This is a genomic window from Collinsella sp. TM04-29 (assembly GCF_003466565.1).
Lineage (GTDB): Bacteria > Actinomycetota > Coriobacteriia > Coriobacteriales > Coriobacteriaceae > Collinsella.
The window spans coordinates 1-53,357 of record NZ_QSPW01000008.1 but is presented as its reverse complement, the minus strand read 5'-3'; the positions used below and the strand labels follow the sequence as shown (position 1 = coordinate 53,357).

Genomic DNA, 53,357 nt, shown 5'->3' with positions numbered 1-53,357 from the left:
GGGCCACATTAAGTGGCCCCCTTTGCGTGCGGAACTCGCGACAGACCTTTCCCGCGCCTCCGCCTGCCGCCGCCCCTCACCCGTTGCGAGTTGAGTGGGCTGATGAGAAGCTGCGCTCGCCTCGTAGCAGAAGCGTAGCCTGGCATGCGCATCGCGGAAAGCTTGTCCCGGAATTCACGTCCGGAGTGGGATGCGGTTTCCGCTTGTGGCTCCGTTGGGAAACTGCATCCCACTCTGATCGCAAATTCCGGGTCGCATTTTCCGCCAGAGCCCTCAACCGGAAACTGCATCCCACTCCAAAGGCAAATTCTGGGACGCACTTTCCGAATCCCCATCCATCCGGAAAGTCCGTCCCACTCTGAATACATCCAGCGAACGCATGCGAGCGTGTCGTCCAGGACGGTCTCGTCATCGGGGTGATGGAAAATGTCACCCCCAAACGCTTGCCACGGTTGCGCCCACAAGTGTCAAGAAAAAGCCTCGAGAATCTCGAGGCTTTCACGTTTGTACGATTGAACGCGCGGCACCGCGAACGGCGAAGTTACTCGCCCAGCACGGCCTTCTTGGCCGCCGCCGCCATGTTGTCCAGATCTTCCTTGGTGGGATGGTCCTTCGCGGCAACCCAGTTGTCGAGCAGCATCTTAAAGCGGGCGTTGTCGGGATCTTGCTCGAGCATGGCCTCGTAGCGCTGCTTGACCGCAGGGCCCATCTTACCCTGGCACATCGCCCAGCCCGCAAGCTCGGCATCCCCAGCCAAATTGGAAGTTACGCGGTCGATAATCTGCTGGTAATAGCTCTGGTCGGCGCCAAAGCCGCAGGTGCCAAACAGGAACACGCGCTTGCCGTGCAAGGCGGAGAGCAACGCCGCGACCGAAGGCGTGCACGCGCCCTTGTCGCACCAAAAACCGACGAGCACTGTGTCGGCCGCGCAGGCGCCCTGCGCCTCGAGCGCAACCTGGTCTGCATCTGCATCGTCACTCAACGCCGCGGCATGGACAAACTCAACGCCCGCAGCCTGCAGAGTGCGCTTGATCGCGCCCGAAACCATCCTGGTATTACCGCTCTTGCTGTTAACCACCATTGAGCACGTCATAGTCACGTTGCCTCGTTTCCCCCAAAACTAAAGCCACTAATGCAATTTATTAGATGAATATCTTAGTACTAACGTGACAGATGTAAACCACCGTCTGTCGATTGGCGACGCAGACGACATCTTTGGACAGATTTCGAACATGTATGTACTTCGGACTGAAACCGCCGCAGAACGTTTCACGAATGGCCGAAAAACTGTTTCACAAAACGCCGTCAAATTGTTTCACGAAATACCGTCAAATTGTTTCACGCGCTGGTAGAACGCTATATAACACGATCGCTCTATGGGACAAACAAACCTGATTAATTTGCCCCACGGGCTTGCTCACTGAGCAAACTGGCTGCGGTAGAGTTCGGCGTAGAAGCCGCCTGCCGCTAGCAGCTCGTCGTGCGTGCCGCGCTCGATAATCTCGCCGTCGCGCATCACCAGAATGCAGTCGGCGTTGCGGATGGTGCTCAGGCGGTGCGCCACCACAAAGCTTGTGCGGCCAGCCATAAGCTCGTCGAATGCTGCCTGCACCTGCAGCTCGGTGCGGGTATCGATGCTCGACGTTGCCTCGTCCAGCAGCAAGATCGCCGGGTCGGTAAGCATGACGCGCGCGATGCACAGCAGCTGTTTTTGACCCTGGCTAAACGTGCCGCCGTCCTCGCCAATCACCGTGTCGTAGCCGCCTGGCAGCTGCACGATAAACTTGTGCGCATGCGCGCGCTTGGCCGCCTCGATAACCTGTTCGCGTGTGGCATCGGGACAACCGTAGGCAATGTTGTCCGCCACTGTGCCCTCGAACAGCCACGTATCCTGCAGCACCATGCCAAAGGCACGGCGCAGGCTCGAGCGCGTGTAGTCGCGCGACGAACGCCCGTCTACCGAGATGCGGCCGGCGTCGATATCGTAGAACCGCAGCAGCAAATTGATGAGCGTTGTCTTGCCACAGCCCGTAGGACCGACCAGGGCAAAGCGCATGCCGGGCTTAGCCTCGATGCAGATATCCTGCAGCAGCTTGCGGTCGGGCACATAGCTAAAGTCCACGTGTTCAAAGGTCACCTCGCCCTGCGGGGCGACAAGCTCCACGGCATCCGCCGCGTCGGGCTCCTGCTCGCGCGCATCAAGCAACGCAAACATGCGGCGCGCCGAGGCGTACGCGGTCTGGATCTGCGTGATGACGTTCGTGACCTCGTTGAACGGCTTAGTGTACTGGTTGGCGTAGGACAGGAAAATCTGCACGCCGCCCACCGTAAGCGCCGCTGGCACGGCCGTGATCACGCCCACGCAGCCGATCACAGCGACCACGGCATAGATGATGTTATTGATAAAGCGCGTGCCGGGGTTGGAGAGCGAACCCATAAACTGCGCGCGTTCACCTGCTGTATAGAGCTCGGCGTTAAGGGCATCGAAGCGCTGCTGAGCGTGCGGGCCGTAGGCGAAGGCGTCCACCAGCTTTTGCTCACCCACATACTCCTCGATATGACCGCCGAGCTGCCCTTGAATACGCTGCTGAGCCGTAAAGCTTTTGTTGGAGAGCTTGGCGATGGCGCCAGCTGCAAAGATGGAAAGCGGCGTGACGAGCACCACCACGAGCGTCATGGCCAGGTTAATGGAGAGCATAAACGCGAGCGTGCCCACGATGGTGATGACGCCGGTAAAGAGCTGGGTAAAGCCCTGCAGCAGACCGTCGCCCACCTGATCGACGTCGTTGACCACGCGGCTCATAAGGTCGCCGTGGGCATGGCTGTCGACAAAGCCGAGCGGCATGCGGCTGAGCTTGTCGCTCGCCTCCACGCGCATGTCGCGCACCGTCTCGTAGGACAGACGGTTGACGCAGTAGCCCTGCAGCCACTGAAAGGCCGCAGCACCCATCACGACAATCGCGAGTTTGGTAACGAGCGGCAGCAGCGCATCGAAGTCCACCTGCCCGGTGGCGACGATCAGGTCGATGCCCTCACCAATGAGGATGGGCGTGTAGAGCTGCAGAATCACCGAGATGGCGGCGCTCACAAACGACGCCGTAAACGAAATACGGTGCGGGCGAACATAGCCCAGCAGGCGGCGCGTCACCGCGCCCACGGGATAGCGCTCAGGGTCGCCGGGCTGGCGTGGGCCGTCACCCAGGTCGTTGAGGTTATCGTTGCCGGACACATTAGCGGTCATCGTGGCGACCGAACCGGAAGAAGTATACGGGTTCATCTAGCAACCCTCCTTTGAGCAAGTAGGCGCAGGGGCAGTCGGGGCGGACGCGGGCACCGTGCTCCCCTGCTGGCCCTCGAGCTCCTCGCGGCGCAGCTGCGACTGGCAAATCTCGCGATAGAGCTGGCAGCTTGCATACAGCTCGTCATGCGTGCCCAGGCCCGCAACCGATCCGTGGTCGAGCACGCAGATCATGTCGGCATCGCGCACGGTCGAGACGCGCTGGCTCACGATGACCGTCGTGAGCGGCAGCCCGCCCTCGGCGGCACCGCGCACGATGCGCTCGCGGATGGCATGGCGAAGCGCCGCGTCGGTCTTAAAATCGAGCGCCGAGGCGGAGTCGTCCATGATCAATATCTGAGGCGAGCCCACCAGGGCGCGCGCGATGGTCAGGCGCTGGCGTTGGCCACCGCTGAAGTTCTTACCGCCCGCCTCGACCGGGGCATCGAGCCCCTGCGGCTTGTTGCGCACGAATTCGCTGGCCTGCGCCATATCGAGCGCCGCCCAGAGCTCATCGTCGGTCGCTGACTCGTCACGCCAGGTCAGGTTGCTGCGGATGGTGCCGCTCACCAGCGACGCGCGCTGCGGGACGGTCGCGACCACATGGCGCAGCTGGTCGAGCGGCCAGGCGCGCACGTCGGAGCCCATCACGCTCACACTGCCGGTGCCTGCATCGTACAGGCGCGGGATGAGCGAGACGAGCGTGGACTTACCACTGCCCGTACCGCCGATAATGCCGAGCGTCTTGCCCAGCGGGAGTTCCAGCGTCACATCGTTGACAGCATTGGCCGCGCCGGCGCCAAACGAGAAGCTCGCATGGCTCAAGCTCAGCGCAGGAACGGGAGCGACATTGCCCGGCTTGGGCAGCGCGACCGGCTGGTTGCCCTCGTCGGTGATGCTCGGCACGCAATTGAGCACCTCGTTGATACGTGACGCACTGGCGCTCGCCTTGGTAAAGACCACGACCAGGTTGGCGACGTACACGATGGAGGTCAGGGTCTGCGTCATGTAGTTCACAAACGCCATGACCTGGCCCTGCGTGAGCTCGCCCACGTCGACCTGGATGCCGCCCACCCACAGGATGGCGCACACGCCCAGGTTCATCACCAAAAACGTGACGGGATTAAGGATTGACGAGAGCTTGCCCACCGCGATGGCGGTATTGGCCTGGTCATCGGCGGCTTGGGCAAAACGCTCGCGCTCGTGGTCCTCACGCACAAAGGCGCGAACAACGCGGGCGCCCGAAAGCCCCTCGCGGCAGATAAGCGCGATGCGGTCGAGCTTTGCCTGCAGCTGCTTGTAGTAGGGAATGCAGCGCGCCATGACAAACCAAAACACCAGGCCGATGGCGGGCGTGCAAATCAAAAAGATCATGCCGAGCTTAAGGTCGATGGCAAGGGCCGCGCACATAGAGCCCACCGCCAAGAAGGGCCAGCGGATGAGCATGCGCACGCCCAGCGCCACGGCAAGCTGCACCTGGTTGACGTCGTTGGTGATGCGGGTGATAAGCGACGGCGTGCCAAAACGGTCGAGCTCGGCATAGCTCAGCTTATTAATGCGCTCGTAGAGCGCACCACGGATATCGGTGCCCATGCCCTGCGAGGTGAGCGCCGCCATCTTTTGGCAGACGAGCGTAAACGAGATGCCGATCACAGCCATGGCGGCAAGCACCATGCCGTAGTGGACGACGGCGTTGACATCGTGTGCGCCGATGCCCTTATCGATCATCTGGGCAATCACCAGCGGCGTAAGCAAGTCAAAGATCACTTCGATCAACTTGCACGCAGGGCCGATCACCATATACCTGCGAAACTTACCACCAAAACGCCTGAGCAACTCAATCATAAAAAGGCGCTCCCTATCATCATCTCTCTTCAATCTGATTCATGATAGTACGGCGAACCCTGAAGATGCGTAAGCAACTCGTTACAGAAGAGTCTTGAGCGGTGGTAAAAAACGTCACAGTTTTGGCGCAGTCAGCGAGCGACATAACGCCAGGGATTCAATTATCAGATAAATGTGACCCTTCAGGCAGTTTTGGTCGGCTACCCGCGAGTGCCGGCAGGGCGCTTGGTAGTCGAGCGATCCCGCAGGCAAAGCCGAGGACCAGCGAGACACCAAACAGCCCGCCGGCACCGGGACCGCATCGCGGCACCAAAAAAAGCGCCCGTGCGCTCGATGGATTCGGATGCCCGACAGAGGCTCCTTATGGCTGCTTCCTTCCGGACCTGACCAGATTCGGAACATGTCGTCATCCGAACCCATCGAACGCGCTAGGCGCTCGGTATATCTTACCTGCTCCCGCCCGATGGGGCAAGACAGCTAATTTGGGACGGGGCTTTTTTGACTACTTTTTGACTGGTGGGGCATCAGGGTGGCGAAAGTAGTCAAGGAGGCCCCGTCCTAAATAGACTGATCTGGTGCTGTGCCACGAAAAGGGCCCATCTACTACGTTTAGGTCGCAGGGGTCGACCATAGCCGACTTTTTCGGAAATCGGCAAGCTCTCTACCTGCGGTTTTAATTTCACAAAATCCGGGATGGTCGAGGTAGCTCGGTCAAACGTAGTAGATGGCCGCATTTCGTGGCAAACGGTCCGACCCAAAGCACAAGGCGACCAGCCTCGGATGGCCATTCACGAAGTTGCGGTGGAATACGGACTGAATTGGCGCCTTAAAGGCAAAAACACTCCGTATTTCACCGCAAGTTATTGGGGAGGGATTGGTTTTAGAGGCGGCCAAGGTCGTAGGCTCGCGCGGCAGACTCGCCGGCGCAGATGAGGTTGGTTGCGGCTTCTTGCGGATCGAGCGCCCGCTCCAGGTCCATGGGCTTGCGACAGATCGGCAGGACAAGGTCGATGCCCTGCTCGTACACCGCATCCAGGTTGTCGGCGCGACCGCCCACGACAGCGGCCACCGGCTTGCCATATCGCTTGGCACGGCGGGCCACACCCACCGGCGCTTTGCCGGCGGCAGATTGCTCGTCCATATTGCCCTCGCCCGTTATGACCAGGTCGACATCGCGCACATGTTCGTCAAACCCAATCAGATCGAGCACCGTCTCCACGCCCGAGCGTAGCTCCGCACCGAGCGCCAGTAACGCCGCGCCCAAGCCACCGGCAGCGCCCGCTCCGGGCACGCCGAGCACCGAGCCAAATGTCCGTGCGCCCTCGGGTGTGCGCAACAACCCCAGGGCCCGAGCCTCGACAATTGCCGTATCGAGCAGACGACCGTAGCCGACCATCCAGCTGTCGCACCTGCTCAGCGCCTCGGCGTCACCCGTCGGCAAGCCTTTCTGCCCGCCAAACACCGCCAATGCGCCCCGACGCCCTACGAGCGGATTCTCGACATCCGAAAGCACAACGATACGAGCACCATCCAAAGCCTGCAGCGCTGGCGCCAAATCAACGCTCGCCACCTGCTCAAGGCCGGCAAGACCGGGGGCGACATCGCAGCCCCGATCATCGACCACACGCGCGCCCAGCGTCTGCAGCATGCCGGCGCCGCCGTCGTTGGTGGCGCTGCCGCCCAAGCCAATATAGATAGTCTTTGCACCCGCGCGAACCGCATGAAGCATCAGTTCGCCCACGCCATAGGTCGAAGCCGCAAGCGCCGACGACTCCGTGCAAGGCGAATACCCAATGCCGGCCGCCTCGGCCATCTCGATGACCGCGGACTCGCGCTCGACATCAACCAGCATCCGGGCAGGCACACGCTCGCCCAAGGGACCTGCAACCTCGCAGGTCACAACCTCACCGCCGCACGCGGCAATGGCGTCGAGCGTTCCCTCGCCGCCGTCTGCCAGCAGCAATGTGCACACCTCGGCATCGGGCCAAACGCGGCGCACGCCTTCGGCAACGACCCCCTCTGCCTGCGCACTCGAAACGCTGCCCTTAAAGGAATCAATCGCCAGCAGCACACGGCGAGGCCGGCGCTGCACGGGACCAAAGTCGAGCGTCTCGCCGGCAAGATCCTCGCCGTCAGCAAGGGCCTCGGCATGAGCGGCATGTGCCTCAAGATCGGCCCCACAACCGCAGCCAGTACCATCGGTGCCACGCAGCCCACTAAAATAGCCGCTCAACACCTCACGACACTCATCCGCCAGGACCCCAGTCGCCACATTAAACCGATGATTCAGGCGCGAGTCGGCATTCAAATCGTATAGGGATCCCAACGCGCCCGCCTTGGCGTCGCTCGCGCCATACACGCAGCGCCCCACGCGCGCGTTAACCATAAGGCCTGCGCACATGCAGCAGGGCTCGAGCGTTACGTAGACCGTACAGTCGGAAAGGCGCCAGCGGCCAAGCGCCTGGGCGGCGGCGCACAGGGCCGCGAACTCTGCATGCGCCGAAGGGTCCTGGTCGAGCTCGCGCCGATTGTGCGCCCTCGCGACGATCTCGCCGTCGCGCACCACTACGGCTCCGATGGGCACCTCGCCCACCGCCGCGGCGGCTCGCGCCTCCGCCAACGCCTCGCGCATGAACTTCTCGTCGATTTCGGTGATCGTCATCGTTCGCCTTCCCTGTTGCAAATTCAAAACGATGCTATCATTACGACTCACGGAGAGATGGCAGAGCGGTTGAATGCGGCGGTCTTGAAAACCGTTGAGCGCGAGAGCGTTCCGGGGGTTCGAATCCCCCTCTCTCCGCCACTTTTAGTGATGCACCGGTGTCATGGTCCGCTCAAACAGCGCATCGACCACGTCGGCCATCTCGGGTCGACGCTCAAGATCGTGGCCCGATTCCCACCATATCGTGAAAAGTCGAATAATACCGCCGGCGACAAACTCAGACGTCGTCTCGAGTGACACGGGGGCCAGGGCATCCTCGGCAAGCACGTTCATCACACGCTCGCGGATGGAGCGGGCAATGCGGTCGCAAATAACGTTGGTCAGCATTCCCGACATGCTGCTCGCCAAAATGTTGTCCATGAGCTGCTCATGGGCCAGAATCAGGTCCATGGCATCGTCCAAAATCGCGTGCCGAAGCGCGCGCACGTCCTCGGCAGACACTGTGCCGGCCTCATCGGGCTGTTTTTGCGGCAAGCCGGACATGAGCTCATCGATATAAAAGGCAAAGTAATCGTTCTTGTCGCGAAAGTGCTTGTAGAACGTCGTGCGGCGAATCATGGCGCGGTCGCACAGCATGGCAACCGTCAGGTCCTCAAAACGATGCTCCTCGAGAAGCTCGGTGAAGGCATCGAACAGGGCACGGTAGGTTTTCTTAATGCGAAGGTCCACTGGTATCGCCATCCTCAGGGCAAAGACAACACTCGTCAATCTGTCGCATATCTTACACCTGTACCTCGCGCGTTTTACCCCGGTGCCGACCCCGCCGAAAACATAACGCTTACCGGAAAGTTCGGCACGACAAAACGTTGCGGGTATACTAGTAGCGTTATACCAACGGCAGCTGGCGCATGCCGCCGCGGCCATTCGAAACGGAGACATCATGATTACCGTCATCATCGGCATCGTTGTTGTCATTGTGATTGTCTGCGCCATCGCCGGCATCTACAACAACATGGTCACCAAGCGTAACCGCATCGATAACGCCTGGCAGAACATCGACACGCAGCTGCAGCGCCGCAACGACCTGATCCCCAACCTGGTCGAGACCGTCAAGGGCTACGCCAAGCACGAGCAGGAGACGCTCTCCGCCGTGATCAGTGCGCGTAACACCGCCGTCAAGGCCACCACGCCCGAGGCCAAGATGGAAGCCGACAACGTGCTGACCGGTGCGCTGCGCCAGCTCTTCGCCGTAGCCGAGGCCTACCCCGACCTTAAGGCAAACACTAACTTTACGCAGCTGCAGGCATCGCTCGAGGATACCGAGAACAAGATTAGCTATGCACGCCAGAGCTACAACGACTGCGTGCTCAGCTACAACAACGCCATTCAGACGTTCCCGGCTGTCATCTTTGCCGGCATCTTCCAGTTTAAGGAGCGCCAGGGCTTCGAGGCCGCCGAAGCAGCCCGCCAGGCCCCGACCGTCAAGTTCTAGTAGTTTGGCAGCGCATCCTTAATCGGCCAAATGTATAAACCGCCCCGTCGAACGCATACTTCGACGGGGCGGTTTCCTTTTTCGCGAAGGTCCCCCTCTAAGCGCCGTGCATTTTTAGGAGTATTCAACATAACCAAGAGCTTCGGGCGCTACGATAAATGCCAAAGACCGCGAATGTCCCTGCAAATCAAAACGCTGTCAGCCCATAACCCCGCCCATCATTCGTAGAAAACATCGAGAAATCCCGATTTTTGCCCGAGGTCGGTATGCAGGGGCCTTCGATTGCAGAATACTCGCAAAAATGCACGTCGCCACCACCCCCACATGGCGCGAACCAAAACAAAAGCACGGCCTTCCTTTCCGGCGCACTCCGCAGGACGAAAGAACCTCCGCCGCACGAAGTGCGCAGCGGAGGTTCTTTCATGTCCGAGGACGCGCCGGAAAGGTAGGTTGCCCTCGGGCCGAACAGCTATGGCAGCTTACGCCACGGTATAGACCCAGTCGTGCTTGTCCTCAACAGCACCAGACTGGATACCAGTCAGGGTCTCGCGGAGCTTCTTCATCACAGGGCCGATCTCGGTGTAACCAGCCGGGAAGGTCACGGTCTCGTCGGCGCCGTAAACCTTGTTGTCGATCTCGCCCACCGGGGAGATGACGGCAGCGGTGCCGCACAGACCGCACTCGACGAAGGTGCCGGCCTTAACCTCGGCCCACTCGACGGGGCGCTGGTCGACGGTTATGCCCAGGTCCTGAGCAACCTGAACGAGCGAACGGCGGGTGATGGAGGGCAGGATGGAGTCGGTGTGCGACTGAGGAACGACGAGCGTGCCGTCCTCCTTCACGAACAGGACGTTGGCGCCACCGGTCTCCTCGACATAGGTGCGGGACTCGGAGTCGAGATACAGGTTCTCGGCATAGCCCTCGCGATGGGCCTCCATCGTGGGCTTGAGGGACATGGCGTAGTTGAGGCCGGCCTTGATGTTGCCGGTGCCGTGCGGCGCCGCACGGTCATACTCGGAAACGCGCAGCTTGACGGGCTTAAGGCCACCCTTAAAGTACGGACCGACCGGGGTCACGAGAATGCGGAACGTGTACTCAGGAGCGGGAGCCACGCCGATCACGTCACCGGAGCCGATCATAAACGGACGCACGTACAGGGTCGCACCGGAACCGAAGGGCGGAACCCAGGCGGCGTTGGCAGAAACGACCTGCTTGACGGCCTCAACGAACTTGTCCTTGGGGAACGGGGGCATCTCGAGGCGCTGGGCAGAGTTATACATACGCTCAGCGTTCATGTCGGGACGGAAGCAGACGATGCTGCCGTCCTCGGCGGTGTAGGCCTTCAGGCCCTCAAAGACCTCCTGGCAGTAATGGAAGATGCCCCCGCACTCGGAAACATGCAGGGTGTGGTCGGTGGTCAGGCCGCCCTCGTCCCACTCGCCATCCTTCCAATGAGCCTCGTAGCTGTAATCGGTTTTCATGTAGCCAAAGCCGAGGCTACCCCAATCGATATCCTTCTTCTCGACAGTCATATGTCGCTCCTTACATACACAGTTGCATACTCGCGAACCCGCACGCAAAGACCGAAGCCGACCGCGTCGCAACGTCGCACGCCCGGAGCGTAGAGCCGGACGGGACACGCGAACGGCATCAAAGCCGATGGCACGTCGATTCGCATGCACGAGATTGTACTCCCCGTACGCGTCTGATAAAACGCTTTTCTTTAACTAAGTAAAGTATTTTCATTTGACCGAAGTAGAAAGGCCCGCCACCGTAAAGGGTGACGGGCCTCAACGGCACGGTTTGCGCGCCGGCTCGAGCTACGCGTTCTTTTTGCCCAGCTTAGCCTTAACCAGACCGACCACGGTCGGGATGATCGACACGGCGACGATGCCGATAATCAGCAGCTCAAAGTGCTCCTGCACAAAGGGAATGCCGCCAAAGAAGTAGCCCAACAGCGTAAAGACCGTCGACCAGGTAATGCCGCCCAGCACGTTAAAGATGACAAAGTTGCGCCAGTGCATGCCGCCCATGCCGGCGATGAAAGGCACAAAGGTGCGGATAAACGGGAAGAAGCGACCCAGGAAGATGGCCAGGTGGCCCCACTTGTCCAGGAAGTCCTCGGACTTTTTGATACGCTCGGGCGTCATGGCCTTCACCTTGCCCGAGGCGATGATCTTTTGGCCAAAGAAATGACCGATCATAAAGTTGCACTGATCGCCCAAGATAGCAGCCGTCCATGCGACGGCCAGCAGAGCCACGATGTTAAAGCCGCCGTTGTGGGCAAAGAAACCTGAGGCAAACAGCAGCGAATCGCCGGGAAGGAACGGGAAGAACACCACGCCCGTCTCGATAAAGATGATCAGGAACACGCAGCCATAGGCCATAAGCGGGCCGGCAGCAATCCAGCTGGCGATCGCGGTGCGCGGATCCTTAAGCAGCTCGGCGATAAAATTGATGAAACCCATGAAGTAAAACCTCTCAGTTGTGGGCGCGGACACGTCCAAGTTGACCAGTATACGGTTGTGACGCGGCAACGCACACGACCTTACAAAAGCGTGACTTCATTACCAGCAAGTTTGCATAATTGACACCTGTCGCGCAAAGCCGAGCAAGATTGCTCTTCCTAATCCCTAGCGAATCGCTATACTTTATTGAATTGCATTGTCGCGGCGCTAAGGGAGGGCGGCCGGTGAGCTTTATCAATACCATTCGCGAGGACATCAAGACCGTCCAGGCACAGGACCCCGCCGCGCAAAACGGCCTAGTCATCTTCCTTTCTTACCCCGGCCTGCACGCCAAGTGGAACCACGTGCCCGAGCACTGGCTGTGGGAACATGGACATCGCTCGCTCGCCCGCGTGCTCTCGCAAATCACCCGCCATATCACTGGCGTCGAGATTCATCCTGCCGCACAGATCGGCAAGCATTTCTTTATCGACCACGCCATGGGCGTTGTCATCGGCGAAACCGCCATTGTGGGCGACAACTGCGTGCTCTATCAGGGCGTCACACTTGGCGGCACCGGCAACGAGACCGGCAAGCGCCACCCCACCCTGGGCAACAACGTCACCGTGGGCACAGGCGCCAAGGTGCTCGGCAACATTCGCATTGGCAACAACGTCAAAATCGGCGGCAACTCGGTTGTCGTCAAAGACGTGCCCGACAACTGCACCGTCGTGGGCGTGCCCGGCCGCATTATCAAACGCAACGGCTGCCGCGTGTTCGAGGAGACCTTCGACGCCAAGCAGCATCGCGAGTACATGCCCGACGACGCAGCCGAGCAAAGCGCCCTCAACCGCCAAGGCATCACCGAGAACGCACGCCGGGTCAAAGAGCTCGAGCAAGAGGTGGCCGAGCTTAAGGCCCTCGTCGCCAAACTCGTGGACGAACGCTAAAAGCGGACGGCCGCCGACAACATCGACGCCAACGCAAAGGCGCGCCAGGGAATCCATCCCCGGCGCGCCTTATTCCTGATGTGACAAAGGGACTATTCCTTTGTCACATTATGCGAACTGGCTCAGGTAGAGGTCGGCATAGGCGCCCTCGGCAGCCAGCAGCTCCTCGTGCGTTCCCTGCTCGATAATGTTGCCGTGATCCATGACCAAAATCAGGTCGGCATCCACGATCGTCGACAGGCGATGCGCAATCACAAAGCTGGTGCGCCCGCGCATGAGCGCGTCCATGGCGCGGCCGATGGCAAGCTCGGTGCGCGTGTCCACGCTTGAGGTCGCCTCGTCCAGGATGAGAATCGCCGGGTTGTTGAGCAGCACGCGCGCGATGGTCAGCAGCTGGCGCTGACCCTGGCTAATGCTCTCGGCATCGTTGGCCACCCGCGTGTCGTAGCCCTGCGGCATGGTACGCACAAAGAAGTCGACCTGCGCGGCGCGCGCAGCCGCCACGATCTCGTCGCGCGTCGCCTCGGGACAGCCGTAGGCGATGTTCTGCGCAATCGTGCCATCAAATAGCCAGGCGTCCTGCAGCACCATGCCAAACTGCTGCCGTAGCTCGCCGCGGTCCATGCGGCTCGTATCCACGCCGTCGAGCGTAATGCGCCCGCCGTCAATCTCGTAGAAGCGCATGAGCAGGTTGATGAGCGTCGTCTTGCCTGCGCCCGTGGTTCCCACCACGGCAATCTTCTGGCCCGGCTCGGCGGTAAACGACACGTCGCGCATAAGCGGCTTGTCAGGCGAATAACCAAAGCGCACGTGCTCAAAGGAGACGCGGCCCTCTACGCGACCCGGCAGCTTGGCGGCCTCGTCCGGCAGCGGATCGGCTTCCATCTCGGGCTCATCGAGCAGGTCGAACACGCGCTCCGCACTCGCCAGCGCGCTCTGCAGCGAGTTAAAGGTAAACGACAGCTGCGTCATGGGTTCGGACGCCTCGTAGATAAACTGGAAGAACGCCTGGAACACGCCGACGGTCATGTGACCGGCAACCAGCATGCTGCAGCCCACCAGTGCGATCACGATCTGCGCCAAACGGCCGATAAAGCGTACCGCAGGGCCGACGGCATTGATCATAAAGTCGGCCTTGGCACTCACGCGCGCCAGCTCGCCCGAGGCCTCGTGCACCTCAGCAGAGCTCTGGTGCTCGCGGTTGAATGCGCGAATCACCAGACGGCCCGAGTAACCCTCCTCAACCGCGCTCGTAATCTTGGAGACCCATTCCTGGCGCTCACCGGTTACGTCATGCGTGCGGCGCGAGACCACCTTGGTCACCAGCAGCGATACCACCGTAAAACCCAAAAAGATCAACGTGAGCCTAACGCTATAGACGAACATCATGATGATGGCGCCCGTCACGGTGCCGATCGACACCAGCAGCTGCAGCAATCCGCGCTGCATGCTCTCAGACATCTTGTCCAGGTCGTTGGTCGCGCGGCTGACTACCTCACCGGGGCGATGCGCATCAAAGTAAGCGAGCGGCAGACGGCTGAGCTTTTGCGCGATGCGGTTGCGCAGGCGCAGGTTGAGGCGCTCAGCAACACTCGACATCAAAAAACTCTGGAGCGCATAGAACGAGGCAGCGGCCGTCCAGATCATAAAGTAGACGAAGATGGTCTTGCCGCAGTTCTCCCAAGTGATGTTGAAGGTGGTTCCGTTGGCAAACGCCACCTGAATGTGGCCCCACAGCTCATCGATCACGCGGGCGCTGTATGCCGGCGCGGCGGTGTTAAAGATGACGTAGAACACGATGCTCGCGAACACGATGTAGAAGCGCCAATGGTCGCCGACGGCCTCGCTCCACAGGCGGCGCACCGTCGTCCAGGTATCCCGGGGCGTCTCGCCCTCTTCTTCGTCGTCCACGTCGCGCATACGCTCTGCCTCGGCGCGGGCACGCTCGTCCTCGGCACGCTCGTTTTCCTCGTAGAGCGCTTGGCGGCGAGCCTCGCGCTCGACTGCAGCCTTGGCGGCGTCATCCAGCTCGGTCGACGTGACAGCCGTTTCCTCGACCAGCCCCGCGGCAACGGCGTCATCAACGCCGCCCTGCTTCTCGAGCTCCTCGGTCATGCTACTCACCTCCCTTCATCTGCGATTCCGCGATGGCGCGGTACACCTCGCAGGTTTCCATAAGCTCGCCATGCGTGCCCAGGCCCACGACCTCGCCATCCTTGAGCACGACAATCTGGTCGGCGTGCAGAATCGTCGAGATGCGCTGCGCGATGATGAGCACCGCGGCGTCGCGCGTCTCGTCCTGCAGCGCATGGCGCAGGGCCGCATCGGTCTTAAAGTCCAGGGCCGAAAAACTATCGTCGAAGATATACAGATCGGCATGCTTCATGAGCGCACGGGCGATGGCCAGACGTTGGCGCTGGCCGCCCGAAAAGTTCGTACCGCCCTGCACCACCGGGGTATCGAGCCCCTGCGGCTGATCGAGCACAAAGGTGCTCTGGGCAACCTGCAGCGCATGAAGCATGTCCGCCTCGGTCGCGTCTTCGTTGCCAAAGCGCAGGTTGCTTGCCACGGTGCCCGAGAACAGCCACGCCTTCTGTGGCACGTAGGCGATGCGCCCGCGAATCTCACCTTGCGAAAGCTCGCGCAAATCGACGCCGCTCAAGCGAATGGCACCCTTCGTGGCATCGTGGAAGCGCAACAGAAGCTTTGCCACCGTCGACTTGCCCGAGCCCGTCGAGCCCACAATCGCTGTCGTCTGACCGCGACGACAGGTAAAGTTCAGATCGCACAGCGTGTCCTCGTCGGCGTCGTCAAAGCGAAACGACATATGATCGAACACGGCAACCGCATCAGCCCCGTCCTTTGAGTCGGACGCGGCCGCATCAAGCGTACGCTGGCCATCGACGATGCTCGGCTCAATCTCCAGCACTTGCTGTGCACGGCTTAGACATGCCGCGGCGCGTGGCAGCGTTAGCACCACCATCTGCGCCATCATCACAAAGAACAGGATCAGAAGCGCGTACTCCAGCACCGCCGAGATGCTCGCGATCTGCATGGCGTGGGCGCCCACGCGGTTGCCGCCAACCCACAGCACCGCCACCTCGGCGATGTTCATCAAAAAGAAGCTTGAGCTGTCGAGGCCCACAAACAGGTGGTTGACTTTGATGGCGTTGGCGGCGTAGTCGCTGAACACCTCGTCCAGGCGCCGCTCCTCGTGACGCTCCTTGTTAAACGCACGGATGACGCGCACGCCCACGATGTTCTCGCGCAGCACCACGTTCATGCGGTCGATAAAGCTCTGAAGGCGCATAAAAATCGGCGCGGCGTTAGCCACCGTAAAGACCGCCGCCACCAGCACGATCGCAACGACCACGCCCAGCAGCGTGCCCATGGCGGGATCGACAAACCAGGCGAAGATGATGCCCGCCACAGCCAAAAACGGCACGGGCAGCACCAGCTGAATCGTCTGCAGAATCGCCTGCTGAATCACGTTGATGTCGTTGAGCGAGCGCGTGATCATCGATCCGGTGCCAAAGCGCTCAAAGTCGCTGGCCGCGAGCTCGAGCGACTTGTCGTACACGGCATTGCGGATATCGCAGGCCACGTTGGCGGCCAAGCGCGCCGAAAGATAGCAGCCCAGCACCGCGCCGCCGCTGGCCATGCCGGTCGCGATAAGCATGTAGAGGCCATTGCGCAAAATGTAGTCGACATCACCCGTGGTGATACCGGTGTTGACCATGTTCGCCAGCATCGTGGGAACCAACAGCGTGCCGACGTTATCAACCAGCAGCACCAGCAGCGTCACTGCGATAAGCCCTCGATAGGGCTTCAGAAACCTCATTAACAGTCGCACGACTCCCCCTCACCTTGATTCTCGGCTTGGCTCTCGGCAGCGATATGCTGCTTAAATGCCTCGCACTCCTCACCGAGCACCTGAGAGAATTTTCCGATCAAGCGCATAATCTCGCGCTGCTCACACGGCTCAAGCGCGCCAAAGGCTCGCTGCTCGGCCTTGAGTGCCGGCAGCGCATAACGCTCGGCAAATCGCCTGCCCTCTTCGGTCAGGCTCACAACCTTGTTCTTACGACTGCCTTCGGCAAACTCCAACGTTGCGAAGCCCCGCGCCGTCAAGGTTTTAATGGCCGAGTTGATGGTCTGCTTGCTGTAGAACCATTCGCTTGTCAGACGGCTTACGGCAATACTGCCGCCCGCCGTGCTGGTATCGACGAGCATCCAGTAAGCGCAGTCCGAAAGGCCGCAGGCGCGCGAGAACTCCGAATAGATATGGTCGAGTCCATTGAGCAACCGGTCGAAGTCGACCAGCGTAACCGCACTATTCATCTATCCCACCATTCGATTGTCCGATTTTTGACCAATTTTATATCTCTAGATTAGTCCGAGTTTTGACTATCGTCAACAGGCTCTCCGCAAACGCGTGCACTTTTATGGCCTATCGGCAGAAAAAGACCGCCGGCGCGGGGGCGGCGCCAGCGGTCACGTGAAAATCGGGTTTTATTGCCTGTTAGGCAGCGACGGCCTCGTAGACCGTAGCGCCCGCAAAGCTGTCATGCAGGCTCTTGCCGCAAATCCAAGGCAGCTCAACAACCTCGCAGACCGTATTGACCAGCTCGGAGCAGTCAGTAAAGTGGCCCTTGTCGTTGAGGGCCTCGCAATCCTGAACACGCCAATAGCCATCGGTGTGCGTGATGTAGTACTCGTGATCGTCAATCATCACAAAAGCGCGCGTCTTGGAACGCAGCAGCTTCAGAAATCCTTCGAAGTCGGTCTCGACGACATCTCCAGCCTGGAACATGATAGTTACCTCCTGGCCCGGCGCCACCACGGCGCATTGATAAACGTTGGTACTCCTTTAGTAAAACCTTTATCAGAGGTTATACGTTCGTCATTTAGGCAAGTGGTAAAAAACCGCAGGGTAGACGGGATAAAACGTTTAACCATCCCATTTGTTTGTCACATTCTGAAGGTACTTTTATGCAAACCTACTTTCCCAATTGGAATCTATCCTTTTGGCCGGGCAATTGACCGTCTATCGTTTGAGCCCGACGGGTATGAACGGGGCATCTGCAACGCCACTACAAGGAGGCACCATGGAGACTATCGAAGCGCTCATTCACCGCCGCAGCTGCCGCAAATACAGCGATCGTCCCGTCGAGGCCGAAAAGCTTGCACGTATTATCGAAGCCGGCCAATATGCACCGAGCGGCATGGGCCGCCAGCCGGTGACGTTTGTCGCCGTCACCGATCCCGCGACCGTCGAGCGTCTCTCGCAGCTTAACGCCCAAGTCATGGGTAGCAACGGCGACCCCTTCTACGGAGCCAAAACGGTTGTGGTGGTACTGGTCGACCGCAACGTGCCCACGCATCTGGAAGACGGCTCGCTCGCCATGGGCAACTTGCTCAACGCCGCCTATGCACTGGGTGTCGATTCATGCTGGATTCACCGCGCGCATGAGGTCTTTGACTCGCCCGAGGGCCTGGAGCTGCTGGCCAGCTGGAGCCTGCCCGCCGACGGCAGCCTGCGCGGTGTCGGTCACTGCATTCTGGGCTATGCCGAGGACACGCTACCCGAGCCCAAACCCCGCCGCGACAACGTCGTCTACGTAAGGTAACCCAAGAGCGTCATAGGGGTAGCTAATTTGGGACGAGGCTATTTTAGCCACCCCACTCGCAACTTATCTTGCCGATGGAGTTGTCGTCGTTTCGTTCGTGTGGGTCGTTTCGGCGCCGTCGCCCTGTTCGCCCTCGTCCTTTTGAGCGTCGGCGATGGTGGAGGCTGCCGCGACCATGCCGCGCTGGGGCGCGACGCCCGTCTGGGTCTGAGCGCCCTCGACAACTTCTGTGCCTGCATGCGCGAGCTCGGGCGATTTAAACACCGCGTCCAAGTTGGCGCCACCGCCGGCGTAGCCAAGCGCAGCGAGTGCGATGACGATCACTGCAACGACGACCGCGATCGGAACATAACGATGCCAACCAGCCGGATTGAGTCCGCTGCGACGAGCCGCCCCGCGGCTGATGTAACCGAGCGTGCCGTCGTGCTTGAGCTTTGAGCCCACCACGCACTTGCGGCCCCACAACGAGGACTCTGCCTGCATGGCCAAGCGGGCGCTTGCCGAAGGATAGCCGTATTTAGTGCGCTTGAACGAACCATCAAACCCCGAGGCGTGTTTGCCCCACGTCACCGATGTCGTGCGTCGGTTGACCGGCGCGGCGCTCCGCCTTCTGCGGCTCGGTTTTGTAGTCTCAGCCATACGCCCCCGCACGCCGTAACCAAATCGAAACAATAACGCTTTGGACTGTAGCACACGCGTCGCGCGCGGTCACGGGCGCCTCGCTCAACGGTCATCGTCCTTCAGTAAGCGCCACAGCGTTGTTCGGCTTATGCCCAGCACCTCCGCCGCACGGGTTCGGTTGCCGTGGAGATGATCTACAACCAGATGCGCGATATCTCGCTCGGTATCGGCCAGCGGTCGCAGGATATACAGGTCGCTTTCGAGTGTCGGGGCGCCAAAGGTTGCGGTCTTAATCACGTCCTCTTGGGCGAGCACTTCCTCCGCCACAGCGCGATCCACCGTGCCCGCCCCCACCAATATATACAGTCGTTCCGAGACCTCGCGGAGCTGCAGATAATTGCGCGGCCAGCGGTAAGCATCGAGTGCCTTCGTCGCCGCGGCAGACAGCGTGGGCGCTGCCGTCCCAAATGCACCAGCGAGATATTCCAAATAGCGCGCAACCTTCGTCGACGCGGCTCCCTGCTCGACGATTGCCGGCGCCACGCTCACCGCACAGGCGAAGCGCTCGGTCACAAAGGCGGCTTGATCACTTTCGCTGCCGCCCGGCATGTCATTCGCCGTCAGCACCACATGGCAGCGCGTCGCCAACGCAGTGTCGGCCATCGTGGAAACGAGCTCGCGAAGGCGCTGGGGGCCAACCGCATTCCAGCCCGCAATGCAAAGTGTCAGCCCCGTTTGGAACAACGGCGATTCGGCGCTTTTGAGCACGTGGCGCCAACCGCGATCGGTAAGCTCATCGAGCGCAACGGCAACAAAGGGTTGATCGGCAAAAGGACCGTCCAGATAGAGGCGCTTGGCGATCTCGACCTGACCCGCTCCCAGCTCGCCCTCGAGCATAAGGGGCACGCCGCGCGCGTAGCTCTCGGCGACCGGCGCAGCTACCGAGGCCGCCCCCTCAACGATGCCGTACGCGCTCGATTCGTAGCGGGCCTCAACTTCGTCGGCGTTGAGCCACTCGATGCCCGCATGTGCCGCGGCGCCGCGCACCTCGCGGACCACGATGACCCAAAGGCCCCCGCCTTCTTTGTCGGCGGGGCGAACGGTCAGGCTCAGGCGCGTACCCGCGCGCCCCATAATCAGACGCGCGCCGTCTCCTATACGGTCGAGACGATCAGCGACAAAAGCCGCCACATCCCGCTCAAGCGCCGCGTCATTCATGGTCGAAATCGCGACGTCCCCACGCGCATCGATTGCCAATGCCGAGGCCCCGGCAGCAGCCAGGGCCTCGGTCAAGATGTTCAGCTTGGCATCGCTATTCATGATTTGCCCCTGTCCGCGGCGACGTACAACCGCCGACGGTCGCACGACCGAGTGTTTCAAAATTGAACGATATTGCTCACCAAACACTATAGAGCAGAAAGCGCCGTCCTGCGAGTATAGGTGTTGCCCCGCATCGCCATCCTGGCGGGGCGATAAGAGCTCTTCGGGACTTATAAACCTGCGGACAAGCCATACCCGCAAGAGCTCCTATCGCTCCACCGCAGGCATGCGCTCACCAGCAACCAGCACGCGAATAAGCTACTTCTCTACCAGATTCCCAGCACGTGCTGCATTCCCAAACTCATGCACGCAATGCCAATCCAGCAGCAAAAGCCCAGCGCGATGGGCTTGCCGCCCTTTTTGACCAGTTCGACGATATCGGTATTAAAGCCAATAGCCGCCATGGCCATCACGATAAAGAACTTCGAAAGCTCCTTGATGGGCGCCGTGATGGACACGGGAAGCTGAAGCACCGTGGTGATTACGCTCGCCAGCACAAAGAACAGCACAAACATGGGAAACGCGCGTTTAAGCGAGAACGTGCTTTTGGCGTCGCCGCCGGCCTTGCGCGCCAGATGCATCTGCCAGCATGCGAGGACCAACGTGATGGGAATAATGGCCAGCGTCCTGGTGAGCTTGACCACTGTGGCACTCTCGAGCACATTGGCACCGGGATGCATACTGTCCCAAGCACTCGCCGCAGCCGTTACGGACGAGGTGTCGTTGATGGCGGTGCCGGCAAACAGGCCAAAGCCCTCGTTGGTCAGCCCGAGCATACCACCGAGCGTCGGAAACACGAGCGCCGCGATAACGTTAAACAGGAAGATGACCGAAATAGCCTGGGCAATCTCGCGATCGTCGGCATCGATGACGGGTGCTGTCGCGGCGATGGCAGAACCGCCGCAAATCGATGAACCCACACCTACAAGCGTCGCGATCTTGCCCGGCACGTTCATAACGCGGCAGAGTACAAAGGCAATGACAAGCGAGGTCGAGATCGTCGCCACGATAATCGGTAGCGACTGGGCGCCCTTGGACAGAATCTGCGAGAGGTTCATGCCAAAGCCAAGCAGGATAACCGCGTACTGCAAGACTTTTTTGGACGTATAGGTGACGCCGGCGGCGAGCTGTTCGCGGCGATTCTTGGGAAAGACGAGCGCCAGGACCATGCCAAAGAGGATGGCAAATACCGGCCCACCGACCACCTCAATTTGTTTGCCGAGCAACGTTGCGGGAATGGCGATGATCAGGCAGAACAAGACACCCTTCCAGCGCTCGCGTACGATATTCGCCAGTTGCATATGGGATTCCTTCTTTCTATTTCACGTTTGCGACGGCTTATGATACGGCAACGTTGAGCGCAATCCCGTACAAACGCAGGCAAAAATGTCGCAAAAGTTATCGGGCGGCGATTGAATTTCCACCGCAGAGAACTGATTCGCGGCATAATAAACAACTGGCATATGAGTGTGGAAGAACGTTTGTGAGGCGCTATGGAAGAATCGATGCACATCGGCGAGCAAGAAACGAGCCTACAGGACCAGTCCTACCACACCATTCGACGCAAGATCGTCTATCTGGACTACAAACCGGGCGAAAAGCTGGGCGTCAAGCAGCTGTGCGACGACCTGGATATGGGGCGCACCCCTGTGCGCGAGGCACTGGTGCGTCTGGCGCAAGAGGGCCTGGTGCGCACCGTGCCCCAAAGCGGCACCTATGTCTCGCCCATCAACCTCACCCTTGCCGAGAGTGCCTGCTACATTCGCGAGCACCTGGAAAAACAGGTGATTGTAGAGTGCTGCGCGCGCGCCACCTCGGCAGGCGTCGAGCAGCTCGACCGGGCCATCGCGTTGCAGGAAAAGGCCATGGCCGAAGAGGATCGCATCGGATTCTTTTTAAGCGACAACCTCATGCACCGCATGATCTTTAGCATCGCATGCCGTAGCACCGTGTGGTCGTGGCTCGAAGAGACCAATGCCGACCTGGAGCGCTTCCGCTGGCTGCGTGCCGCCACGCAGGTTCTCGACAATCAGGACATCGTGAACGAGCACAAGCAGATTCGCCGCGCTATCGCCGGTCGCGACCCTATCGAAGCGAGCTTTTTAGTCAGCAAGCACCTGCACATGATGTTCCGCAACCAAACCGAGGTTCTGGACCAGTTCCCCGAGTACTTCGAGACCAGCAAGCTCCGCTAACCCGCCAAAACCACCACAAAGGGGACAGGCACCTTTGTGGTGGTTTCTCCGTACAAAAAGGCCCGGCTCCGTCTGATGACGCGGAGCCGGGCCTTGGCCGTTAGAACGGCGGAACCAACTACTCGACCGTGACGCTTTTCGCCAGGTTGCGGGGCTGGTCAACGTCGCAGCCGCGCAGGATGGCTACCTCGCGGGCGAGCAGCTGCAGCGGGACGCTCGCCGTGATGGGGCTGAACACGTCGCGGACGGCCGGCACGCGGATGATGCAGTCGGCGATCTTGTTGATCTCCTCGTCGCCCTCGGTGGCAACGACGATGACCTTGGCACCGCGCGCCTTGCACTCCATAAGGTTCGACACGGTCTTGTCGTAGGTGGCACTCTTGGTGGCCACGGCGATGACGGGGAAGCCCGGATCGATCAGCGCGATGGGGCCGTGCTTCATCTCGCCGGCAGCATACGCCTCGGCGTGCAGGTAGCTGACCTCCTTGAGCTTGAGCGCGCCCTCGTAGGAGATGGCAGCGCCCATACCGCGGCCCACAAACAGTGCCGACTGCGCGTCCCTGCACAGCAGGGCGGCCTCGTGCACGGCCTCGGTCTGCGTGTCCAAAATCCACTGGATCTGCTCGGCCGTATCGGAAAGCTCGCGGAACATCATGCGTGCCTGTTTGGTGGTCAGGCGGTACTTGACCTGCGCCAGCAGCAGGGCCAAAAGCGTGAGGCTAACGACCTGACCGATGAAGCTCTTGGTCGAGGCAACCGCAATCTCCTTGTTGGCCTTGGTATAGATGACGCCATCGCTTTCGCGCGCCACCGGGCTGCCCACCACGTTAGTGATGCCAAAGACCTTGGCGCCCTTGATGCGCGCATCGCGAATGGCGGCAAGGGTGTCGGCCGTCTCGCCCGACTGGGACACAGCCACGACAAGCGTCGTCGGCGTGATGATGGGATTGCGATAGCGGAACTCGCTGGCCGCCTCAACCTCGGTGGGGATGCGAGCCCAGCCCTCAATAAGGTTCTTGGCGATGAGGCCAGCGTGATAGCTAGTGCCGCAAGCGATCACGTAGACGCGGTCGATGTCGTTGAGTTCCTCGAGGGACAGGCCCAGCTCGTCGATATCGAGCTCGCCGGCGGGGGTCATACGGCCCACCAGCGTATCGCGCACGACGCGCGGCTGCTCGTGGATTTCCTTGAGCATAAAGTCGGGATAACCGCCCTTTTCTGCCATGTCCAGGTCCCAGTCGATGTGGGTGACCTTGGGCTCGATGACGTTGCCGGCCTCGTCGGTGTACTCGACGCCCGCGGGCGTGAGCTTGGCAAACTGACCGTCCTCGAGCACCACGACATCGCGAGTGGCATCGATAAGCGCGATCACGTCGGAGGCAACGTAGGAGCCGGTCTCGCCCACGCCGACCACAATCGGGGAGTCCTTGCGCGCCACGGCGATCACGCCGGGCTCGTCAGCGCACACGGCGGCCAGACCATAGGCACCGACCACGTGGGTGCAAGCCTCGCGCACGGAGGCCATCAGGTCGTGCGTCTCGGCATAAGCCTCTTCGATCAGATGCGCGAAGACCTCGGTATCGGTCTCGCTCTTAAAGTGGTGGCCGCGGCCCTCCAGCTCTTCGCGCAGCTCGGCGAAGTTCTCGATGATGCCGTTGTGGACGATGGCGATACGACCGTCGCAGCTGGTGTGGGGATGGGCGTTAACGACGGAGGGCTTGCCGTGGGTGGCCCAACGGGTGTGGCCGATACCGCAGGTAGCGTCACTGTCGATGTTGGAAAGCTCGCTCTCCAGGCCCGCGACCTTGCCCACGAGGCGGATGACGTCGAGGTGCGCCGCGGCGCCCTCACCCACCTCGAGCGCGACGCCCGAGGAGTCATAGCCGCGATACTCCATACGCTTGAGGCCCGTGACCAGGATGTTCTTTGCAATATCAGAGCCGGTGTAGCCGACAATTCCGCACATAGGATAAATCCCTTCGTTCGCGTGACTGCAAGACGTCCACGCACAAGGGGCGCTGAGACGCATAACGTTCGAGTATTGTACTCACGCAGGCGCAAGCTGATATACCAGAAGTGGTATCTCAACTTAGATACCACCCGATGCACACATGCCCAGCCGGTCCAAACCACCACAATGGGGACAGGCACCTTTGTGGTGGCCTGATCGGGCCGGCGCTCTGTCCCGGCGAAAGATCTCGATCTGTAACATCTGGGGCTCCGGAAGCCGGCTTAGTGTTACAGATCGAGACATTACGGTTCGGCCCCAGCACTATGTCTCGATCTGTAACAGGTAGAGCCGGTTTTGCCGCCCAGATGTTACAGATCGAGACAATTGAAGGCCCGGGCAGCTCAAGCCACCACAAAGGTGCCTGTCCCCTTCGTGGTGGTCGCGCTGGCAACGGCGTTTTCGCAGATAAAACCTACCAAAATAAACCTGTCCCTAATTGGCAGGTTTTGACACCCCAGGGGCGGGCGATGCTACAATCTGGCTTGTACTTGAAACGCATCAAAGGGGCCGCTATGGCAAAGGTAAAAATCAGCGACGTCGCGCGCGAGGCAGGGGTCTCGCTGGGCACGGTATCCAACGCGCTCAACCACCCCGAAAAGTTGCGCCCCGAAACCCTTAAGCTCATCAACGAGACCATTAATCGCCTTGGCTACCTGCCCAACCAAAGCGCCCGTCAGCTCGCGGGCGGCGCCACCAAGTCCTTTGGCCTGGTCCTCCCCCGTCTCGACCACGGCTTTTCGCTCCAGATTGCCAGCGGTGCCCACAACGAGGCACGCAAGCACGGCTATGACTTGCTCATCGCCAATGCCGATAACGACGACATTCTCGAGGATCATTACCTGCGCTATTTTATGGGCACGCAGATGTCCGGCGTCATGGTTCAGCCCATGGCGTCCCCCGATTGGCACCCCGCCATGACCAAGATTCCCGTCCCCATCGTCCATCTGGACGTCCATTGTTCAGAACCCGGTTACTACGTGGCCGCCGACAACGAGGCACAGGGGCGCATTATCGCCGAGCTAGCCATCGCCCGCGGCGCACACCGCATCGTCGTTGTAGGCCGAGCGGCATTTATGCAGCTCACCCTGCGCGTCCTTGGCATCCACAAGGCACTTGCCCTGCATCCCGATATCAAAATTGAGGTCATCGATGCCGGAGAGTGGAATACCGCAGCCGACGGCTACAGCATCGGTACCCAGATTGCCGAACGCCCTGCTGACGAGCGCCCCGATTTTGTCATCGGCCTGACCGACGTATTGGCCTCGGGCGTTATCTCGGCGCTGACCGACAAAGGCATTTCCGTCCCCGGCCAGATTCTTGTTGCCGGCTGCGATGGCAACCCGCTTGCCTGGAGCGGATCGGTCCCCCTCACCACGGTAGCACCACCGGGCTACGAGATCGGCCGCAAGGGCGTGCAGCTGCTCATGGAACAAATCGAGGATAAACCTGCCGCCAAGACCAAACGAGTCCGCATCGGCTCCGCCGCGCGCACCGTCACCACGGTCACGGCCACCGAGGACATTAACCGTCAGGAGCTCGTACGCCCCTTCTTGCTCGAGCGTGTGAGCACCCAAAAGGCCGAGCAGCACCCGACGGGCCCATCCGCGGCCCCAATAACCGACATCAACCTGGGCGCCTACCTTTAGCACACGACCTTGACCGCGGCCGTCAGATCGAACAGCGTATCGAGCACAGCCTCGCAGCCGTCCACCACGTCCTGCGGCAGCGGCACGATGTCGGGAACGGCAAACACATGGCAACCGGCCGTGATGCCCGAGACGCAGCCGTTGCGGGAATCCTCGACCACGGCGCACTCCTCGGGGGCAAAGCCCGCGCGCTCGCAGGCGAGCAGGTACATCTCGGGGTCGGGCTTGCCGTGCACGACGTCCTCGCCGCAGGTCACCGTCTCAAACTTGTCAAAGAGGCCGACCGTCTTAAGGTTGCGCTCGGCGGTAACGTGGCGCGACGACGTCGCGAGGCCCACGTGATAGCCCGCAGCCAGCAGCTCGTCCAGGCACTCGGCAGCGCCAGCCTTAAGCTCCAGATCGGTCTTGACCATCTCGTCGCGAATCTCCTTATGGCGACGATAGATTGCCTCAGCGGTTTCGCTGCTGTCGTAATGCTCCTCAAGGATGCCCATGACATCGGGCAGCGTACGACCGATAAACTGATGGATCAGCGCATCATCAATCGCGAATCCCAGCTCGGCCGCGCCCGCCTTCCACGCCTTGATACCCAAACGCTCGGTGTCGACCAGCGTTCCGTCCATGTCAAAAATAACGGCCTTGATCATATCGGTCCCCCATCTCTTCGCGCTGCTGTACTCCCGCAACTTTACCGCACCTGTAAACTTGTATATAACGTATATAGCATATTGCACTTTCGTTACATAGATAGAAGTCTTATGACAAGCGGCTCGGTAGGATTATAGTTTTCGACCGAGTACTCAACGGCAAGGATCGATTCATGCTTTCAGACACCACCGCACCTGCAGAGGGGCTTCAGGACAAACTCACAGCGCTCGAGCAGCTGCTTTTGGCATACGGACGCGTCGCCATCGGCTTTTCCGGTGGCGTCGACAGCAGCTTTTTGACCGCAGTCTGCGCCCGCATCATGCCCGCCAGCACGCTTCTCGTTCACCTCACCACGCCGCTCATCGGCACGCCCGAGCAGGCTTCGTTTGAGCGGGCGGTTGACGGGCAGGCCGATGAGGGGCCGCATTTCAAGCTCCCCGTGCTCAACCTCTCGGTCGATCAGCTGCAGCTCCCCCAGGTAGCCTGCAACGACGCCGACCGCTGTTACCACTGCAAGCGCGCCGGCTTTACCACCATCGTCAACCACGCCAGGTCGCTGGGTTTTCCCACCGTCATCGACGGCAGCAACGCAAGCGACCGCGGCGACTACCGCCCCGGCATGCGCGCCGCCCAGGAGCTCGGCGTGCGCTCGCCGCTTATGGAGGTCGGCTTTACCAAGGACGAGGAGCGCGAGCTGCTACGCGCCTGGGGATACCCCGTCTGGAACCTGCCGGCAGGAGCCTGCCTGGCCACGCGAGTCCCCACGGGCGAGGAGCTCACGCGCGAGAAGGTCGATGTAATCCGCACCTGTGAGGACTACCTGCACGACCTTGGCCTGGACCAGGTCCGCGCACGCCTCGTCGGCGGCTGCATGCATATCGAGGCCGCGCCGGCAGACGTCGCCAAGATCGCCGCCCTCGGCAGCACCGCGGTCAACGACGAGGGCAAGGCCCCGCTTCCCGCCGCCATCGAATCTGCCCTGCGCAACCTAGGCTGCGGCCATATCTCCCCCGAGGTCACCCCCTACATCCACGGCAACATGAACCAGTAACCTACCAAAAAGGGACAGGTTTATTTTGGCAGGTTTTATCTGGGGAAACGCAAGCGGGGCCACGCCGAAGCTACCGCCATCAACCTCGGCGCATACCTTTAGCGCACGGCCTTGACCGCCGCTGTCAGATCGAACAGCGTATCGAGCACGGCCTCGCAGCCATCCGCCACGTCCTGCGGCAGCGGCACGATATCGGGGACGGCAAACACATGGCAGCCGGCCGTGATGCCCGAGACGCAGCCGTTGCGAGAATCCTCGACCACGGCGCATTCCTCGGGAGCAAAGCCCGCGCGCTCGCAGGCGAGCAGGTAGATCTCGGGATCGGGCTTGCCGTTCAGGGTATCCTCGTTACAGGTCACCGTCTCAAACTTGTCAAAGAGGCCGACCGTCTTTAGGTTGCGCTCGGCCGCAACGCGGCGCGACGACGTCGCAAGACCCACGTGATAGCCCGCAGCCAGCAGTTCGTCCAGGCACTCGGCGGCGCCGGCCTTAAGCTCCAGATCGGTCTTGACCATCTCGTCGAGAGCATCCCTGTAGTGGGCTTCGACCGTCTCGACGATTTCGCGGCTGCCGTAATGCTCCTCAAGGATGTCCCTGACATCAGGCATCGAGCGACCGATAAACTGATGGACCAGCGCATCATCAATCGCAATCCCCAGCTCGGCAGCGCCCACCTTCCATGCGCTCATGTCCAAACGCTCGGTATCGACCAGCGTTCCGTCCATGTCAAAAATGACAGCCTTGATCATATCGGTCCCCTTCGCCGGCTTGTATTGCCGCCACTCTACCACACTTTCCAACTTGTATATAACGTATATATCATATCGCGCCAACCTGCTGAAAAGGGACAGGTTTATTTTGGCAGGTTTTATCTGGGGAAACGCAGACAGGGCCGCGACGCCTATAGCGTCGCGGCCCTTTTCCTTGGAGAAGGATCGATTAATGGAACGGAGAGCCCGTTCTAGCCCTCGAGCCCGGCGTTGATGAGCTCGGCAATCTCGACAGGATCGGTGCTTTCGCGCACCCTGTCACGGAAGCCAGCATCCATCAGCATCACGGCGGCCTTGGAGAGCAGACGCAGGTGCGTGGTTCCCGCTTCGCCGGCGGGCACGTACAGCGCGAGCGCCACATCGACGGGCACGCCATCAAAGCTCGGCCACTCAACAGGCTCGGACAGCTTGAGCACGGCCACGCCCGGCGTATGGATCGCATCGCTCTTGGCATGCGGAACGGCAAAACCGGCGACGAGGCCAGTCTCGGCCTCGTTTTCGCGAGCAATAAAAGCCGCCTCTACAGCAGACGCGTCATCGGCAAAACCAAGCTCAACAGCCTGCTCGGACAGATAATGCAGCGCGTCCTCGCGCGAGGCGGCGGCGTAGCCAATCGTCACTTGGTTGGCAGATACAAACCCCATGGAAAGCCTTCCTTACAACACGGACCTGACCGCAGCTTCGATGCCGTCGGCGTCCAAACCGTACTTATGCAGCAAATCGACCGCAGGGCCGGACTCGCCGTACACATCGCGCACGCCGACGCGACGCATCGGCACTGGATGCTGCTCCGCGAGCACCGAGGCAACGGCCTCGCCAAGACCACCGATAATCGAATGCTCCTCGGCGGTGACCACGCGACCGGTCTTCTTGGCGCTGGCAACCACCAAACGCTCATCGAGCGGTTTGATCGTATGCATGTTGATGACCTCAGCATCGATGCCGTCGGCAGCGAGCGCCTCGGCAGCAGCGAGTGCCTCAGCGACCATGAGACCGCACGCGACGATCGTGACATCAGAGCCCTCCCGTACAACAACACCGCGGCCGATCTTGAACTCGTAGTCCTCGTGATCGTTGATGACCGGTGTTGCCAGGCGGCCGAAGCGCATGTAGACCGGCCCCTCAAACTCATAGGCGGCGCGCACACAGGCGCGGGCCTCGACATCGTCGGCGGGAACGACCACCGTCATACCCGGAATCGTACGCATGAGTGCGATATCCTCGCAGCACTGGTGCGTGGCGCCGTCCTCGCCCACCGAAATGCCGGCATGGGTGGCGCCAATCTTGACGTTGAGGTGCGGGTAGCCAATGGAATTGCGGACCTGCTCGTAGGCGCGACCGGCGGCAAACATCGCAAAGGTGCTCGCAAAAGCAACGCGGCCCGTGGTCGCGATGCCGGCGGCAAGACCCATCAGGTTGCTCTCGGCGATGCCGGCATCGTAAAAGCGCTCAGGATGGGCAGTCTTAAACTTACCCGTCTGCGTAGCGGCAGCCAGGTCGGCATCGAGCACTACAAAGTCATCGTGCTCATTGCCCAGCTCGACGAGTGCCTCGCCGTAGCTTACGCGCGTGGCGACTTTTTTGACCTCTGCCATTAGAGTTCCTCTCCTGCTGCCGCGAGCTCGGCCATGGCCTGCTCAAACTGCTCGTCATTGGGCGCCTTGCCATGCCAGCCAACCTGGTTCTCCATAAAGGAGACGCCTTTGCCCTTCACCGTCTCGGCGATGATAGCGACGGGCGCGCCGGTCACCTCGCGAGCTTCGGCGAAAGCCGCCTCAATCTGCGCCATGTCGTTGCCATCGGCTAGCTCTATCACATGCCACTTAAAGGCGCGGAACTTGTCGGCAAGCGGCATGGCCGAGTTGACTTCATCGATCGTGCCGTCAATCTGCAAGCCGTTGTGGTCGACGACGGCAACAAGATTGTCGAGCGCATGGTTGCCGGCAAACATAGCCGCCTCCCACACCTGGCCTTCCTCGCACTCACCGTCGCCCAGCAACGTGTAGACACGGTAGCTGTCGCCCCAGTGCTTAGCGGCAAGCGCCATTCCAACTGCAGCAGAGATGCCCTGACCGAGCGAGCCGGTGGACATATCGATGCCTGGGGTATCGTTCATGTTGGGATGGCCCTGCAGTCGGCTGCCAATATGGCGGAGCGTCTCGAGCTCTTCGACGGGAAAATAGCCGCGATTTGCCAACACCGAATACAGGCCCGGCGCCGCGTGACCCTTGGAGAGCACAAAGCGGTCGCGATCGGCCTTGTGAGGGTCGGCAGGATCGATATTCATTTCCTCAAAGTACAGATACGTCATGATGTCGGCTGCACCGAGCGATCCACCCGGATGTCCCGACTTGGCCGCGTGAACCGCAGTCACGACACCCTTCCTGACCTCATTGGCGACCTTCGCCAGCTCCTGGTTGGTCATACGAATTCCTCTCTTGAGAACAACCCCGGCACCGGATGGCGCGATGCCGAGGGCAACCCAGTCGTTAAGCCTGAGCGACGACCTTCTGCCAGTCAGCCTCAAAAGAGGCGAGGCCCTGGTCGGTCAGCGGGTGATGCAGGCACTTCTTGAGAGCGGCCATGGGCACGGTCGCGATGTCGGCACCAAGAAGAGCCGCCTGGGTCACGTGGTTGGGCGTGCGGACCGAAGCGGTGATGATCTCGACGGTGTCGTCGACGTTCTTGCCGGTCCAGTCATAGTTCTTGATGCATGTCACGACATTGTCGAGCTGCGAGATGCCGTCCTCGGCGATGTCGTCAAAGCGGCCGACAAACGGGCTGATGTAGCGGGCACCGGCGTTGGCGGCCATGAGGGCCTGCGTCGGCGAGAAAACAAGCGTCATGTTGACGCGCACGCCCGCATCGGCCAGGGTGCGGCAGGCGGCGAGGCCGGCCTCGCACACGGGAAGCTTGACCACGATGTTGGGAGCCAGGGCGGCAAGACGCTTGCCCTCCTCGATCATGCCCTCGGCAGTGGTCGCGGTGGACTCAGCAGACACGGGCAGGCCCTCGCAGAGCTCGGCAATCTTGAGCATATGGGGCTCAAAGTCGGCGAGCTTGCCGCCGGTCTTGGCGTACAGGGACGGGTTGGTGGTGACGCCGGCAAGGCAGCCCCAGCTCTTGGCCTCGGCGATCTCGTCAAGGTTGGCGGTATCGATAAAGAACTTCATGGTGCAAACTCCTTCTAAGGAATCCAAAACTCAAAAAATAGGACAAAGGGGATGTCCCTTTGTCCTATGTGCCGGGCCTGCAGCTGGGACATGCCCCAGGCCCGGCGTCGTGTAGGAAAAGCTACTTAGAGAGCCTTCTCGATGCGGCTCGTGACGCCCTTGAGGTTAAGACCGACGACGTACTGCTTGATCGGGCGCTTGATGTGCTCGATCACAAAGCGCTTGCCGTCAATGTCCTGGGCAGCGAGGTTGCGATAGAGCTTCTCGACCTGCTCCTTGACCTCGGGATCGTTGAACGCGTAGTGGCCGGAGACATCCAGAATCTTCAGGCTGAGCTCGTCGTCGGCCAGAATGTCGTCAACCTGCAGGTTGACATCGTCGCCGGTCATCCACTTGCGCCAGCGCTCGGTCTTGATGGCCTTGACCAGCAGCGTGTGATACAGATCGGAGGGATCGTCGCACAGGCCGTTGTCGACCAGAATCTGCTCGGTAGCGCAGAGCTTGAGGTAAGCGCGGGTCTCCTCGGTGCCGTACTGAGGGGCGACATTGGAAGCGGTCACGTGTGCCGGGATGTGCTCGAGCAGCGTCGCGTCGTCCAGGTAGTCGGCGTTGTGCTCCTTCAGGCCCACGCCGTAGCGCTTGGCCATGTCGGCGAGCTCGCGGGCATTCTTAAAGTTGTAATGACCGACCTGCTCGGTCCAACGGGTGAGCGTACCGGTCTGGCCGACGATAAAGGTGGGCATGGGGCAGCCGCGCTTCTCGAGCTCGGGCTGCAGCTGAGAAATGAACTCCTCGTACTTGTCGGTGGAGGTCAGGCCGCCATTGGTCTCCTCGGTACCGACCTCATAGGCAACCTCGGGCAGGTTATGCTCGCGACGGTACTGCTCAAGATAGTCGATAAGATCGATCGTGCGGCGAAGCACCACGTCGAGCGGAATAACCTTGCCGATCTGATAGGGGTCCTTGGTGGGGTCGACCATCAGCAGGTCAAAGCCTGCCTCCATGTCGGCGACAAAGGACTTGCGGGCGAGCTCCATGGCCTCGTCCTCGGGCAGGTGGGCGTTACGCTCCTCGTCGCGCTGCCACGGACCGCCGTGATCGCGGCACAGGTAGTACGGACCGGTATAGCCCACCTCGTCGGCAACCTTCTTAATGTCGGCGGCAAAGCGCGTCTGGTCCCAACCGTTGACGTAGCCGGCGCCCATCTCGTCCATATCGACCTGGTTGCGGCTAGCGATAAACATGGGCGGGAAATCCTCGTCCTTGGCAAGCTCGAACACGGCCTGAATCAGGTTGGGGCTCATGGGGCCAATGCCGACCATGGTTGCGTGATCGCCGCTGTCCTGCAGCTTGAGCATGCCCTGAACGGCCTGGCGGATGGTGAGGTTGGACATTTTGTTCTCCTTCTCCAGAGGATTTTTGACAAAAGTTCCCTGGGACCCAGATGTGGGCCCTATCAGTGCGGATGGATTTTGTTGTGTAGGGGCGGTTGTGCGGAGTCAAATCCATCCCTCCGCACAACCGGAGTCCTTAAAGGTTTACTTGGCCTGCTTATCGAGCGTGGGCTTCATGGCAATCAGGATTGCAGCGGCGACCAAGGAGCCAATCACGATGTCCAGGCAGAACAGCGCGACGTTGTTGGTGGCCAGGGCGACAATAAAGCCACCATGCGGAACATAGCAGTCGATGCCCTGGAAGGCGGCAAGCGCCGCGCCCACGGCAGAGCCGATGCAAATGCCGGGCAGGGTGTGGCCAAGATCCTTGACCGCGAAGGGAATAGCGCCCTCGGTAATACCGATGCAGCCCATGAACAGCGCAGAGATGCCCATCTGACGGTCAGCGTCATCGAACTTGTTCTTGGCGATGAGCGCAGCGAGGCCGCAAGCAATCGGGGGAATGGCGACGGCGACGCGGAACATACCGTTGGGGCCGTAGATGCCGGAGGCCATGATGGCCATGGTAAAGGTCGAAGCGGTCTTGTTGATGGGGCCACCCATATCGAAAGCGGTCATAACGCCAATGACCAGGCCCAGGACGACGGCGGAGCCGCCCTGCAGGCTGCCGAGCACGCTGGTGAGCCAATCCATCACAAAGCCAAGCGGCGTGGCCAGGATGTAGATGTAAGCCATGCCCAGGACGAGCGAGGTCAGAATCGGGATGATCAGAATGGGCATGATGGTCTGGATGGTGTTGTTGACCTTCCAGGTCTTCATCCAGCGGACAAAGTAACCGCAGATGACAGCCATGATCATGGCGCCCAAGAAGCCGGTCGAAACGCTGTTGCCGCTCGGGGTGACGACGGCGTTGTTAACCAAGTAGCCCAAGACGAAGCCGGGGGCAAGTGCGGGCTTACCGGCCATCGAGTAGGCGATGTATGCCGCAAGCACCGGAATCATCATAGAGATGCCGGCCATGCCGATAGTGTTAAGACTCACCATCAACGGGTTGGTGACCTCCATACCGCTAGCACCGGCAGTACCGGATGCCAACGAGAAGGCGAGGAACACGCCACCGATAACGACGATGGGGATAAAATAGGAAACACCGGTATTGAATGCATTGAGCAGCGTCTTGCCAGGATCGGCAAAGATGGACTGCTTGGACGCCGGTGTCGGGGCCTGCGGGGCAGCGGAGACGGCCTTCTTCTCTGCCTTGGCCTCGGCCTTGGACGCGTCAACGGCACCGCCCGTCGCCTTGATGATCTCGACAGCCTGGTCGATAATCTTTACCGGATCGGCGATTACATCCGAGGTGCCGACCTTGAGGAACTTGCCCTCAGCCATCTTTTGCTCAAAACGGTCCTCGTTCTCGACACCCACGTCGACGGACTCGAGCACCAGGTCGGCGGAATCAACGTCTTCCTGCGTGAGCTCATTCTCGATACCCAGACCACCCTGAGCCTCGACTTTGCACTCGATGCCACGAGCGGCGCATTCATCCTGAATCGCCTTCTGGGCCATATACGTGTGGGCGATACCCACGGTACAGGCGGCAACGCCTACGATCTTCATTGCTTCCCTCTTTTCATAGAGTTGCGTGCGCAAGACACCGTTTGCGGAGGCCTCCGGAGCATCCCCTGCCGTTTGGACTTGCTGTCTTTTCGACAAGACCAATATAGGTGCTCGTTTTTCTTAATGCCAGTTTATTTCGGTAAACGCGCAGGTCAGAGCGTTGGTTACGCTATTTAGTTATGCGTTTAACTAAAAATGAATCCTGCGATTTTACCCTCGATTTCAAAAGTCAAGAAGTATTTGATTTTCTCGGTAGACGGCAGATGCGCATGCCGGTCACAAATTTCGACCCCACCCATATACCGCATTTGTTGCATACTCATATGAAAGGAAAAAGTCGCTCACCAAAGCGCATCCCTCACCAAGACTCAAAGTCATCATGTTGGAAAATGCTCATCTGTCGGAAGGAGTCGCTGTGGCAAAACAGCGCGTTACGATCGCAGACGTCGCTCGAGAGGCGGGAACCTCGACGGCAAGCGTCTCGTATTACCTCAACGACAAACGAGAAAAGCTTAGCGAGAAGACGCAGGCAAAGATTGCGCGCGTCATCAAGGAACTCGGATACGTTCCCAACGCCCAAGCGCAAACGCTCACCGGCAAGCAGACCCACGTCATCGCCATCATCATCTTGGATAACACCAACAAATGGGCGGGCCTCGTCCTCAACGGCATGGAGCAGGTCATGCTCCCCGCGGGCTACCAGACGGTCGTTTGTACGAGCAACTTTAACCCCGAGACCGAGCTCATGTATGTCGACAAAATGCTCTCACTGGGCGTCGATGGTTTTATCATCCAGCCCACGGCAAATTTCAAGGCAGTCCACGACCGCATCAAGCGCGCCGACAAGCCCGTCGTCTTTTTTGACGCGGCCATCTACAGCCCAGGCACCAGCTGGATCAAAACCAACCTCTACGACGGCGTGTACAATGCCACGCAGGCGCTTCTCGACGCCGGCTACGAAGACTTCTTTTCCATCGCCGCCAACATGACCGAAATGCGCACTCGCATGGAACGTTTTCAGGGATATGCCGAGGCATTGGCCGCGAATGGGCAGCTCTACAAAGCCATCCCCATCGATCACAACAAGCCGTCGATCAACGAGCTCACCGAATACTTTAAATACAAGTTCAACCCCGCCAAGCGCACGCTCATCTTCGTACAAAACCAATGGGCGCTTCCCCGTGTCTACAAGGCCCTCCAACCCATGGCCCATCTACTTCCGCAGCAAATAGGTCTTTTGGGACTCAACTGCGAAGACTGGACCAACCTCACCACGCCGACCGTCTCCACGATCATCGAGCCCGTCGACCAGGAAGGCAGGGAGGCGGCCGAGATGCTGCTCGCCTTGCTTGATGGCAGCAGCCAACCCGGCGAGCAGCGCATTCTCGAGTGCAAGCTCAACTGGCTCGACTCCACCTCGATCTAGCCATACGTCAAATATGAAGCAAATGAACCAGTAGCGTTTGTCCCAAATCTTAAGTATTTGTTCGACAGAACGGCCTCTGCCGGCTCCTGCTAGACTGGTAGATTCCCAACCGTCCATCCAGGAGCCTCAATGTCGCGCAAGTCCGCCTACAAGCAAGCACTTTCCATCGGCACCGCCGTGGTGCTGGGGTTTGCGCTGTTCACAGGGTCGCTCGACGGAGCGCCCAAGCTGTTATCACCGCAAAGCGATGAGCAGGCAGCGGCTCTGGCCGAGAAGCAAAACGAGAGTCCCAGCCGTACCGACGACGAAGCGGACTTGGTCGCCCGGCTCGAATCGGGAACAGCGAGCTCCGAGGACTCTCAAAATAGCCAAGACTCTGGCGATGGCCCCGATTCCGCCGCAAGCGACACCGATGACGCTTCCGCGGACAGCGTCGCCACCCCCATCGACGAGGTCGAAAACCCCGACCTCAACCGCGCCCGCGGTGTATATCTCAGCAGCATTCCCGACTACGCCGGCAACCCCTACGTTGCCCTCCGCGCCGACGGCACGCATCCGCTCGGCACGCCGTCATTCACACTCGATGAATACGATCGTGCCACCGAAGAGGGCTGCTTTAAGAAATTCTCCAAGCTCGACAGCCTGGGCCGCACTCGCAAGGCGCTCGCCTGCGTGGGCCCCGAATCGCTCGGTCAGGGCAAGCGCGGCGATATCTCGCGTATCCATCCTACCGGTTGGCACCAGCAGCGCTACGACTTTATTCCAGGCCAGAGCCTCTACAACCGCTGCCACCTCATCGCCTGGTCACTCTGCGGCGAAAACGCCAACCGCAAGAATCTCCTCACCGGCACGCGCTATCTCAACGAGACGGGCATGCTGCCGTTTGAAGAGCAGATCCTCGACTACGTCCGCGACACGGGCAACCACGTGCTCTATCGCGTCACGCCTATGTACAACGAGGAGGAGCTCGTCTGTCGTGGCATTCGTCTGGAAGCACAATCGATCGAAGACCACGGCAAAACCCTGTGCTTCCACGTGTACTGCTACAACCTGCAGCCGCACGTGCAGATCGACTACGCCACCGGCCGCAACCAGGCATCCGGAGACTAGTGCCGACCGCGCCGCCCGTAACCCAAAAAATGATCCGTTTTCCTCCGTCCCCAAGGGATCAAATAAGGCCGCCCCGGTTACCCAGGGCGGCCTTTTCGTCAGCACCTACATTGCAGACAAAGCCACACGCTACTTAGCGCGGCCCTCCTCATAGCGCTCGACCAGCTTGGCCTGCACGTCATAAGGCACCTGCTCATAGCCTGCGGGCTCCATGGTAAAGTCGCCCGTGCCGCGCGTAATAGAGCGCAGACGCGTCGAGTAATCCGTCAGCTCGGCCAGCGGGGCCTGGGCAATGACCACGGTATCGCCGCGCTCGTCGGTCTCCATACCCGTCACGCGACCGCGCGAGGCCGAGATGTCGCCCATCACGGCGCCGGCATAGCTCTCGGGGATAGTCACCGTAATTTCCTCGATGGGCTCCAGCACCACCGGGTCGGCATCGGCACACGCCTTGCGCAGGCCGATGCGAGCCGCCGCGCGGAACGCCATCTCGTTGGAGTCGACGCTGTGATACGAGCCGTCGTACACAGCCACGCGAATGCCCGTGAGCGGGTAGCCAGCGATGATGCCGTCCTTCATGGTCTCCTGGACACCCTTGTCCACGGCGGGGATGAGCGAGCGCGGGATGCGGCCGCCCACGACCTCGTCAACAAACTCATAGCCGTCGCTCGTGCCGTCGGGCCCAATGAGCGGCTCCACGCGCAGCCAGCAGTCGCCGTACTGACCGGCGCCGCCGGTCTGCTTCTTGTGGCGACCCTGGGCGCTTGCCGTGCGGCGGATGGTCTCGCGATACGGAATGCGGATCGGCACGCTCTTTGCCACAACCTTGGTACGGTCCTCCAAACGGTTGAGCAGCACCGAAACCTGCGCCTCGCCCACCGCCGAGATGATGGTCTGCCCGGTCTCCTCGTCGCGGTCGATACTCATGGTCGGATCGGCCTTGCAGGCCTTCTCGATAAACGTGTAGAGCTTCTCTTCGTCGCCGCGATTCTCGGCCTCGATGGCAATACGGTACTGCGAGTTGGGGAACTTAAACGCCGCAGCCTCGACCTTACCGGTAATCGAGAGCGTGTCGCCCGTATCGGCAGCCAGTTTGGGCGCCACGATGATATCGCCGGCATAGGCGTGGCCGACCTCAGTCATGTCACGACCGCACATCACATACAGGTGAGCCAGACGCTCGCCCTTGCGCGTGCGCGCATTGATCAGCTCAAGGCCCGGCTCAAGCGTGCCCGTCAGCACCTTGATAAAGCTGATGCGACCCTGTTGCGGATCGGCCAGGGTCTTAAACACAAATGCCACCGGACGGTCATCGTCACTCGAGATCTTGAGCGAGTCGCCGTCGATGAGCGGCATCTCGCCGTAGTCGGTCGGCGCCGGGAAGTACGTGGCGATGTCGTCCATCAGCGAGTTGACGCCCTGCTCCTTAATGCAATCGCCCGCAAAGACCGGCACAAAAATGCGCTCGGCAATCGCCTTCGACAGCAGGCCCTCGAGCTCTTCCTGCGTCAGTGTCTCCTCGCCTTCCAGGTATTTCATCATCAGTTCGTCGTCGGCCTCGGCCACCAACTCGCACAGATGGTCATGGGCCTCCTCGGCCTGGGCACGATACTCCTCGGGGATCTCCGACTCAACGGCTTCAGCGCCGTTGCAATGGCGCGCCTTCATGCGCACCAGGTCGATAATGCCGTCAAAGTCCTCGCCCTCGCCCCAGGGAAGGGTCACGGCGCCCAGACGCGTACCAAAGCGCTCCTGCAGCAGGTCCATCGTGGTCGCAAAGCTGGCCTCGGAACGCGACAGACGGTTTACGAACACCGCGCGCGCCAGGCGCAGGTCCTCGGCGGCATACCAGAGCTTAACCGTCGTAGGCTGCGGGCCGGCCTCGGCGTCGACAACAAACAGAGCCGTCTCGCAGACGCTCATCGCGGCATAGGCGTCGCCGATAAAATCGGGATAGCACGGGGCATCGAGCACGTTGATGCGGGCGCCCTTCCAGTCGATCGGCGCGATGGTCGTCGAGATGGAGAATGAACGCTTGACCTCTTCAGGGTCATAGTCGAGCGTGGGCTTGGTGCCGTCGTGGCCGCCCAGGCGGGCGGTCTTGCCGGAAAGGTGGAGCATGGCCTCGGCGAGTGAAGTCTTGCCCACCCCGCCTTGGCCTACGAGCACCACGTTCCTTACGTTACCGGTCTTGGGAGCACCCATGATGACCTCCTTGCAGGGCCGCGCGCAATGCGCGACGCCAACGGGGAGGGTTCGCGGTCGGTGCCGTCCCGGGAGCAGCATGGTCGGCAGCCGAGCCGACTCACCCTCCAAATGTCCTATGCCACCACCCTACCCTCACGGGCGGCTGTCCATGCATACCTTTCGGCGCACGTATGAATACAGGCGGCGAGAGGAAGAGACAAGCATGTGAGGCGTTTATTGAACCCCGTCGATGCAAACAAAAAGCCGCCACAGACCGTAAGACCTGCGGCGGCTTCGCCTCAATTAATGGTTGAGTAAATACCTGAGCCTATCCCTCGATACGGCTCAAGAACTCACGGGTGCGCTGCTCGCGTGGATGGTCGATGACCTGCTCGGCAGAACCCTCTTCGACAATGCGGCCGCCGTCCATAAAGACCACGCGGTCGGCAACGTCGCGGGCAAACTGCATCGCGTGTGTCACGATCACCATCGTCATATTCTGCGCAGCGAGGTCCTTAATGACGCGCAGCACCTCGGCCGTTAGCTCGGGATCGAGCGCCGAGGTCGGCTCGTCAAAGAACAAGATTTCCGGGTCGAGTGCCAAGGCGCGGGCAATACTCACGCGCTGCTGCTGACCGCCCGAAAGCTCGCAGGGCACCTTGTTCTCGTTACCCGTAAGTCCCATCTGTGCAATAAGCTCGTGTGCGCGGGCCTCCACCTGCTCACGCGGGCGCTTAAGCACGCGGATCGGTGCATCGGTGATGTTTTTCATCACGGTATAGTGTGGGAACAGATTGTAGTTCTGAAACACCAGACCAAACCGCGAGCGCGCCTGTTTAGGTACATCGCCCTTTGCGTACACCGCGCCCGAACCCGCATCCGTCGCGACGGCAAGGTCGCCAAACGAGAGCGAGCCACCATCGAGCGTCTCGAGCAGCGTGGCACAGCGCAGAAGCGTGGACTTACCGCCGCCCGAAGGCCCGATAATCGCCACGACCTCGCCACGCTTTACCTCGAGCGAGATATCCTTGAGCACCTCATTGCCGCCAAACGCCTTGCGTGCGTTCGCTATATTCATTACCGTTCCGGACACGGGAACCTCCATGTGTTTGAAAAGCACGACGGAACAGGCTAGTCGTGGTAGTAGTCAAGTCGCTTTTCGGCAGCGCCCAGCAGCATCTCGACGACGAAGTTAAAGACCCAGTAAATCAGCGCCGCAATTGCAAACGGCACCATGCTCACCTGCGAGGCGACCAGCGCCTTGGCCGTCGAGAACATCTCGCCCACGCCAATGGCAAATGCCAGCGACGTATCCTTGACCAGCGTGATAATCTCGTTGCCCATCGCCGGCAAAATGCGCTTGGCGACCTGCGGCATCACGATATACAGAAACGTCTGCATGCGCGAGTAGCCCAGCACCTCGGCAGCCTCGTATTGACCGCGCGGAATGGACTGCAGGCCCGAGCGATAGATCTCGGCAAAGTAGCCGGCATAGTTGATGATGAACGCCACGACGCACGCCGTCCACTTGGAATCGGGCGTGAGCGAAATGCCAAACACGTAGTACGGGGCAAAGTAGATGGCAAACATCTGCAACATGAGCGGCGTACCGCGCATCACCGAAATGTAGATGCGCGCAATCCAGCGGAGCGGCGCAATTTTGCTCATGCGCATAAACGCCACGGGGATTCCCAGCGGAATCGACCCCAGCAGCGTCAGCACAAACAGCTGCAAACTGACCAAGAATCCCTGGCCAAGCATCTGCATCATGACCTGAATAGACAACCCAAGCTCTCTTTCACAGTAACGGAACAGCGAACCCAATGCTAAAGCGGGTTTTTCAGGTGCCCGAGTTTGCCGTGAAAGAGGAGTGCCGCGTACTAAATGTACGCAAGCGACGGTTTGAACGGCAAAATCGGGTGCCTGGGAAAGCCGCTATTTGAGAACCCAGTTGTCGAAGGATAGACCATAGCTTGCGTACTTATCGCACAGGTCCTTGACCGTGCCGTCCTCATAGAGCGCCTTGAGCGACTCGGTCACGGCATCGGCGGACTTGGTGTCGCCCTTCTTAAAGCCAACGGCGTAGTGCTCGCTGGACAACGGCTTGTCGAGCTGCGTATAGGCATCGGGCTTGGCGGCAAGCTGATACTGAGCGATCGAGAGGTCACAGGCAACGGCATCGACTGCACCACTCTCGAGCTGCATAAACGCCGTGTTGTACTCACCGATGGTATCGAGCGTGGCAAACGTCGCGGCCAGATCCTTCTGGTCGCCCTCGAGCACGTCCTGTGCGGCGGAATCAGTCTGGGTAATCACGGTCTTGCCGGCAAGATCGTCCCAGCTCTTGATACCCGCGTCCTTCTTGACCACGAGCACCTGCTCGTTGAGCATGTAAGACTCGGAGAACGTGTAGTCGTCCTCGCGGCCCTCCATGGTAAAGCCGTTCCAGATGCAGTTGATGGCACCCGAGTTGAGCAGCGTGTCCTTGGCATCCCAGTCGATAGCCTCGTATTTGACCTCCCAGCCTTGCTTATCGGCAACGGCCTTGGCAAGGTCGAGGTCAAAGCCGGTGTACTCGCCATCGTCGCCCACAAAGCCATACGGAGGATAGGACTTGTCAAAGCCCACGACGAGCTTCTTGGACTCCGCAGCGCCCTTCACATCCTTGCCCGCGGCAGAGCCAGCAGCGGAGCCCTTGCCGGCACCACCGCCGCAGCCGACGAGACCAAGGCCAAGCACCGTGGCAAGCGAGCCGGCTAGACCAACAAACTGACGACGAGACATATCGGTATTCATGGTATTCCCCCTTGATGGCACTTTAGTTAAGTAAAGTGAATCATGTAACGTTCAGCATCATACACTTTACCTTGATAGAGTACAAGGGAGGATTTGCCCGCCGGGTGCCGGGGCAGGGGTTAAGTTTGCTGCTCTACAGTCCTGCTCACGACGGAGAGCACATTAAGTGCTCTCCTGTTCGTGCGGAACTCGCGACAAACTTAACCCCAGCCCCGGCACCCGGCGGGCAAACGTCGTTGGGCTTATCACTAACATGAAATGGGTGCTTGCATATCGTCCGCTAGCTTGGCACGGTACAATGCTTTCAGATTTCAATTTGTAAATTAGTGGGGTTAATTCATGGCAGAATCTCGTGCGGAGCGTAGGGCTCGTCGTGCTTTGATCGAAGCGACTGAAGGGTCGGAGGAGAAAAAATCTTCTAAGAAATCCAAGTCGTCTCAGGATGCGAAGGGTAAGGCTAAGGCCAAGCGTCCCGGCTCTCGTCGGAGCGAGGACAAGGCATCTCAGACTCGCACCAAGCGCCCACATAAAGATTCGGTTTCGCCTGCGCGAAAGGCCGTGGATCCCAAGTCGCCTTGTTCCATCATGCGGGCTTGTGGTGGATGCACGGCGATCAATCGTCCTTATAAGAAGCAGCTGGCGGCCAAGCAGGCTGCTATGGAAGAGCTGTTTGCCGAGCTCTGCGAGCGCGAGGGTATTGCTGTCGATCCCATTCGTGGTATGGGTGTCACCTTGGGCGACCCGGGTAAATATCCTGCGCCGCGTGGCTTTCGTCATAAGGCTGCCACTCCCTTTGCTCCCGGCAAGGAGGGCGCTGTCCGTTGCGGTTTCTTTGAGCGCGGCACGCACAAGATCGTTGCCGTACCCGAGTGTCCTGTCGAGGCGCCAGGTGCCCGTCAGATTCTCAACGGCATCGCGCGCGAAGCTGAGCGGCTGCATATTCCCGCCTTTAATGAGGACAAGCATCTTGGTTTGCTTCGCTATGCCGTCGTCCGCTGCGGTTGGCGTACCGACCAGGTCATGGTTACGCTCGTGACCGCCCAGCGTGACTTACCGCATGCACAGGAGTTCTTTGAGACCGTCGCGGCACTCGATCCGCATATCGTCACCGTTGCCCAAAATATCAATGGCCGTCCCGGTAACGCCATCTTGGGTGAGGAGACTCGTATCGTCTATGGCGCCGAGTGCATGCGCGACCAGCTGCTCGGCTGCGAGTTCGACATCTCCCCCACCGCGTTCTACCAGACCAACCCGCAGCAGACCGAACTGCTCTACCGGCTCGCCATCGAAGGCATGGACCTGCGCCAGGGCGATGTGCTTATGGATGCCTACTGCGGCAGCGGCACCATCGGTCTGTGCGCCGCGAAGGATGCTCAGGACAGGGGCGTCGGCATTATGCTGCTCGGCGTGGAGCGCAACCCGGCGGGCATTGCCGACGCACGTCGCAATGCCGAGCTCAACGGCCTCACCCGCAGCGCTTGGTTTATGGCCGACGACGCCACCGATTACATCCTGGACGCCGCCGATAACAACGAGCGCGTTGACGTTCTCTCCATCGACCCGCCACGCGCCGGCTCCACACCAGAGTTTCTCGAAGCCGCTTGCGCACTCAAGCCGCGCCGCATCACCTATATCAGCTGCAACCCCGTGACCCAAGAGCGCGACCTACACCAGCTCCTCGACGGAGGTTATCGCCTGCTCAAGATCACGCCGGTCGACATGTTCCCTCACACCGACCACACCGAGACCGTCGCGGTCCTCGAGCGCCGCTAACCAACACCGGTAGATTTTTGGGACAAGAAGGGGACGGCCCGTCTGGACCGCCCCCTCTCGTTGGGCAGATGAGCCCGTTACATGCTCTTGCGCAGGTCACACACGCCGGCTGCCGCCATCTCGCGCAGCAGCGTCTCGCGATCGCGCGTCACGATCAGGTCCAGCGGGAAGTGAATCTCATCGAGCATCTTGCGCGCCTGGTCGAGCTTGCCAATTGCCATACCAATGTGCGCGTCGGTCGAGACGCCAATCCCCACGCCCAGTTCGGCGCAGCGCTCGGCAATCTTGCGGCAAGCGCCCCAATGCTCGGCATCGGTACCATGCTCAAGACTATGGTTGTTAATCTCGATAATCTTGTGTTTGGCCTTTGCCGCCAACAACACCTCATCGATATCAAAGGAAACACCCGAGCGACCCGTGTGACCCAGCATAAACACTTTGGGGTGCTCCAGAGCATTGATATACATCTCGGTCGTCTGGGCGAGCGTCGCGCCTTCAGCGAGCTGCGGATTATGCACACTCGCAACCAAATAATCCAAATTGCGCGTAACCAAATCGAACAGCGAATGCTCACGACTATACGAATCGCCGGCGATATCGAGCGAAACGGGAATGTCCTCGCCAAACAAGCTGCCGTCCAGCGAAACGATATCGGCCTCGGCGCCGCGAAGCACCAGTACGCCGCTCCAAATGCGCGGCCAGATATCCTGGTTAATAAAGAACTGGTAACTGCGCAGGTCATTGGGGCAAGGTGAAACCATAGAGCTCAGATGGTCGGCAGATCCGAGCACCTGCAGGCCACGCTCTGCCGCCCAGTACACATTCTCCTCAATGGTCGAATATGCATGCGCAGAGAACATCGTATGAGTATGGATATCACAGGAAAGCAGGTAGGGCATCGGATCTCCTTATCCGGCATGGCCGTCGCGTATATTCATTGTACGCATAGCCTCCGATAGTCGTAAAACCGCTCCATCCCAACGACACAACGTACATGACAACGGGGTTCGGTTTAACACCAAACCCCGTTTCACGTAAAACATTACAGGCAGAGCGCTTTGCTTTTAACGATACTCGTCTGCCAGCTGCTTCCAGGCAGGTAGCGAATTGATAATCGTCTCGTAACTCACACAATAGCCAAGGCGGAACCAGCCCGGCATACCAAAGCTGTCCGAGGGAACCGCGAGCAGCTCGTACTTCTTCGCGCGCTCGCAAAATGCATTTGCATCGGGCTCGAGCGCCTTCACCCACAGGTAGAAAGCACCGTCCGGCTCAACATAGGTGTAGCCGTACTCCGCCAATGCATCGGTGAGCGCCGTGCGGTTCCGTGCATAGGCCTCGACATCGCTCGGTTCATCGATGCAATCGATAATCACGCGCTGGAAGAGCGCCGGAGCGCACACGAAGCCCAGCGTACGGGCGGCACCGGCAACGGCGGGCATTAGACGAGCTGCCTGAGGATTCGTATTGGGAACCAGGATCCACCCGACGCGCTCGCCCGGTAGCGAAAGCGACTTGGAATACGAGTAACACACGATGGTGTGCTCGTAGATCGAAGGCACCCAAGGCACCTCGGCGCCATAGACAATCTCGCGATACGGCTCATCCGAGATAAGCATGATCGGATTCTCGGGATCGCGCTTGGCGTTGACCTCGCGTAAAACATTGGCCAGTCGCGTCAGGGTATCGCGCGTATACACGGCGCCCGTCGGGTTATTCGGTGAGTCGATAATGACGGCAGCTGTCTTGTCGGTAATCGCCTTGAGCACGTTATCCACGCTCAGCTGGAACGTATCTTCATCGGCGAGCGCCTCGACACACGTACAGCCGGCCTTCTCAATCCACACGCGATACTCCGGGAAGTACGGGGCGATAACAATGACCTCGCCACCCGGGTTCGTAACGGCATTGAGCGTGCAGGTGAGCGAAGCCGCCGCGCCCACGGTCATAAAGACATCTTTGCCCTCATAGCTCGTACCGAATCGACGGTTAAGCGACTCAGCCACGGCGGCTCGACATTGCGGCAGGCCCGGAGCGGGCGTATAACCGTGCAGCTGGTCACTCGGCAGTTCAAGCGCCTTTTTGATGGACTCCGCGACGGCAGCGGGAGCAGGAACGCTCGGGTTGCCCAGCGAAAAATCGAACACGTTTTCCGCGCCGATTTGCGCCTTGCGCTCAAGGCCATAGCTAAAAATCTCACGGATGATGGAGCTTTCCGCACCGCGAGCATACATAGTTTCGTTGATCATCTGTTCCCCTTTCGCATAGGCGCTATTGTACGCTTTAGTCGGGCAAAGCGCCGCAGCAATGTTGATTGGGGACAGACTTAAATGCGTGAAAACGCTCATTTAAGTCTGTCCCCAATCAATGAAGAAAAAGCCTCCGCAGGTTTCCCCGCAGAGGCTTTCGCCACAAAGACTATTTGTCGTCGTCGGTGTCGGCACCGGCATTGACGGCATCGCCATCGCCAGCATCATCGGATGCGGCTTCGGCATCCTCCTGCATGGCCGCCTGCGCAAAAGCCGCGGCATCGGCCGCCAGCTCCTCCTCGCTCATGCGAGGCGTGCGCTTCTTGGTCGGCATGCCGGCCGCCTTGGCATTGCGCTCCTCCTTGGCAGCCAGGATATCGCCCTCGCGCTCAAGGTAGGCGTCCCACTCGTTGTCGAGCAGGGCGTTCACGGCGTCGCCCTCGACGGTCTCGCGCTCAAGCAGCACCTTCGCCATCAGATCGAGCTGATCGCAGCGGGCATCCAGGATCTCGACCGCACGGCGATGGGCCTCGCGCATAATGCGCTGAACCTCGATATCGATGCGGCGCGCCGTCTCCTCGGAGTAATCCTGGTGATCGGCGTAATCGCGGCCCAGGAATACTTGATGCTGCGCCTCACCAAACACCTGCGTTCCAAGCTCCTCGCTCATGCCCAGGCGCGTGACCATCTCGCGCGCCATCTTGGTCGCGCGCTCCAGATCGTTGCTCGCGCCCGACGTGATGTCGTCGCACATGAGTTCCTCGGCAACGCGACCGCCCAAGAACACGGCGAGCTCGTCGAGCATCTCGTTCTTGGTCTTAAGGAAGTGATCCTCCTGCGGAAGCTGCAGCGTGTAGCCCAGAGCCTGGCCGCGGCTGACAATCGAAATCTTATGAACCGGATCGGAATGCTCCAGGATGTGGCCCACCAGGGCGTGACCGCTCTCGTGGTAGGCAATCGTGGTGCGCTCGGCTTCGGTCATCACACGACCCTTGCGCTGCGGACCGGCAATCACGCGCTCCATCGACTCCTCGACCTCGTCCATCGAGATCACGGAACGATGGCGGCGGGCAGCCAGCAGCGCAGACTCGTTGAGCAGATTTGCCAGATCGGCGCCGGTGAAGCCAACGGTCATCTGGGCGAGCTTCTCAAACTTCACGTCCTCGTCCATCGGCTTGTTCTCGGCATGCACGCGCAAGATCTGCTCGCGGCCCTTCACATCCGGACGGTCGACCGTAACCTGACGGTCAAAACGACCGGGACGCAGCAATGCCGGATCCAGGATATCAGGACGGTTGGTCGCGGCGATCAGGATGACCGACTCGCTTTCCTCAAAACCGTCCATCTCGACCAGCAGCTGGTTGAGCGTCTGCTCGCGCTCGTCGTGACCGCCGCCCAGACCGGCTCCGCGCTGACGTCCCACGGCATCGATCTCGTCGATAAAGATGATCGACGGGGCCTGGGACTTGGCCTCCTTAAAGAGGTCACGCACGCGGCTGGCGCCGACACCCACGAACATCTCGACAAAGTCGGAACCCGAGATGCTAAAGAACGGCACGCCCGCCTCGCCGGCAACGGCCTTGGCCAGCAGCGTTTTACCGGTGCCCGGAGGGCCCACCAGCAACACGCCACGCGGGATCTTGGCGCCCAGCTTGCGATAGCGATCCGGATCGCTCAAAAAGTCACGGATCTCCTCGAGCTCCTCGACCGCCTCGTCCACGCCGGCAACGTCCTCGAACTTAACCTTGGGGCGCGTGGCCTCGTTGGTCTTGGCGTTGGTCTTGCCAAACTGCATGTTCCTGTTGTTGGCACCCATCATCTGGCGCATAAAGTAGAACATGATGGCAATCAGGGCAATCGTCGGTAGCACGCTCATCGCCAGGTCGCCCCAAAAATCGGGATCGTTGGTGTTGACGATGTACTTGGTATCGGGGTGCTCCGCCATAAGCTCGGCAAGCGAATCGGAGCCGACATAGGTCGAGGAGAAGCTTTTGAGCTCGCTCGTATCGCCCTTGTCCTTTTTTGTCTTCCAGTAATGACCCGCCACGCTTCCGTCTTGAACCGTATAGGTCAAATCTTCGACGCGATCCTGCTTAATGGCGTTGACCATCTCGCTCGTCGCGAGCTTTACGGTATTGCTGGAATTGGCAAAGCCGGAGCCCATGTTAAAGAAGGCATAGCCCAGAAGCGCGCAAGCCAAAATAAAATACAGCCAGCCCGTACGCGTGGGCTTCTTGCCTCCGGGCATCCCCGGGATCTTAGGTTCCCGGGGAGTCTGGGAATTGTTATCGTTACGGTCGTCGGGCATCTTACGAATAAACCTCCGGTTTCAAAATGCCCAGATACGGAAGGTTGCGATAGCGCTCGGCATAGTCGAGGCCGTAGCCCACCACAAAGGCATCGGGGCAATGGGTTCCAACATACTTGGGCGTGACGGCCGAGGTACGGTCCTCAACGTCCTTCCACAGGAAGGCGGCAACCTCCAGAGAAGCGGGCTTGCGGCTCTCGAGGTTCTTCATCAGGTACTTGAGCGTCAGGCCCGAGTCCAGAATGTCCTCGACGATCAGCACGTCGCGACCGCGGATGTCGATATCCAGGTCCTTAATGATACGCACGATACCCGAGGACTTCACACCGTCGCCATAGCTCGAAACAGCCATGAAATCGATGTTGGTCGGCAGCTCGATCTTGCGCATCAGGTCGCCCATAAAGACCACGGCGCCGCGCAGGACCGCAATCAGCACCAGATCCTTACCCGCGTAGTCGCGAGTAATCTGCTCGCCTAGGCGAGAGACGATACCGTCGATATCCTCCTGCGTAAACAGAACCTTCTCGATATCCGGATGTTGAGAAGCCATGACAACCCTTTCTTGTGCTTATCGCCCACACACCGCCGTATGGACGCGAACTTCACATTCTAGCAGCGCACGGGGTATATTTTCCAGCCCGTACGCCATCAGCGCGGGAATACCGTCAACGTCGCACAGAATAGCTGGCGTGGGACGCTACTCCGCATCGACCACACGAAGCAGATATGCCACGCGCGTTGCGGCCGTGCATTTAAAACGCTCGTCCGTGCGAACGCCTGCGACCCATACCACGGCACCTCCCGGAGCCGTTCTCACCACAGGAACGCCTGCGCGCTCAGAAACGGGAATACGAGCCTCGTTGAGCAGGTCGGATACCTTCTTACTTCGCCCACTCATGCCCAACGGACACATCACATCCCCCGGCGCGGGACCGTCTACCCACAGACGCGCCAAACGCGCCTCGGCGGGAATCTCCCCGCACGAGCCGGCGAGCATCCGTTCGCTATCGCGATCGGCAAAGCCCAGCGTCGCAGCATCCACCATCGCGGCCGCCCCTCCGGCACCCGCGAGTTCGCGGGCACGGCGCACAATATCACACCCCGGCTCGACGGCCATCGGCTCTGCCACCAGAACGCGGCCCGCCCCCAGCGGCAATCGACCGGGAATGGTGACCCAATCGGCAACTAACCCCTCGCGCGCCGCCGGAGCCTTGAATGACAGCATGCCAAACTCCACGCGCGCATCGATTCCCGCCGGCAGCGTGACCGAACCCGAGCCTTCGGCGACACAGGCGAGCACGCGCTCCACATGCCGCATCTCCGGGCGAGCGTCGGGGTCGATACGCTTAATTGCCAGTCGCACCATGCGCCGAGCAATCACCACCTCGGCCGCGGCCAGTCGGCGAGCGTCAAGAACCAGTGCACCCGCCGCCTCCTTACGCAGGCAGCTTCGAAACGCCTGTGCGGAAAGCTGGGAAAGAAAGGCGTCCTCATCGCCCAAGATCTCGCAGGCGGCGCCAATCGTCTTACAGACACTCGCGTTGCGCTGCGCCACCACCGGCATCACTCGATGGCGCACATAGTTACGCAAGTACGACACGTCCTCGTTGCTCTCGTCCTCTCGCCACGGCTGACCATGCACCTGCAAATAGCCCACGAGCTCATCATGAGTCAGGTCGAGCAGGGGACGCACCACGATATTCCTCCGGCGAGGAATGCTCGATAGGCCAGCGGGCCCCGAACCCTTAATCGCGTTCATCAAAAACGTTTCAGCGCGATCCGAAGACGTGTGCGCAGTGCAGATACGAGCCGCCGTTCGCGGTGCCCCCGTCTGGGCGCAGAGCTCGCGAACATACCTCCGCGCCGCGGCATAGCGCACCTCGCGGGCAGCCGCCTCGATATTGCCCGATTCATCATCAAAATAGGCATGCTCAACACACAGCGGCAAGCCATATTGTGCGCATAGGCCGCGCACAAAGGCCTCGTCGCCATCGGATGCCTCGCCGCGCAGATGATGGTTCACATGCAGCACGTACAGTCGCTCGCGCGCGATGGGGGCCACACCACGCCCATCCAGAATATCCAACTTTGATGTGCATGCCATAAGGAGCAATGCCGTCGAGTCCGCACCACCTGATACCATGAGCACCACGGGGGCAGCCGTCTGCCGCGTTGCCAGGGCCCTATCATCAGCCCACGATGCAGCATGGTGTCCATAATGCTGAGATACCGTTGGCATTTGCTTCCTCCTCTATTCGTTCGCACCCATTGTATCCTTTGGAATATTATGTCTCTTCTGCACCTTCATATCCTTGGCAGCGGCTCAAAAGGCAACTGCGCGCTCATCGAAGGCCCCCGAGGGCTCATCATGATTGACGACGGTCTTTCTCGCCGCGAGACATTAAAGCGCATGGCAGAACTGGGGCTCTCGGCAGTCAACGTCTCGGCTCTTCTCATCACTCATGAGCACAGCGACCACATCAAAGGTCTCGATGTCTGGTGCAAGCACTGGCACGGCCCCCTCTATGCCAGCAGGGGCACACTTTCGAGCAAAGAAAATCTTTCGTATCTGTCTGTCGAGGAGTTCGATCCCGGTGACACCCTATCCATTGCCGGCATCCACGTGCAAACCTACTCAACATCACACGATGTCATCAATCCAGTCGGCTATCGATTCGACACCCTCGATGATTCTATCGGCTTTGCCACCGACACCGGAGAGCTATCGAGCCAAGCCATGAACACCCTCAAAGATTGTCGAGTCCTCGCGCTCGAAAGCAACCACGATGTGACCATGCTGCGCGAGGGAGAATATCCCCGCTTTCTTCAGGAGCGCATCCTGTCTGCAAGGGGGCACCTCTCCAACGACCAAGCCGCCGAAGCCGCGCGCGAACTCGTTACCGATCGCACCGAACAGCTCATTGCCATGCATATCAGCCAAGATAACAATCGCCCGAGCCTTACCGTCAAAAGCTATGCCAAAGCTCTAGCCGCAACCTTGGATGACGAGGTTGACAGCTCCGCCACCCTTCTCCAAGGATCGCGAAAACTCTCGATACGCCCCGCAAGCCAGCATCGGCCAGCAACCATTCAATAGACTGTTCTAGACAGCAAAAGGGGCCGGGAATCGCTTCCCAGTCCCTTTTGTTGTCTTTTAATAGCGAAGAACACCAACGAAGTTAGTCGATGGAAATCTTCGTAACGTTCTTCTTCTCGACGATCTTGGGAACCGTAACGGTAAGGATGCCGTCAGCGTACTTAGCCGAGAGGCCCTCGCTCGAAGCGTCCTTTAGATACACGCCACGCGTTGCGCTGTACGAACTGAACTCCTTCTGCAGGAAGTTCTTGCCCTCGTTCTCCTCGTCTTCCTCGACATTCACGCTAATGGACAGGCGGCCCTCGTTAAGCTCGACATCGATATCGTCCTTGGCAACGCCGGTCAGATAAGCCTTGACCTCATAGCCATCGCCCTTATCCTCAACGTCAACGGGGAACGCCTTTGAGGCAATCGAGCTGTTCGCTAGGTCACTCATATCATCAAACAGATCGAACAGCGAGCTAGCAGAGGGACGAACGCCAAAAACCGAACGATAAGGAACCATGCTTGCCATGTTTACCACTCCTTTATAGGACTGCCGAGTCATCTTCTAGGTGACTGGGACTTCTTTTGACGCTCTTATATATGCCCACCCGGTGCTCATATATACACCGACTATAAAGTTTTTTGAGTCAGGCACCATAAGCATATCTAAGTGTATATGACTCAGGTTTTTGGAAGGTTAAGGTTCTTTGAACCAGAGCTTAAATAACGAGTATGTCCACAGCTACAAATAGCAAGGGGCTTACAATGAGCGCGTACACGTTGTTGGTAACGAGCTAAAGGGCATCATGGACGACCAAAACCAAAACAATATGTTTATGCCGACACAGGGGGAAGATACTTCCACGCAGCCGCCACGGTTCCATCGCCCTCACATCTCGCAAGAGCCCATTAATGATCCAGAGCCCGAGTATGTGACGAGAAATCGATATCAAACGCTCGAGGATACCCAAACGGGACGTAAGCATATGGGCGTCGCATCGGGCGATCCCGTATATCTGAAAGATGCACCGTTATCAAAAAACAGCGCAATCAATGACGACCCGACGGAAACGCGCATAACTCGGCAGCAAAGAGGTCCTCGACCCAAGCAAACCTTAACGCATTCGGCTCGTTATCTCGAAACGCCAAAACAAGGGAAAACGATCTTCGTTTCATCAAGTAAACGACGCAAACAGCATCGACTCCAATTCCTGCTTTTGATCATTGTGGTCATAGCGGTTGCCCTTGTGATTCGATGTATTGTCTTTAAATAAAAGCTCATCACCCGTAAGTCCAACCGGGTTACAGGTGAAATGAGACTATATTTTGAAGTGTTAACGCAAAAAGGGGGAGGCCGCGAGGCCTCCCCCCTTCTAAGTTCGATGACGGCTCGGTGCCGTCCACCGGTCAGCGGCGCCCTGGCCTCCCACGGGCTGGCCCCGCAGTACTCTCGGCGCGATGGGGCTTAGCTTCCGGGTTCGGAACGGGACCGGGCGTGCCCCCCATGCTCTGGCCGCTGACCGGTGGGCGGCGCCCACCGTTACGGTGTCCTGGGTCTCATCTACGTGCCCTGGGGGCCGCATGGCGCATAGGAGGAGTCGACTCGGGGGCATCCTCGTGCCCGGACCGCGCATGAGCGCTGGGTCCCGCGGGCCGCGAGGTGCGGTTCCGGAAGAG

General features: G+C 59.9%; 44 protein-coding genes, 1 tRNA gene, 1 rRNA gene and 1 other RNA gene. 12 read left to right on the top strand and 35 right to left on the bottom strand.

All coding sequences use genetic code 11. The features are described 5' to 3' along the window. Positions 1 to 541: 541 nt before the first annotated feature. The 5 genes from bilS to tadA all read right to left on the bottom strand — a co-directional run bounded on the left by bilS (position 542) and on the right by tadA (position 7,784). The gene (gene bilS / locus DXD39_RS09990; RefSeq protein WP_233541175.1) at positions 542 to 1,081 is read right to left on the bottom strand and encodes a flavodoxin family protein BilS; all 540 of its coding nucleotides are present in this window, start codon (positions 1,079 to 1,081) and stop codon (positions 542 to 544) included. 336 nt (positions 1,082 to 1,417) lie between these two features. Further along, positions 1,418 to 3,277: an ABC transporter ATP-binding protein gene (locus DXD39_RS09985; RefSeq protein WP_117803972.1), complete on the bottom strand. Its 1,860-nt coding sequence runs from the start codon at positions 3,275 to 3,277 to the stop codon at positions 1,418 to 1,420. Then, positions 3,278 to 5,122, bottom strand: coding sequence for an ABC transporter ATP-binding protein (locus DXD39_RS09980; RefSeq protein WP_117803971.1), 1,845 nt, complete (start codon positions 5,120 to 5,122; stop codon positions 3,278 to 3,280). A gap of 327 nt (positions 5,123 to 5,449) precedes the next feature. Continuing rightward, positions 5,450 to 5,545: signal recognition particle sRNA small type (ffs, locus tag DXD39_RS09975), an RNA gene on the bottom strand. Between the two features lie 457 nt (positions 5,546 to 6,002). After that, positions 6,003 to 7,784, bottom strand: coding sequence for a tRNA adenosine(34) deaminase TadA (tadA, locus tag DXD39_RS09970; RefSeq protein ID WP_117803970.1), 1,782 nt, complete (start codon positions 7,782 to 7,784; stop codon positions 6,003 to 6,005). A gap of 51 nt (positions 7,785 to 7,835) precedes the next feature. Between tadA and DXD39_RS09965 the strand changes: the two genes are divergently transcribed. Next, positions 7,836 to 7,925 (top strand) — tRNA-Ser (locus DXD39_RS09965). Positions 7,926 to 7,928: 3 nt separating this feature from the next. Here the strand turns inward: DXD39_RS09965 and DXD39_RS09960 are convergent. Next, positions 7,929 to 8,513, bottom strand: a complete 585-nt coding sequence (locus DXD39_RS09960; RefSeq protein ID WP_099432361.1) for a TetR/AcrR family transcriptional regulator — start codon at positions 8,511 to 8,513, stop codon at positions 7,929 to 7,931. Between the two features lie 211 nt (positions 8,514 to 8,724). Here DXD39_RS09960 and DXD39_RS09955 point away from each other — a divergent pair, with 211 nt between their 5' ends. After that, positions 8,725 to 9,276: a LemA family protein gene (locus DXD39_RS09955; protein WP_082421874.1), complete on the top strand. Its 552-nt coding sequence runs from the start codon at positions 8,725 to 8,727 to the stop codon at positions 9,274 to 9,276. 479 nt (positions 9,277 to 9,755) lie between these two features. Here DXD39_RS09955 and DXD39_RS09950 read toward each other — a convergent pair whose 3' ends face one another. Continuing rightward, positions 9,756 to 10,808: a branched-chain amino acid aminotransferase gene (locus tag DXD39_RS09950; RefSeq protein ID WP_117774105.1), complete on the bottom strand. Its 1,053-nt coding sequence runs from the start codon at positions 10,806 to 10,808 to the stop codon at positions 9,756 to 9,758. Between the two features lie 288 nt (positions 10,809 to 11,096). Beyond that, entirely contained in the window at positions 11,097 to 11,744 is a 648-nt protein-coding gene (locus DXD39_RS09945) for a DedA family protein (protein WP_117582947.1), read from the bottom strand. A 224-nt stretch (positions 11,745 to 11,968) separates the two neighbouring features. On the opposite strand from DXD39_RS09945, the gene cysE reads away from it, so the two are divergent. Further along, positions 11,969 to 12,673: a serine O-acetyltransferase gene (gene cysE / locus DXD39_RS09940; protein ID WP_117803969.1), complete on the top strand. Its 705-nt coding sequence runs from the start codon at positions 11,969 to 11,971 to the stop codon at positions 12,671 to 12,673. Positions 12,674 to 12,781: 108 nt separating this feature from the next. On the opposite strand, the gene DXD39_RS09935 is transcribed toward cysE, so the two are convergent. The 4 genes from DXD39_RS09935 to DXD39_RS09920 form a co-directional block, all read right to left on the bottom strand. After that, a complete protein-coding gene (locus tag DXD39_RS09935) occupies positions 12,782 to 14,788 on the bottom strand; it encodes an ABC transporter ATP-binding protein (protein ID WP_117803968.1) in 2,007 nt (668 codons plus the stop codon). 1 nt (position 14,789) lies between these two features. Beyond that, the gene (locus tag DXD39_RS09930; RefSeq protein ID WP_117803967.1) at positions 14,790 to 16,514 is read right to left on the bottom strand and encodes an ABC transporter ATP-binding protein; all 1,725 of its coding nucleotides are present in this window, start codon (positions 16,512 to 16,514) and stop codon (positions 14,790 to 14,792) included. Next, positions 16,514 to 17,014, bottom strand: coding sequence for a MarR family winged helix-turn-helix transcriptional regulator (locus DXD39_RS09925; protein ID WP_117648383.1), 501 nt, complete (start codon positions 17,012 to 17,014; stop codon positions 16,514 to 16,516). Before DXD39_RS09925 ends, DXD39_RS09930 begins: the two co-directional genes overlap by 1 nt. A gap of 181 nt (positions 17,015 to 17,195) precedes the next feature. Beyond that, entirely contained in the window at positions 17,196 to 17,486 is a 291-nt protein-coding gene (locus tag DXD39_RS09920; RefSeq protein WP_199572186.1) for a CDP-alcohol phosphatidyltransferase, read from the bottom strand. A gap of 295 nt (positions 17,487 to 17,781) precedes the next feature. Here DXD39_RS09920 and DXD39_RS09915 point away from each other — a divergent pair, with 295 nt between their 5' ends. Continuing rightward, positions 17,782 to 18,303, top strand: coding sequence for a nitroreductase family protein (locus DXD39_RS09915; RefSeq protein ID WP_117638091.1), 522 nt, complete (start codon positions 17,782 to 17,784; stop codon positions 18,301 to 18,303). Between the two features lie 63 nt (positions 18,304 to 18,366). Here the strand turns inward: DXD39_RS09915 and DXD39_RS09910 are convergent, their stop codons facing one another. From DXD39_RS09910 to DXD39_RS09900, 3 genes are all read right to left on the bottom strand, one after another. Continuing rightward, positions 18,367 to 18,942: a hypothetical protein gene (locus DXD39_RS09910; RefSeq protein WP_147347925.1), complete on the bottom strand. Its 576-nt coding sequence runs from the start codon at positions 18,940 to 18,942 to the stop codon at positions 18,367 to 18,369. An 84-nt stretch (positions 18,943 to 19,026) separates the two neighbouring features. Then, positions 19,027 to 20,244, bottom strand: coding sequence for a helix-turn-helix domain-containing protein (locus DXD39_RS09905; RefSeq protein WP_117803965.1), 1,218 nt, complete (start codon positions 20,242 to 20,244; stop codon positions 19,027 to 19,029). 266 nt (positions 20,245 to 20,510) lie between these two features. Beyond that, positions 20,511 to 21,545 (bottom strand): YeiH family protein, encoded by a 1,035-nt coding sequence (locus DXD39_RS09900; RefSeq protein WP_117803964.1) that lies wholly within the window; start codon positions 21,543 to 21,545, stop codon positions 20,511 to 20,513. Positions 21,546 to 21,737: 192 nt separating this feature from the next. On the opposite strand from DXD39_RS09900, the gene DXD39_RS09895 reads away from it, so the two are divergent. Further along, the gene (locus DXD39_RS09895; protein WP_117803963.1) at positions 21,738 to 22,439 is read left to right on the top strand and encodes a GntR family transcriptional regulator; all 702 of its coding nucleotides are present in this window, start codon (positions 21,738 to 21,740) and stop codon (positions 22,437 to 22,439) included. A 118-nt stretch (positions 22,440 to 22,557) separates the two neighbouring features. Here DXD39_RS09895 and glmS read toward each other — a convergent pair whose 3' ends face one another. After that, entirely contained in the window at positions 22,558 to 24,405 is a 1,848-nt protein-coding gene (gene glmS / locus DXD39_RS09890) for a glutamine--fructose-6-phosphate transaminase (isomerizing) (protein WP_117803962.1), read from the bottom strand. 557 nt (positions 24,406 to 24,962) lie between these two features. On the opposite strand from glmS, the gene DXD39_RS09885 reads away from it, so the two are divergent. Beyond that, complete coding sequence (locus DXD39_RS09885; protein WP_233541173.1) at positions 24,963 to 26,096, top strand: LacI family DNA-binding transcriptional regulator; 1,134 nt, start codon at positions 24,963 to 24,965, stop codon at positions 26,094 to 26,096. Here DXD39_RS09885 and DXD39_RS09880 read toward each other — a convergent pair. Next, positions 26,093 to 26,743: an HAD family phosphatase gene (locus tag DXD39_RS09880; RefSeq protein ID WP_117803960.1), complete on the bottom strand. Its 651-nt coding sequence runs from the start codon at positions 26,741 to 26,743 to the stop codon at positions 26,093 to 26,095. The two genes, DXD39_RS09885 and DXD39_RS09880, sit on opposite strands and share 4 nt — an antisense overlap. A 173-nt stretch (positions 26,744 to 26,916) precedes the next feature. Between DXD39_RS09880 and DXD39_RS09875 the strand changes: the two genes are divergently transcribed. After that, positions 26,917 to 27,795 (top strand): ATP-dependent sacrificial sulfur transferase LarE, encoded by an 879-nt coding sequence (locus tag DXD39_RS09875; RefSeq protein WP_117803959.1) that lies wholly within the window; start codon positions 26,917 to 26,919, stop codon positions 27,793 to 27,795. Positions 27,796 to 27,893: 98 nt separating this feature from the next. On the opposite strand, the gene DXD39_RS09870 is transcribed toward DXD39_RS09875, so the two are convergent. From DXD39_RS09870 to DXD39_RS09840, 7 genes are all read right to left on the bottom strand, one after another. Further along, a complete protein-coding gene (locus DXD39_RS09870) occupies positions 27,894 to 28,544 on the bottom strand; it encodes an HAD family phosphatase (protein WP_117803958.1) in 651 nt (216 codons plus the stop codon). Between the two features lie 212 nt (positions 28,545 to 28,756). Next, positions 28,757 to 29,209 carry a PTS sugar transporter subunit IIA gene (locus tag DXD39_RS09865; RefSeq protein ID WP_089573499.1) on the bottom strand — a complete coding sequence of 151 codons (453 nt, stop codon included), beginning with the start codon at positions 29,207 to 29,209 and terminating at the stop codon, positions 28,757 to 28,759. A gap of 12 nt (positions 29,210 to 29,221) precedes the next feature. Next, positions 29,222 to 30,160: a transketolase family protein gene (locus tag DXD39_RS09860; RefSeq protein WP_117582935.1), complete on the bottom strand. Its 939-nt coding sequence runs from the start codon at positions 30,158 to 30,160 to the stop codon at positions 29,222 to 29,224. Then, positions 30,160 to 30,990, bottom strand: a complete 831-nt coding sequence (locus tag DXD39_RS09855) for a transketolase (RefSeq protein WP_089573497.1) — start codon at positions 30,988 to 30,990, stop codon at positions 30,160 to 30,162. Before DXD39_RS09855 ends, DXD39_RS09860 begins: the two co-directional genes overlap by 1 nt. A gap of 64 nt (positions 30,991 to 31,054) precedes the next feature. Beyond that, on the bottom strand, positions 31,055 to 31,738 hold the full coding sequence (gene fsa / locus DXD39_RS09850; protein WP_117803957.1) for a fructose-6-phosphate aldolase: 684 nt from the start codon (positions 31,736 to 31,738) through the stop codon (positions 31,055 to 31,057). A 125-nt stretch (positions 31,739 to 31,863) separates the two neighbouring features. Beyond that, positions 31,864 to 33,132: a class II D-tagatose-bisphosphate aldolase non-catalytic subunit gene (locus tag DXD39_RS09845; RefSeq protein WP_055251764.1), complete on the bottom strand. Its 1,269-nt coding sequence runs from the start codon at positions 33,130 to 33,132 to the stop codon at positions 31,864 to 31,866. Positions 33,133 to 33,276: 144 nt separating this feature from the next. Beyond that, the gene (locus DXD39_RS09840) at positions 33,277 to 34,749 is read right to left on the bottom strand and encodes a PTS fructose transporter subunit IIC (protein WP_117779441.1); all 1,473 of its coding nucleotides are present in this window, start codon (positions 34,747 to 34,749) and stop codon (positions 33,277 to 33,279) included. Positions 34,750 to 35,164: 415 nt separating this feature from the next. On the opposite strand from DXD39_RS09840, the gene DXD39_RS09835 reads away from it, so the two are divergent. Together DXD39_RS09835 and DXD39_RS09830 are read left to right on the top strand one after the other, a co-directional pair. Continuing rightward, positions 35,165 to 36,175 carry a LacI family DNA-binding transcriptional regulator gene (locus DXD39_RS09835; protein ID WP_233502874.1) on the top strand — a complete coding sequence of 337 codons (1,011 nt, stop codon included), beginning with the start codon at positions 35,165 to 35,167 and terminating at the stop codon, positions 36,173 to 36,175. Between the two features lie 129 nt (positions 36,176 to 36,304). Continuing rightward, on the top strand, positions 36,305 to 37,285 hold the full coding sequence (locus DXD39_RS09830) for a DNA/RNA non-specific endonuclease (protein ID WP_117803956.1): 981 nt from the start codon (positions 36,305 to 36,307) through the stop codon (positions 37,283 to 37,285). 129 nt (positions 37,286 to 37,414) lie between these two features. On the opposite strand, the gene DXD39_RS09825 is transcribed toward DXD39_RS09830, so the two are convergent. From DXD39_RS09825 to DXD39_RS09810, 4 genes are all read right to left on the bottom strand, one after another. After that, positions 37,415 to 39,490: a translation factor GTPase family protein gene (locus tag DXD39_RS09825; protein WP_117803955.1), complete on the bottom strand. Its 2,076-nt coding sequence runs from the start codon at positions 39,488 to 39,490 to the stop codon at positions 37,415 to 37,417. Positions 39,491 to 39,800: 310 nt separating this feature from the next. After that, on the bottom strand, positions 39,801 to 40,550 hold the full coding sequence (locus tag DXD39_RS09820) for an amino acid ABC transporter ATP-binding protein (RefSeq protein WP_199572188.1): 750 nt from the start codon (positions 40,548 to 40,550) through the stop codon (positions 39,801 to 39,803). 53 nt (positions 40,551 to 40,603) lie between these two features. Continuing rightward, the gene (locus DXD39_RS09815) at positions 40,604 to 41,257 is read right to left on the bottom strand and encodes an amino acid ABC transporter permease (RefSeq protein WP_233540548.1); all 654 of its coding nucleotides are present in this window, start codon (positions 41,255 to 41,257) and stop codon (positions 40,604 to 40,606) included. Positions 41,258 to 41,407: 150 nt separating this feature from the next. Beyond that, positions 41,408 to 42,268: a transporter substrate-binding domain-containing protein gene (locus DXD39_RS09810; protein ID WP_117803953.1), complete on the bottom strand. Its 861-nt coding sequence runs from the start codon at positions 42,266 to 42,268 to the stop codon at positions 41,408 to 41,410. Between the two features lie 339 nt (positions 42,269 to 42,607). Between DXD39_RS09810 and rlmD the strand changes: the two genes are divergently transcribed. Further along, positions 42,608 to 44,041, top strand: coding sequence for a 23S rRNA (uracil(1939)-C(5))-methyltransferase RlmD (rlmD, locus tag DXD39_RS09805; protein WP_117803952.1), 1,434 nt, complete (start codon positions 42,608 to 42,610; stop codon positions 44,039 to 44,041). A gap of 77 nt (positions 44,042 to 44,118) precedes the next feature. Here rlmD and DXD39_RS09800 read toward each other — a convergent pair whose 3' ends face one another. The 5 genes from DXD39_RS09800 to tilS form a co-directional block, all read right to left on the bottom strand. After that, on the bottom strand, positions 44,119 to 44,940 hold the full coding sequence (locus DXD39_RS09800; RefSeq protein WP_117803951.1) for a PHP domain-containing protein: 822 nt from the start codon (positions 44,938 to 44,940) through the stop codon (positions 44,119 to 44,121). A 165-nt stretch (positions 44,941 to 45,105) separates the two neighbouring features. Next, on the bottom strand, positions 45,106 to 46,290 hold the full coding sequence (locus tag DXD39_RS09795) for a pyridoxal phosphate-dependent aminotransferase (RefSeq protein ID WP_117803950.1): 1,185 nt from the start codon (positions 46,288 to 46,290) through the stop codon (positions 45,106 to 45,108). 169 nt (positions 46,291 to 46,459) lie between these two features. Further along, positions 46,460 to 48,598, bottom strand: coding sequence for an ATP-dependent zinc metalloprotease FtsH (ftsH, locus tag DXD39_RS09790; protein WP_117803949.1), 2,139 nt, complete (start codon positions 48,596 to 48,598; stop codon positions 46,460 to 46,462). A gap of 1 nt (position 48,599) precedes the next feature. Continuing rightward, positions 48,600 to 49,148 carry a hypoxanthine phosphoribosyltransferase gene (gene hpt / locus DXD39_RS09785; RefSeq protein WP_055251779.1) on the bottom strand — a complete coding sequence of 183 codons (549 nt, stop codon included), beginning with the start codon at positions 49,146 to 49,148 and terminating at the stop codon, positions 48,600 to 48,602. 147 nt (positions 49,149 to 49,295) lie between these two features. Continuing rightward, complete coding sequence (gene tilS / locus DXD39_RS09780; protein WP_199572184.1) at positions 49,296 to 50,837, bottom strand: tRNA lysidine(34) synthetase TilS; 1,542 nt, start codon at positions 50,835 to 50,837, stop codon at positions 49,296 to 49,298. 48 nt (positions 50,838 to 50,885) lie between these two features. On the opposite strand from tilS, the gene DXD39_RS09775 reads away from it, so the two are divergent. After that, positions 50,886 to 51,695 (top strand): MBL fold metallo-hydrolase, encoded by an 810-nt coding sequence (locus DXD39_RS09775; RefSeq protein WP_199572182.1) that lies wholly within the window; start codon positions 50,886 to 50,888, stop codon positions 51,693 to 51,695. An 82-nt stretch (positions 51,696 to 51,777) separates the two neighbouring features. Here DXD39_RS09775 and DXD39_RS09770 read toward each other — a convergent pair whose 3' ends face one another. Next, positions 51,778 to 52,209 carry an Hsp20/alpha crystallin family protein gene (locus DXD39_RS09770; protein ID WP_035138719.1) on the bottom strand — a complete coding sequence of 144 codons (432 nt, stop codon included), beginning with the start codon at positions 52,207 to 52,209 and terminating at the stop codon, positions 51,778 to 51,780. A 277-nt stretch (positions 52,210 to 52,486) separates the two neighbouring features. Between DXD39_RS09770 and DXD39_RS10105 the strand changes: the two genes are divergently transcribed. Beyond that, positions 52,487 to 52,954 carry a hypothetical protein gene (locus DXD39_RS10105; RefSeq protein ID WP_147347924.1) on the top strand — a complete coding sequence of 156 codons (468 nt, stop codon included), beginning with the start codon at positions 52,487 to 52,489 and terminating at the stop codon, positions 52,952 to 52,954. 131 nt (positions 52,955 to 53,085) lie between these two features. On the opposite strand, the gene rrf is transcribed toward DXD39_RS10105, so the two are convergent. After that, a 5S ribosomal RNA gene (rrf, locus tag DXD39_RS09765) occupies positions 53,086 to 53,201 on the bottom strand. Between the last annotated feature and the right edge of the window lie 156 nt (positions 53,202 to 53,357).

What these genes read in the sequence shown, in the direction of transcription:
- bilS (WP_233541175.1), bottom strand. Translation starts at nt 1,081, where the DNA reads ATGGTGGTTAACAGCAAGAGCGGTAATACCAGGATGGTTTCGGGCGCG.
- DXD39_RS09985 (WP_117803972.1), bottom strand. Translation starts at nt 3,277, where the DNA reads ATGAACCCGTATACTTCTTCCGGTTCGGTCGCCACGATGACCGCTAAT.
- DXD39_RS09980 (WP_117803971.1), bottom strand. Translation starts at nt 5,122, where the DNA reads ATGATTGAGTTGCTCAGGCGTTTTGGTGGTAAGTTTCGCAGGTATATG.
- tadA (WP_117803970.1), bottom strand. Translation starts at nt 7,784, where the DNA reads ATGACGATCACCGAAATCGACGAGAAGTTCATGCGCGAGGCGTTGGCG.
- DXD39_RS09955 (WP_082421874.1), top strand. Translation starts at nt 8,725, where the DNA reads ATGATTACCGTCATCATCGGCATCGTTGTTGTCATTGTGATTGTCTGC.
- DXD39_RS09950 (WP_117774105.1), bottom strand. Translation starts at nt 10,808, where the DNA reads ATGACTGTCGAGAAGAAGGATATCGATTGGGGTAGCCTCGGCTTTGGC.
- DXD39_RS09945 (WP_117582947.1), bottom strand. Translation starts at nt 11,744, where the DNA reads ATGGGTTTCATCAATTTTATCGCCGAGCTGCTTAAGGATCCGCGCACC.
- DXD39_RS09935 (WP_117803968.1), bottom strand. Translation starts at nt 14,788, where the DNA reads ATGACCGAGGAGCTCGAGAAGCAGGGCGGCGTTGATGACGCCGTTGCC.
- DXD39_RS09930 (WP_117803967.1), bottom strand. Translation starts at nt 16,514, where the DNA reads ATGAGGTTTCTGAAGCCCTATCGAGGGCTTATCGCAGTGACGCTGCTG.
- DXD39_RS09925 (WP_117648383.1), bottom strand. Translation starts at nt 17,014, where the DNA reads ATGAATAGTGCGGTTACGCTGGTCGACTTCGACCGGTTGCTCAATGGA.
- DXD39_RS09920 (WP_199572186.1), bottom strand. Translation starts at nt 17,486, where the DNA reads ATGTTCCAGGCTGGAGATGTCGTCGAGACCGACTTCGAAGGATTTCTG.
- DXD39_RS09915 (WP_117638091.1), top strand. Translation starts at nt 17,782, where the DNA reads ATGGAGACTATCGAAGCGCTCATTCACCGCCGCAGCTGCCGCAAATAC.
- DXD39_RS09910 (WP_147347925.1), bottom strand. Translation starts at nt 18,942, where the DNA reads ATGGCTGAGACTACAAAACCGAGCCGCAGAAGGCGGAGCGCCGCGCCG.
- DXD39_RS09905 (WP_117803965.1), bottom strand. Translation starts at nt 20,244, where the DNA reads ATGAATAGCGATGCCAAGCTGAACATCTTGACCGAGGCCCTGGCTGCT.
- DXD39_RS09900 (WP_117803964.1), bottom strand. Translation starts at nt 21,545, where the DNA reads ATGCAACTGGCGAATATCGTACGCGAGCGCTGGAAGGGTGTCTTGTTC.
- DXD39_RS09895 (WP_117803963.1), top strand. Translation starts at nt 21,738, where the DNA reads ATGGAAGAATCGATGCACATCGGCGAGCAAGAAACGAGCCTACAGGAC.
- glmS (WP_117803962.1), bottom strand. Translation starts at nt 24,405, where the DNA reads ATGTGCGGAATTGTCGGCTACACCGGCTCTGATATTGCAAAGAACATC.
- DXD39_RS09885 (WP_233541173.1), top strand. Translation starts at nt 24,963, where the DNA reads ATGGCAAAGGTAAAAATCAGCGACGTCGCGCGCGAGGCAGGGGTCTCG.
- DXD39_RS09880 (WP_117803960.1), bottom strand. Translation starts at nt 26,743, where the DNA reads ATGATCAAGGCCGTTATTTTTGACATGGACGGAACGCTGGTCGACACC.
- DXD39_RS09875 (WP_117803959.1), top strand. Translation starts at nt 26,917, where the DNA reads ATGCTTTCAGACACCACCGCACCTGCAGAGGGGCTTCAGGACAAACTC.
- DXD39_RS09870 (WP_117803958.1), bottom strand. Translation starts at nt 28,544, where the DNA reads ATGATCAAGGCTGTCATTTTTGACATGGACGGAACGCTGGTCGATACC.
- DXD39_RS09865 (WP_089573499.1), bottom strand. Translation starts at nt 29,209, where the DNA reads ATGGGGTTTGTATCTGCCAACCAAGTGACGATTGGCTACGCCGCCGCC.
- DXD39_RS09860 (WP_117582935.1), bottom strand. Translation starts at nt 30,160, where the DNA reads ATGGCAGAGGTCAAAAAAGTCGCCACGCGCGTAAGCTACGGCGAGGCA.
- DXD39_RS09855 (WP_089573497.1), bottom strand. Translation starts at nt 30,990, where the DNA reads ATGACCAACCAGGAGCTGGCGAAGGTCGCCAATGAGGTCAGGAAGGGT.
- fsa (WP_117803957.1), bottom strand. Translation starts at nt 31,738, where the DNA reads ATGAAGTTCTTTATCGATACCGCCAACCTTGACGAGATCGCCGAGGCC.
- DXD39_RS09845 (WP_055251764.1), bottom strand. Translation starts at nt 33,132, where the DNA reads ATGTCCAACCTCACCATCCGCCAGGCCGTTCAGGGCATGCTCAAGCTG.
- DXD39_RS09840 (WP_117779441.1), bottom strand. Translation starts at nt 34,749, where the DNA reads ATGAAGATCGTAGGCGTTGCCGCCTGTACCGTGGGTATCGCCCACACG.
- DXD39_RS09830 (WP_117803956.1), top strand. Translation starts at nt 36,305, where the DNA reads ATGTCGCGCAAGTCCGCCTACAAGCAAGCACTTTCCATCGGCACCGCC.
- DXD39_RS09825 (WP_117803955.1), bottom strand. Translation starts at nt 39,490, where the DNA reads ATGGGTGCTCCCAAGACCGGTAACGTAAGGAACGTGGTGCTCGTAGGC.
- DXD39_RS09820 (WP_199572188.1), bottom strand. Translation starts at nt 40,550, where the DNA reads ATGAATATAGCGAACGCACGCAAGGCGTTTGGCGGCAATGAGGTGCTC.
- DXD39_RS09810 (WP_117803953.1), bottom strand. Translation starts at nt 42,268, where the DNA reads ATGAATACCGATATGTCTCGTCGTCAGTTTGTTGGTCTAGCCGGCTCG.
- rlmD (WP_117803952.1), top strand. Translation starts at nt 42,608, where the DNA reads ATGGCAGAATCTCGTGCGGAGCGTAGGGCTCGTCGTGCTTTGATCGAA.
- DXD39_RS09800 (WP_117803951.1), bottom strand. Translation starts at nt 44,940, where the DNA reads ATGCCCTACCTGCTTTCCTGTGATATCCATACTCATACGATGTTCTCT.
- DXD39_RS09795 (WP_117803950.1), bottom strand. Translation starts at nt 46,290, where the DNA reads ATGATCAACGAAACTATGTATGCTCGCGGTGCGGAAAGCTCCATCATC.
- ftsH (WP_117803949.1), bottom strand. Translation starts at nt 48,598, where the DNA reads ATGCCCGACGACCGTAACGATAACAATTCCCAGACTCCCCGGGAACCT.
- hpt (WP_055251779.1), bottom strand. Translation starts at nt 49,148, where the DNA reads ATGGCTTCTCAACATCCGGATATCGAGAAGGTTCTGTTTACGCAGGAG.
- tilS (WP_199572184.1), bottom strand. Translation starts at nt 50,837, where the DNA reads ATGCCAACGGTATCTCAGCATTATGGACACCATGCTGCATCGTGGGCT.
- DXD39_RS09775 (WP_199572182.1), top strand. Translation starts at nt 50,886, where the DNA reads ATGTCTCTTCTGCACCTTCATATCCTTGGCAGCGGCTCAAAAGGCAAC.
- DXD39_RS09770 (WP_035138719.1), bottom strand. Translation starts at nt 52,209, where the DNA reads ATGGCAAGCATGGTTCCTTATCGTTCGGTTTTTGGCGTTCGTCCCTCT.
- DXD39_RS10105 (WP_147347924.1), top strand. Translation starts at nt 52,487, where the DNA reads ATGGACGACCAAAACCAAAACAATATGTTTATGCCGACACAGGGGGAA.